The sequence below is a fragment of the Streptococcus sp. 1449 genome, from assembly GCF_013276805.1.
Taxonomy (GTDB): domain Bacteria; phylum Bacillota; class Bacilli; order Lactobacillales; family Streptococcaceae; genus Streptococcus; species Streptococcus pseudopneumoniae.
Genome location: NZ_VMLS01000011.1, coordinates 1 through 44,750 on the forward strand (window position 1 = coordinate 1; position 44,750 = coordinate 44,750).

The window sequence follows — 44,750 nt, forward strand, 5'->3', positions numbered from 1 at the left end:
GAGAAAGTATCTGAGTTTCTTGATATTTTGGATAACCTAAACGATTTACCAATCGTATATATTGATGAAACAGGAATCGACCGCTATCTCTATCGTCCTTATGCAGGGGCTCCTAGAGGGGAGAAAGTCTATGAAAAGATTAGCGGACGTCGTTTTGAGCGAACTTCAATTGTTGCAGGACAAGTAGACAGAGAGTTTATAGCTCCCATGATTTACAAGAACAGCATGACAAGCGATTTCTTTGTGGAGTGGTTCAAAACGCAACTCCTGCCTGCTTTGAAGACACCTCATGTTATTATCATGGACAATGCTAGTTTTTATCCCAAGAACATTTTGGATGAACTCTGCATCCAAGATAAACACTTTTTCTTACCTCTACCGCCTTATTCACCAGATTTGAATCCTATTGAGCAAGCTTGGGCTATCTTGAAAAAGTTGGAACGCTTTTTAAAACTAAATGACTGATATAAGTCCATAGACCCTATTAGAGGATGTTCTGGTGTCTTATTCACTTGTTTTTTTATAGTATTAGTAGATAGAATTAGCAAATAAAAAAGTAGTTCAAATGCCTGGAAGTAAAAAATCTCAACGATTCGCTTAATATAGACTAAAGTTTAGAGTTTAAGGAAAGTAGGGATAGTATATTGTATGAAAAAATAAGGTGGTTTTTAAGCAAAACTCTTGAAAATGATTGAAAAAAGAGTTATTATAGATGTATAGTAAAAAGCAAACGCTTACTTAATCAAGGAGGACAGTTTATGTCATACAAAACAAGCAATGCAGAAGGTCATGTAGATTTCATCAATACCTATGATTTGGAGCCAATGGCGCAACAAGTGATTCCTAAAGCAGCCTTTGGCTATATCGCCAGTGGGGCGGAAGATACATTCACTTTACGTGAAAACATCCGTGCCTTTAACCACAAGCTCATCGTGCCTCATACACTTTGCAATGTAGAAAATCCAAGTACAGAGATTGAATTTGCAGGTGAAAAATTGTCTTCACCAATCATTATGGCGCCTGTTGCGGCTCATAAATTGGCAAATGAACAAGGTGAAGTGGCGACTGCGCGTGGTGTGCATGAGTTTGGTTCTCTTTATACAACTAGTTCTTACTCTACTGTTGACCTTCCAGAGATTTCTGAAGCCCTTCAAGGGACACCTCATTGGTTCCAATTTTACTTTAGTAAGGATGACGGTATCAACCGCCACATCATGGACCGTGTGAAGGCTGAAGGTTATAAAGCGATTGTCTTGACGGCAGATGCTACTGTAGGGGGTAATCGTGAGGTTGATAAGCGTAATGGGTTTGTCTTCCCAGTTGGCATGCCGATTGTTGAAGAATACCTGCCAGAAGGTGCTGGTAAATCAATGGACTTTGTTTACAAATCAGCTAAACAACGCTTGTCTCCACGCGATGTAGAATTTATCGCTGAATACTCTGGTCTTCCTGTGTATGTCAAGGGACCACAATGCCGTGAGGACGTTGAGCGTTCGCTTGCTGCGGGAGCTTCTGGTATCTGGGTCACCAACCACGGTGGTCGTCAAATCGACGGTGGACCAGCTGCTTTTGACTCGCTTCAAGAAGTGGCAGAAGCAGTTGATAGACGTGTGCCAATTGTCTTTGACTCTGGTGTTCGTCGTGGTCAACACGTCTTTAAAGCCTTGGCTTCAGGAGCAGACTTGGTAGCTATTGGTCGCCCTGCTATTTATGGTTTGGCTCTTGGTGGTAGTGTTGGTGTGCGTCAAGTCTTTGAACACTTGAATGCGGAATTGAAGACAGTTATGCAATTGTCTGGAACTCAGACCATTGAAGATGTCAAACACTTCAAACTTCGTCACAACCCATACAACCCAACCTTCCCAGTTGACCCTCGTGACTTAAAATTGTATTGATAAAAGAGATTGCCTCCACTGAATGTGGAGGTTTTTCTTCGTGTATTGGAAGAATAAATCGCTATCAAAAACTATATAAAGATATTTTTCGGTCAAATATCTTGCTAGGGCTTTCAATTTCTGTTATAATGGTCTAGTAATTAAATAATAAAGACATTTGGGGTGCTTTAGGCTGAGATGATACCCATTGAACCTGATACAGTTAAGACTGGCGAAGGGAAATGTGAACAGTTTTTTTCGTATGGTGAAATGAACGGTCTAATCTTGTAAGTCAACTCTAATTCTTGATTGTAATTGGAGTTTTTTTGTTTATATAAAACTGGGTAGGCTTGTTTAGGTAGCTCTCTGCAAATGCCCTCGATGTTCTTTAAAAGGATCAAGTGGAATTACGATTTTACTTGGTATTTCTTGGTGTTTTATTAATTACTAACAAGTAAAGAGAGGAGAAGTAAATATGGAAACACAGGTTTATACATTTCAGCCAGGTTTGACTGTTGGAGAATTATTAAAAAGCAGTCAGAAGGATTGGCAGGCTGCAATCAATCATCGTTTTGTTAAGGAACTTTTTGCAGGGACAATTGAGAATAAGGCCTTAAAAGACTACCTGATTCAAGATTATCACTTCTTTGATGCCTTCTTATCCATGTTGGGTTCCTGCGTAGCCCACGCAGACCAGCTTGAATCCAAGCTTCGTTTTGCCAAACAACTAGGCTTTCTTGAAGCAGATGAAGATGGCTATTTCCAAAAGGCTTTCAAAGAGTTAAACGTATCTGAGAATGACTATCTAGAAGTGAGCTTGCACCCTGTAACAAAAGCCTTTCAGGATCTAATGTACTCGGCAGTGGCTTCATCAGATTATGCCCATCTTTTGGTCATGCTAGTCATTGCAGAAGGACTCTATTTAGACTGGGGTTCTAAAGCTTTGGCTCTTCCTGAAGCCTATATTCATTCGGAATGGATCAATCTCCACAGAGGTCCTTTCTTTGCAGAGTGGGTTCAATTTCTGGTTGACGAACTCAATCGTGTCGGAAAAGGTCGAGAAGATTTGACAGAACTTCAGCAACGCTGGAATCAAGCGGTCGCTTTAGAATTAGCCTTTTTTGATATTGGTTATGATGCCTAGAGAAGGTTCATGATATTTACAAATTTGATGAGTTAATACTCTTCGAAAATCTCTTCAAACCACGTCAGCTTCACCTTGCCGTAGGTATGGTGTTCTATCTGCAACCTCAAAGCAGTGCTTTGAGCAACCTGCGGTTAGCTTCCTAGTTTGTTCTTTGATTTTCATTGAGTATAAATCATTCAATGTAACTGAAAAATTTCTTAACGAAAGATAGAGATAAACCGAAATCAGTAGATCGTATAAAGTGAAAAGGAAGGAATTCAATATGACAAGTTTAAAATTATTAAAAGAAAAAGCACCATTGGTCATTTGCATCACCAATGATGTGGTAAAAAATTTCACAGCAAATGGATTAGTAGCACTAGGTGCATCACCAGCTATGAGCGAGTACCCAGCAGACTTAGAAGATCTATTAAAATATGCTGGAGGATTATTGATTAACATTGGGACTTTAACGGATGATAATTGGAAATTATACCAAGCTGCTCTGAAAATTGCAGAGAAATATAATGTCCCAGCAGTTTTAGATCCTGTAGCCTGTGGAGCAGGAGAATATAGAAAAAAAGTAGCAGATGATCTAATCAACAATTACAAACTAGCTGCGATTAGGGGGAATGCTGGCGAGATTGCTTCTTTAGTAGGGATAAATGTGGTATCTAAAGGAGTAGATAGTGCTGGTGTGGATAATATTGATGAGATTGCTCTAGCAGCCAACGCTAAGTTTCATATTCCAATAGTAGTGACTGGAGAAGTTGATGCGATTGCTGTTAATGGAGAAGTGGTAACGATTCATAATGGTAGTGCCATGATGCCAAAAGTCATTGGGACAGGATGCTTATTAGGAGCTGTAGTAGCAAGCTTTATCGGACTAGAAAAAGGTCAAGAATTGAAATCATTAGAAACAGCAATGTTAGTTTACAATATCGCTGGAGAAATGGCAGAAAAACGTCCAAATGGACATCTTCCTGGGACATTTAAAGTTGAATTTATAAATGCCTTATACGAGATTACAGATGAAGATGTAAAGGAATTCAAAAGAGTGAAGTAAGATGTTTCATAAAGAATTACTAAAACTATATTTTATTTGTGGAACGACTACTTGCCAAGGAAAAAATCTATATACAGTCGTTGAGGAAGCCTTAAAAGGTGGTATAACCTTATTTCAATTTCGAGAAAAAGGTGAGGGTGCTTTAGAAGGCTTAGAAAAACTTGAGCTAGCTATCCAAATTAAAGAACTTTGTAAAAAATACAATGTTCCATTTATCGTTAATGACGATATAGATTTAGCAATGGAAATTGACGCCGATGGCGTACATGTAGGTCAAGATGATATTGGTGTTGATGAAATTAGAAAATTGATGCCAGATAAAATAATTGGTCTTTCTATAAGAAACGAAGAAGAATTTCAACAATCAAAAGTTGAATATGTAGATTATGTAGGTGTTGGGCCTGTATTTGATACCCAGTCAAAAGATGATGCTGGTGGTGCTATAGGTTATGAAGGTCTTGAATTGATGAGAAAACTATTGCCACAAATGCCTTTAGTTGCAATTGGTGGGATACAAACGAAACATATTAAAGACATTATAAAGGCCAATATGGATGGCGTTTCAATCATTTCGGCAATATCGTATGCAAAAAATATAGAAAAAACTGTTCGGGAAATGAGTGAACAATAGGTATCTATCTAACCCAAGAAAGATCTGCTGTCTTTGTGAGTGCAAGGCTGTATTTCCAGTTTAATTTCTTGAACTAGTATAAAATGTGTGTTATAATAATCACATAATTAAATAATAAAGGCATTTGGGGTGCTTTAGGCTGAGATGATACCCATTGAACCTGATACAGTTAAGACTGGCGAAGGGAAATGTGAAATGTTTTTTTCGTATGTCGAAAAGAACTGTCTAATCTTGTAAGCTGAACTCTAATTCGTATCTGTAATTAGAGTTTTTTCTTTTACGAAACTGGATGAAGATGATATAGTAGATTGAAATAAGATGCGAACAAATCAATTAGAAAATTCAAATTAATTTCTAGAAATATTTTAGCATTCTTGTGTACTGTTCTAAATTCAATCTGCTATACAAAGTATTTAGGTCGGTCTTCTTGAGTGCCCCACTTTTCTTTAAAAAAGGAGTTTTTTATGTTGAAAAAATGGCAGTTAAAAGATGTTATCTTGCTTGCTTTCTTGTCTATCTTTTTTGGTGGGGTTTTCGTTGGTTCAGGATATGTGTATAATATTCTCAGTCTACTCTTAACACCTCTTGGTTTGCAGGCCTTTGCCAATGAAATCCTCTTCGGTCTCTGGTGTATGGCTGCGCCCATTGCTGCCATCTTTGTTCCGAGAGTCGGAAGTGCAACGATTGGAGAAGTGCTAGCTGCGCTTGCTGAAGTCCTTTATGGTAGCCAATTTGGTCTAGGAGCTCTTTTGTCTGGCTTGGTTCAAGGTTTGGGAAGTGAATTTGGTTTTATCGTAACTAAGAATCGCTATGGAAGTTGGCTCTCTCTAACTGCTAATAGTATTGGGATTACGCTTGTTAGCTTTGTCTATGAATACATTAAGTTAGGTTACTACGCCTTTTCCCTTCCGTTTGTCCTTTCCTTACTTGTGGTACGTTTTATTTCTGTTTATTTCTTCTGTACCATCTTGGTTCGTGCCATTGTCAAACTCTATCATCAGTTTGCAACTGGAGGAAAAGCATAGATGGGTCTGGAATTACGGGAGATTCAGTCCCCAATTTTTTCGGAACCGATTGATTTTACTTTTTATGGGCAAGCCTTTACCTTGTTGGTTGGGAGCAGTGGTTCTGGAAAATCCAGCCTCTTTCAAGTTATTGCCCAAGTTAGTTCTCTTCCCTATAGCGGTCAAGTACTGATAGATGGGAGCGAAGTCAGTCAGCTTTCTATCATCGAACGTGTCCAGACGGTTGGTATTCTCTTGCAAAATCCCAATCATCAATTTACCATGGAGAACTTGTTTGAGGAGCTGATTTTCACCTTGGAGAATATCGGCTATCACCTTCAGGAAATTGATTCTAAAATAGCAGAGGTTGTCCAGCAATGTCGTTGCGAGGCAATCTTACACCGTCCCATTCATCACCTATCAGGTGGGGAAAAGCAAAAAGCAGCGCTGGCTGTCATTTTTGCCATGAATCCTAGGGTCTATCTCTTGGATGAGCCCTTCGCTTCCATTGACCGTAAGAGCAGAATCGAGATATTGGAGATTCTAAAAGAGTTGGCTCTTGATGGGAAGACAGTCATCCTGTGCGACCATGATTTATCTGACTATAAAGCCTATATCGACCATATGGTGGAGCTAAGAGACGGAAAACTAAGGGAAATAAATCAAATCCCTATTTCTGAGATGACACAGGTTGCTTCAAAGGAAGTTGCTTCTAGCCCGGAACTATTCCATATGAACCGTGTGACTGGTGAGCTTGGTAATCGCCCCCTCTTTTCAATTGCTGATTTCACATTCTATCAAGGGATTTCCTGTATCCTGGGTGACAATGGTGTCGGGAAATCAACCTTCTTTCGCTCTATTCTTCAATTTCAAAAGTATAAGGGGCGCATTACCTGGAAGGGGACGGTTCTGAAAAAGAAAAAGAGTTTGTACCGTGACCTGACGGGTGTTGTTCAGGAAGCTGAGAAACAGTTTATCCGAGTCAGTCTGCGAGAAGAACTTCAATTAGATGGACCTGATTCTGAAAGAAATCAACGAATTTTCCAAGCTTTACGATATTTTGATCTGGAGCAGGCACTCGATAAGAGTCCTTATCAATTAAGTGGTGGCCAGCAAAAGATTCTTCAGCTCTTGACCATCTTGACCAGTAAGGCTTCCGTGATTTTGCTAGATGAACCTTTTGCTGGTTTGGATGATAGAGCTTGCCATTATTTTTGTCAGTGGATTGTGGAGGAGAGAAATCAAGGAAGAAGTTTTCTGATCATTAGCCATCGTTTAGATCCTCTGATCTCTGTGGTTGATTATTGGATTGAGATGACTAGTCAGGGTCTCAGTCATGTGAAAGCAGTGACAATTACCAAACCACTCACATCTCAGAGTAGCAATGCTCAAGGGGAGGTGAGATAGTATGGTCAAAGTAGCAACCCAGACACCGATTATCAGTCTCTTCTTGCTGATTTTATCCTTGGAAACATCTTTCATTCCTTCGATTGCTCTTAATCTTTCGGTAGTCGCATTTTGTATTCTCTTTATGCTCTATTACCGTCGATTTAAAATGTTAGCTTGGATGATCATACTTGCCATTTTACCATCTTTTGCCAACTACTGGGCAGTTCAGTTACACGGAGATGCTTCACAGGCAGTCATGCTTGGAACGAGGGCCTTTGTGACCGTTTGTATTGGCCTTGTCTTTATTTCTTCTATTTCCCTAAAAGAGCTTCTCTTGTACTTGGCTCAAAAGGGGCTATCACGGTCATGGGCCTATGCCTTGATTGTGGTATTCAATTCCTTTCCCCTTATCCAGAAAGAAATCAAATCCCTCAAAGAAGCTTGCCTATTACGCGGTCAAGAACTACATTTTTGGTCGCCCTTGATTTACAGTAAGGTTTTGATGACGGTCTTTAGGTGGCGCCATCTTTACCTGAGAGCTCTATCGGCGCATGGATATGACGAACATGCACAGTTGAAGAATAACTATCGGACTTTTTATATTCCTAAAAAAACAAAATTAATCTACCTGCTTTTCTTTTTATTGCTTCAAACCAGTCTATTTTTATAAAGGAGTTATTATGGAATTTACAGATATTGCGATGGAATTATCCAAGGAAGCTTGGCAGGCTTCCTTTCATCATCCCTTTATTTTACAATTACAAGAGGGAAATTTAGAACCTGCCATTTTCCGCTATTACCTGATTCAGGATGCCTACTATCTGAAGGCCTTCTCGGAAATCTATCACCTTTTGGCTGATAAGACTTCAAACCAAGAGATGAAAAGGCTCTTGAAACAAAATGCTCAGGGTTTAGTGGAGGGTGAGTTATTCATCCGCCAACAATTTTTCAAGGAATTGGCAATCAGCGACCAGGAAATGGAGCAACATCCAATCGCTCCAACCTGTTATCATTACATTTCACATATTTATAGGCAATTTGCAGAGCCGAACTTAGCCATTGCCTTTGCAAGTTTGCTGCCTTGTCCTTGGTTATACCATGATATAGGCAAATCACTTAATCTTAAACCATCACCAAATCCTCTCTACCAACAATGGATTGAAACTTATATTACGGATGAGTTAGAGCAGCAGATCAGAGAGGAGGGAGCGCTGGTCAATCAACTCTATCGAGAAAGTGACGAGACAGACAGGAAAAAAATGCTAGATGCCTTCCACATCAGTGTTCATATGGAAGCCAAGTTTTGGGAAATGGCCTACCAACACCAGACATGGAAGAGCGATTTACAGTCTTTAGAAAAAGGAGAATAATAAACATGAGAAAGCACCAATTACAAGTTCACAAATTAACCATTTTATCTATGATGATTGCCCTTGATGTAGTCCTTACACCTATCTTTCGGATTGAGGGAATGGCACCGATGTCCAGTGTAGTCAATATTCTAGCAGGAATCATGATGGGACCTGTTTATGCCTTGGCTATGGCTACAGTGACAGCTTTTATCCGTATGACAACTCAAGGGATTCCACCTTTAGCTCTTACAGGAGCAACTTTTGGAGCCCTCCTGGCAGGTCTCTTTTATAAGTATGGTCGAAAATTTCATTATTCCGCTCTAGGAGAGATTGTGGGAACAGGTATTATTGGTTCTATTGTTTCCTATCCTGTTATGGTACTCTTTACAGGATCGGCTGCTAAGCTTAGCTGGTTTATCTACACTCCTCGATTTTTCGGAGCAACCTTGATTGGTACAGCGATTTCCTTTATTGCTTTTCGATTTTTAATCAAGCAGGAATTCTTTAAAAAAGTGCAGGGATATTTCTTTGGTGAAAGGATAGAATGATGCAGGAATTGATAAATCCTTTTCCTCTGGAAACGAGTTCTCTTATTCACTGTATGACCAATGAGATTTCTTGTGAGATGCTGGCAAATGGGATTTTGGCTCTGGGATGCAAACCTGTCATGGCAGATGATCCCCGTGAGGTTCTTGATTTTACTAAGCAAAGTCAGGCTCTCTTCATCAATTTGGGGCATTTGTCAGCTGAGAAGGAAAAAGCAATCCGCATGGCAGCCTCGTATGCAGCTCAAGTTTCTCTTCCAATGGTAGTAGATGCGGTTGGCGTAACGGCTTCCTCCATTCGTAAGAGCTTAGTTAAAGACCTCTTAGACTATAGCCCAACGGTCCTTAAAGGAAACATGTCAGAAATTCGAAGTCTTGTTGGCTTAAAACACCACGGCGTTGGGGTCGATGCGAGTGCTAAAGATCAAGAAACGGAGGATTTGCTTCAAGTCTTGAAAGACTGGTGTCAGACCTATCCTGGTATGTCATTCTTAGTCACTGGCCCCAAGGACCTTATCGTTTCGAAGAATCAGGTTGCTGTATTGGAGAATGGCTGTGTAGAGTTAGACTGGATAACAGGGACAGGAGACTTGGTTGGAGCCTTAACAGCTGTTTTTCTCAGCCAAGGAAAGACTGGTTTTGAAGCTTCTTGCTTAGCAGTCTCTTATCTCAATATCGCTGCTGAGAAAATAGTTGTTCAAGGAATGGGATCGGAAGAATTTCGTTACCAAGTACTCAATCAGCTTTCGCTCCTCAAAAGAGATGAAAATTGGCTAGATGCCATCAAAGGAGAGGTTTATGAATAGAGAAGCACTTAGACTATATCTGGTAACCAATCGTTATCAAGATTCCGTGGAAAGCTTTCTTGCAAAAGTTGAGACGGCCTGCCGTTCAGGGGTTACCATAGTCCAATTGCGAGAAAAAAATCTCACAACCAATCAATATTATCAGCTGGCAAAACAAGTCAAGGAAATAACAGATGCTTATCAGGTACCCTTGATAATCGATGATCGGTTGGATGTTTGTCTTGCGGTTGATGCAGCAGGTCTGCATATCGGAGATGATGAATTACCCGTTTCGGTTGCCCGACAAGTCTTGGGACCTGATAAAATCCTAGGTGTCACCGCTAAAACGGTTAAAAGAGCTCTGGAAGCAGAAACATCAGGTGCAGATTACTTGGGGACAGGAGCCATTTTCCCAACTACCACCAAGGAAAATGCACCTATCACCCTGATTTCAACCTTGAAAACAATTTGTCAAACGGTCGCCATTCCAGTAGTTGCTATTGGCGGCTTGACATCAGAGAATATTGATCAGCTTATGGGCACGGGTATAGCTGGTGTAGCTGTAGTGCGTGATTTGATGCAAGCAGAAGATATTGAGGCAAAAACGCAAGCCTTTTTAACAAAGTTGCATGACATTATTTCCTAACTAATACTCAATGAAAATCAAAGAGCAAACTAGAAAGCTAGCCGCAGCTTGCCCCAAGCCCTGCCTTGAGGTTTTAGATAAGACTGACGAAGTCAGCTCAAAACAGTGTTTTGAGGTTGCAGATGGAAGCTGACGTAGTTTGAAGAGATTTTCGAAGAGTATAAAAACTCTCTAATTCCCTTAAAGTGGGAACTAGAGAGTTTTTTTAATCTTTAAAGCTTGTATGGTTGACTGGGCCAGAACCATGACCGAGTTGAGGGGCGTCTTGGATGGCTTTTGTGATAAAGGCCTTGGCCTTATCAACTGCCTGGTAAAGGCTCTTGCCCTTGGCTAGTTCAGCCGTAATCACTGCAGCAAAGGTACATCCAGTACCATGGGTGTGACAGGTTTGAATTCGTGGGCTTTCCCAGACAAATTGATCATCCTTGGTAAAGAGGAAATCCTTGGCACCGCCTTCGAGATGCCCGCCTTTAATAACAACGGACTGAGGACCAAATTCTTTTAAAATCAGGCGACCAGCACGCTGCATGTCTTCGGGGTCATGGATTGAAAAACCAACAATCTCTTCTGCCTCAGGAAGATTGGGCGTGATAATGGTTGCAAGGGGAAGCAGGTTTGTTTTGAGATAGTCTCTAGCAACTGAGTCGATCAAGGCATCTCCGCTAGTCGCTACCATAACTGGATCTAAAACATAGGGACAATCCAGCTTTTTAAGATAGGGCTGGATGATTTCCATGATTTCGGTAGTTGCCAACATCCCAGTTTTTACAGCCTGAGGTGGAATATCAGAAAAGACACTGTCCAATTGGGCTTTCAACATTTGAGGAGAAACGTGCTCGATCAATTGAACACCTCTGGTATTTTGAGCGACAAGACTGGTTACAACAGCCATTCCATAGACATCTCTAGCTTGGAACGACTTTAAGTCAGCCATAATGCCAGCACCACCACTAGGGTCAGTACCTGCAATGGTCAAAGCAACGGGTAAATAAGTCATCTAAAACCTCCCAACCAACTGAAGTTTGTATTCTTAAGAACAAGCTAATCTGTTTCAGGAAGGCAATAGAAGACTGCTAGTCCCCATTATCATTTCCACTTCCATCAGCTAGCATTACCTAGATTGAGTCAAAGGGTCTAACAGTCGTTAATCTCAGCTTTACGCACCCCTAGTGGTTGTTTTCTTTTTTCTTTAGTATAGCATATTTTTATTGTTTATATAGTAATATTTGACTGCAAATCGTTTTTCAAATGATTAAAATCCTATTTTTCAAATAAAATATTGATTTCATAATTGACAAATGTAGACTTTAGGAGTATACTAAGAAACATAATTGACAAATGTAGATTTTGGAGGTGTGATGATGCAGATTTCAGATGCAGAATGGCAGGTCATGAAGATTATTTGGATGCAGGGGGAGCAGACCAGTACGGATTTGATCAGGGTTCTGGCGGAGCGGTTCGAATGGTCCAAGTCAACCATTCAAACTCTTTTGGCTCGTCTGGTTGAGAAAGAGTGTTTGACTCGGAAAAAAGAAGGCAAGTCCTTTGTCTATTCAGCCCTTTTAACTTTGGATCAAAGTCGGGATTTACTTGTCCAAGATATCAAGGACAAGGTTTGTTCCCGTAGGATTAAGAACTTGTTGGCTGATTTGATTACTGAATGTGATTTTACTCAGGCTGACTTAGAAGACTTGGAAGCTGTGATTTCTGAGAAGAAATCAAACGCTGTGACAGAAGTAAAATGTAATTGTATGTAAAGGAGACGTCATGTTAAATAGTATTGTAACCATTATTTGTATTGCCCTTATCGCGTTTATCTTGTTTTGGTTTTTCAAAAAGCCTGAAAAATCTGGACAAAAGGCCCAGCAAAAAAAGGGATACCAAGAGATTCGAGTGGAAGTCATGGGAGGCTATACGCCTGAGTTGATTATTCTCAAGAAATCAGTGCCAGCCCGCATTGTCTTTGACCGCAAGGATCCTTCACCATGTCTGGATCAAATTGTTTTTCCAGATTTTGGTGTACATGCGAACCTGCCAATGGGGGAAGAGTATGTAGTGGAAATCACGCCTGAGCAGGCTGGAGAGTTTGGCTTTGCTTGTGGTATGAACATGATGCACGGTAAGATGATTGTAGAATAGGAGAATGATATGACTGAAATTGTAAAAGCAAGTCTTGAAAATGGTGTTCAAAAAATCCGTATCACAGCAGACAAAGGCTACCATCCAGCCCACATTCAACTGCAAAAAGGAGTTCCTGCTGAGATCACCTTTCACCGTGTGACACCTTCAAACTGTTATAAGGAAATTCTGTTTGAAGAAGAAGGCCTCTTGGAACCAATCGGCGTGGATGAAGAGAAGACAATTCGTTTTACCCCTCAAGAATTAGGTCAACATGAATTTTCTTGTGGTATGAAGATGCAAAAGGGAAGTTATACAGTTGTTGAGAAGACTCGAAAATCTTTATCACTTATCCAGCGTTTTTGGATTACTAGTATCTTTACTGTGCCTCTTGTGATCCTCATGATTGGGATGTCGACAGGAGGAATTAGTCACCAAGTCCTGCGTTGGGGCACCTTTTTAGCCACAACACCGATTATGCTAGTAGCAGGTGGTCCTTATATCCAAAGTGCTTGGGCTAGTTTTAAAAAGCACAATGCCAACATGGATACCTTGGTTGCGCTGGGAACCCTAGTAGCCTATGGCTATAGCTTAGTTGCCCTCTTCGCTGGTCTCCCCGTTTACTTTGAAAGTGCTGCATTTATCTTCTTCTTCGTTCTTTTGGGAGCCGTTTTTGAGGAGAAAATGCGGAAAAATACTTCCCAAGCTGTGGAGAAATTACTGGATTTGCAGGCTAAAACTGCAGAAGTCTTGCGTGAGGATAACTATGTTCAAGTCCCCTTGGAGCAAGTCAAGGTAGGTGACCTGATTCGAGTGCGTCCCGGTGAAAAGATTGCGGTTGATGGTGTCGTAGTAGAAGGTATCTCTAGTATTGACGAGTCTATGGTGACAGGTGAGAGCCTACCAGTGGATAAAACAGTTGGAGATACTGTCATTGGCTCAACTATCAATAATAGTGGAACACTTGTTTTTAGAGCAGAAAAAGTTGGTTCAGAGACTGTTTTGGCTCAGATTGTGGATTTTGTGAAGAAAGCTCAGACAAGTCGTGCGCCGATTCAGGACTTGACGGATAAAATTTCAGGCATTTTTGTCCCAGCAGTTGTTATTTTAGGGATTGTGACCTTTTGGGTTTGGTTTGTCTTGCTCAGGGATAGTGTGGTCGTACTTGGAGCTAGCTTTGTATCCTCTCTTCTCTACGGAGTGGCGGTTTTGATTATCGCCTGTCCTTGTGCCTTGGGACTCGCAACACCGACAGCCCTTATGGTAGGGACAGGACGCAGTGCCAAGATGGGAGTTCTCCTCAAAAATGGAATGGTTCTACAGGAAATCCAGAAAGTTCAAACTCTTGTCTTTGATAAGACCGGGACTTTGACGGAAGGGAAACCTGTGGTCACAGATATTATTGGCGACGAGACAGAAGTGCTTGGATTGGCAGCCTCTCTGGAAGAAGCTTCTCAACACCCACTGGCTGAGGCTATTGTTAAGCGAGCGACTGAAACTGGATTTGAGCTTCATACTGTGGAAAATTTCCAAGCCTTGCACGGAAAAGGTGTCTCAGGGCAAATAGCTGGAAAACAAGTTCTGCTTGGAAATGCTAAAATGCTGGATGGTATGGATATTTCAAGTAAGTATCAAGATAAACTCGAAGAACTGGAAAAAGAAGCTAAGACAGTTGTATTTTTGGCTGTTGACAATGAAATCAAAGGCTTGCTTGCTTTGCAAGATATTTCCAAGGAAAATGCCAAGCTAGCCATCAGTCAGCTAAAAAAACGTGGCCTTAAAACAGTCATGTTGACAGGAGACAATGCAGGTGTGGCGCGTGCTATTGCAGATCAAATAGGAATCGAAGAGGTCATTGCAGGTGTCTTGCCAGAAGAAAAAGCCCATGAAATCCATAAACTACAAGCGGCTGGCAAAGTAGCCTTTGTTGGGGATGGTATCAATGACGCTCCTGCCCTTAGTGTAGCAGATGTGGGGATTGCTATGGGAGCTGGAACAGATATCGCCATCGAGTCGGCAGATTTGGTGTTGACAACCAATAACCTCCTAGGAGTGGTTCGTGCCTTTGACATGAGTAAGAAAACTTTTAATAGAATTCTGCTCAATCTTTTCTGGGCCTTTATCTACAATGTCGTTGGAATTCCGATAGCAGCAGGAGTCTTTTCAGGTGTTGGACTGGCCCTCAACCCAGAACTGGCAGGTCTAGCCATGGCCTTTAGTTCAGTATCTGTTCTGACCAGTTCCCTTCTGCTAAATTTTAGTAAAATAGACTAAAAGTAATGACTAGTTTCCTTTGTTATAAAACAGGAATGATAGCACTTTCAAAACTGTATTAGAATAGAAAGTAGAGAGTTTTGAGCAGATTTTTAGAAAAGTCAACATAAATATGATATAGTGGAATAGTAAAAATTTGGAGAACGTTTCCAATTCTATGTAATCGTATTCTCCAAGTCTAAAAAATTGAAGGAGAGTTATCACTATGACTCAAGGAAAAATTACTGCATCTGCAGCAATGCTTAACGTATTGAAAACATGGGGCGTAGATACAATCTACGGTATCCCATCAGGAACACTCAGCTCATTGATGGACGCTTTGGCTGAAGACAAAGATATCCGCTTCTTGCAAGTTCGCCATGAAGAGACAGGTTCTCTTGCAGCGGTTATGCAAGCTAAATTCGGTGGCTCAATCGGGGTTGCAGTTGGTTCAGGTGGTCCAGGTGCGACTCACTTGATTAACGGTGTTTACGATGCAGCTATGGATAACACTCCATTCCTAGCAATCCTTGGATCACGTCCAGTTAATGAATTGAACATGGATGCTTTCCAAGAATTGAACCAAAACCCAATGTACAACGGTATCGCTGTATACAACAAACGCGTAGCTTACGCTGAGCAATTACCAAAAGTAATCGACGAAGCTTGCCGTGCTGCAGTCTCTAAAAAAGGTCCAGCTGTTGTTGAAATCCCAGTAAACTTTGGTTTCCAAGAAATCGACGAAAACTCATACTATGGATCAGGTTCATACGAGCGTTCATTTATCGCTCCTGCTTTGAACGAAGTTGAAATCGACAAAGCTGTTGAAATCTTGAACAATGCTGAACGTCCAGTTATCTATGCTGGTTACGGTGGTGTTAAAGCTGGTGAAGTGATCACTGAATTGTCACGTAAAATCAAAGCACCAATTATCACAACTGGTAAAAACTTTGAAGCTTTCGAATGGAACTATGAAGGTTTGACAGGTTCTGCTTACCGTGTTGGTTGGAAGCCAGCCAACGAAGTGGTCTTTGAAGCAGACACAGTTCTTTTCCTTGGTTCAAACTTCCCATTTGCTGAAGTTTACGAAGCATTCAAGAACACTGAAAAATTCATTCAAGTTGATATTGACCCTTACAAACTTGGTAAACGTCACGCCCTTGACGCTTCAATCCTTGGTGATGCAGGTCAAGCAGCCAAAGCAATCCTTGACAAAGTGAATCCAGTTGAATCTACTCCATGGTGGCGTGCAAACGTGAAGAACAACCAAAACTGGCGTGATTACATGAACAAACTCGAAGGTAAAACTGAGGGTGAATTGCAATTGTATCAAGTTTACAATGCAATCAACAAACATGCTGATCAAGACGCTATCTACTCAATCGACGTAGGTGACACTACTCAAACATCTACTCGTCACCTTCACATGACACCTAAGAACATGTGGCGTACATCTCCACTCTTTGCGACAATGGGTATTGCCCTTCCTGGTGGTATCGCTGCTAAGAAAGACAATCCAGATCGCCAAGTATGGAACATCATGGGTGACGGTGCATTCAACATGTGCTACCCAGACGTTATCACAAACGTTCAATACGACCTTCCAGTTATCAACGTTGTCTTCTCAAATGGTAAATATGCCTTCATCAAGGACAAATACGAAGACACAAACAAACACTTGTTTGGTTGTGACTTCTCTAATGCTGACTATGCGAAAATCGCTGAAGCGCAAGGTGCTGTAGGATTTACAGTTGACCGTATCGAAGACATCGATGCAGTTGTTGCAGAAGCTGTTAAACTCAACAAAGAAGGTAAAACTATTGTGATCGATGCTCGCATTACTCCACACCGTCCACTTCCAGTAGAAGTACTTGAATTGGATCCAAAACTTCACTCAGAAGAAGCTATCAAAGCCTTCAAGGAAAAATACGAAGCAGAAGAACTTGTACCATTCCGTCTCTTCTTGGAAGAAGAAGGGTTGCAATCACGCGCAATTAAATAATTCCTCTCGCCGAAAATCAAATATGAAACTTGTAGACTTTATTCTTTGATTTTCATAGAGCGGAACTTTAAAAGATCGGAGCAATCCGGTCTTTTTATGGAGGAGAGTAAATGAATTTAAATCAATTAGATATTATCGTTTCAAATGTTCCCCAAGTCTGTACTGACTTGGAGCATATATTGGATAAAAAGGCAGATTATGCTGATGATGGTTTTGCTCAGTTTACGATTGGCAGTCACTGTCTGATGTTGTCTCAAAATCATTTGGTTCCTTTGGAAAACTTTCAGTCAGGAATCATTCTTCATATCGAGGTTGAGGATCTAAATCAGAATTACCAACGTTTAAAAGAGATTGGTGTCGAGATTTTACACGGTATTTGTGAAACGGATTGGGGAACAGAGTCCTTATTAGTTAAAGGTCCTGCTGGTCTAGTGATTGATTTTTATCGTATGAAATAAGGTGCTTAGTCATTTGACGTTAACCTTAGCTATTTTTAAAACAGAAATTGAGAATACGAACTATTGAAAAGATCGGAGCAATCCGGTCTTTTTATTATAAAGAAATTGCATATAATACTCATATGCTTTCAAAAAGCATTCTAGTCCATCTCCGATTAACGATGGACTTTATCACCTCCTTCTCCAGTCCTTGTATAACATCTTGAAGTTGATTCATGATATCTTCCAATATGGGCATCAACAGCTCCATAACAATAGCGAAATTCTCGTATATAGTGACTATGGACATGTGGACCTACTCCCCATTGGAGCCCAACAAGATCCCAGTTTACTGATTCTACCGAAACCAGCCTCATCTTGGTACATCAAGCGAATCTTACGAAAATGCCTACTGGTTTTAAAGCGCTTTCTTTTCTTCTTGAATTGAGATTTTATTTTTAGACTCGACAATGGTTTGAGAGTCTGCTTTCTTGGGATGTTCTGGATGTGGCCTAATATTTCGCCAACCATGGCGCTTCAAGAGTTGATAGAAGGCATCACGTGTGTAGGAAGGACCTAACTCCTTTGTATAAGCCTGAAATAAGGCATCAATTGTAACAAATTCTCCTGCCTCTGCAGCCTTCAAATGACGGGCAAGAAAGGCTTTCTCTTCCTCAACTGTCATATATGCGTGGTTACGACCACCACGTATTTCTTGAAGGAGAGAATCGAGTCCGAACTCCTCATATTTTTTTACAGTTGGCCAAATCGTTGTTTGATTACAGTCTAAAAGCTCTATAATCTCTTTATAAGATTTACCCATCAGACGAAATAGAACGATTTGAAGGCGTTTATGATATTTAGCTGTACTAGAGTCTTTTAAAAGTGTTTTGATAGCTTGGATTTCTTCTTTAGTTGATTTCATATTACTACTATATAATGCTTTTTGATTTTAGTTTAGTATTATCGTAGAAAATGGACTCGGTGCTATGGATAAACCGGATGAGAATGGTTATGTAGCAGATGACTATCGGATTACTTACTTAGAGGCCCACATCAAGGCCATGCGAGATGCCATTTACCAAGACGGGGTTGACTTGCTTGGTTATACGACTTGGAGATGTATCGATCCGGTTTCAGCTGGCACAGGGGAAATGAATAAGCGCTATGGCTTTATCTATGTAGATCGAGATAATGTAGGAAATGGGACTCTCAAACGTAGCAAGAAGAAGTCCTTCTATTGGTACAAGGATGTCATTGATAGCAATGGAGCAAGCATCGAGTAGAGCACATTTGTTTACTATTTTTATAAAATCTTCTCCCTGCTTTATAAGATTTAAAAAAGAGTTCAAATGGAACTCTTTTTTTGTTATAATGAAGGAAGAAAGATCAGACAGGAGAATAAAATGTCAGAACCATTATTTTTACAATCAGTGATGCAAGAAAAAATCTGGGGTGGAGCCAAGCTACGTGATGAGTTTGGCTACGACATCCCAAGTGAAAAAATCGGAGAATATTGGGCCATCTCAGCCCATCCAAATGGAGTCTCTAAAGTTGCCAATGGTCGTTACGAGGGAACAGATCTTGCTACTTTGTATGCGGAACACCGTGAATTATTTGGCAATCGTCCAGAACCTGTATTTCCACTTTTGACCAAGATCCTCGATGCCAACGACTGGCTCAGTGTCCAAGTTCACCCAGACGATGCTTATGGACTCGAGCATGAAGGCGAACTCGGAAAAACAGAATGCTGGTACATTATCGCAGCGGATGAAGGTTCAGAGATTATCTACGGTCACAATGCCAAGTCAAAAGAAGAACTCCGCCAGCAAATCGAGGACAAGAACTGGGATGACTTGTTGACCAAAGTCCCTGTTAAGGCTGGAGATTTCTTCTATGTACCAAGCGGGACTATGCACGCTATCGGGGCGGGTATCTTAATCCTTGAAACCCAGCAGTCTAGCGATACCACCTATCGCGTCTATGACTTTGACCGCAAGGATGACAAAGGCAACTTGCGTGAACTTCACTTTGAAAAATCCATCGATGTCTTGAACATTGGTGAGCCAGCAAATAGCCGTCCTGTAACTGTTAAAGCAGATGATTTGCGTTCCACTCTCCTTGTATCTAATGATTTCTTCGCAGTTTACAAGTGGGAAATTACTGGAAAAGTTGACTTTGAAAAGACAGCTGACTACAGCTTATTGAGTGTCTTAGCTGGTCAAGGTCAGCTAACTGTTGACGGGAAAAATTATCCAATTCAAAAAGGCAGCCACTTTATCCTACCAAGTGATGTTGAAGCTTGGACTCTGGAAGGGCAAGGTTTGGAATTGATTGTTAGCCATCCATAAAAAGAAAGGGCCTGAGTTCACTACTCAAGTCCTTTTTGATTACATAAATTGGGCAATGAAGACCACAATGATGATGATTGGAATGACGAAACGAAGAAGGAAGAGCGAGACTTGGAACAGTCCTTGTTTCCATGCTCTTTCATCGAGATGGAGTTTCTCTATTGCAAGAGCCTTTTTAAAGATATAGCCTGTAAAAAGTGAAAGGTAGAGAGCTCCAAATGGCATGAGGAGATTGGAAACCAAGAAGTCCATAGCGTCAAAGAAGGCCTTACCAAAAATGTGAACATCCGCCATGACACCGTAAGATAGGGCTGAAGGAATGCCAAAGACAAAGGTCAAAATTCCTAAAATAACACTCCATTTAGCACGCTTGCTGTTGTCCTGATTGGTGATATTGTCTACATTGATTTCCAGCATCACGACAGAAGAAGTGACAGTCGCAAAGAGGAAGAGGACGTAGAAAATGGTTCCAAAAGGCATCTTGTCAAAGAGTTGAGGGAAGACGATAAAGAGCAAGCTCGGTCCCCCTTCAGACTGGATATTGAAGGGGGACCGAGCTTGGAAAATGGCTAGACCTGCCATGATGGATATCGAGATATTCATGGCTACGATGGAGATTCCTGACTGGACTAGATTGGTTTTCTTGTCCAAGTAAGAAGCATAGGTCAACATGACAGTAACCCCTAGTGAGAGGGCAAAGAAAGATTGTCCCAGAGCATAGAGGGGACCAGCGCTAGTCAGTTTTGAAAAGTCTGGTTTGAGGAAGTAAAGAACCCCTTCCATGGCATTTGGCAAACTGAGAGAGCGCCCGATGATGACGACAAAGATGATAAAGAGCAGAGGCATCATGACTTTCGAAGCTCTTTCAATCCCTTTTTGAACCCCACGTGATACAATAAAGATGTTCAACAGGATAAAGGCTGCTTGAGCTCCAAGCGCAATGGCTGGATTTGAAATGATTGAAGTAAATAATTGAGCATAATCACCCGTTCCACCAATTTGGAACAATTTTCCAAACTCAATGCCTAGATAAACCAGAATCCATCCCCCAATAACACTGTAGAAAGATAAGAGGATAAAGAGGGCAAAGGCACCAATCCAACCGATAAAGTTGTACTTACTATTCTTGCCGAGTTTTCCAAAGGTTTTGATAGCTGAAACACCAGCACTTCGGCCGAGGGCAAACTCAGCAAGCAAAAGGGGAAAACCGATTAGAATAGTGGAGATGAGAAAGACTAGTAAAAAGCCACCTCCGCCATTAGCAGCAGTCATATAGGGGAATTTCCAAACGGCTCCAAGTCCGATGGCTGAACCAGCAGATGCTAGGATAAAGCCCAGTTTAGAACCCCATTGAGATTTTTCAGACATAGTTAAACTCCTAAAATTAGTATTACAAAAGAAAAAGCTACTGCCCTTGGCAAATAGCCTCGTAAGTACTCAAGATGAGCGTTTCTTTTGATTGATAGACTTGACTATCCTATCATGTTTTCTAAGGTCTGTCAAGAAAACCATTTTCATGTTATGAGAAAGTAAAAAATTTCGCAACAACGCTTGACTCTGACCTAAGGGGAGGGGTTATACTATCATTGTAAGGAGGAAATCATGTACCATATAAAAGAAGCTGCCCAGCTTTCAGGTGTCTCTGTTAAGACCCTACACCACTACGACAAGATAGGACTCTTAGTTCCTTTAAAGTCGGAAAACGGCTATCGAACCTATAATCAGGAGGATTTGGAACGCCTTCAGGTTATTCTTTACTATAAATATCTAGGTTTTTCTTTAGAAAAAATAGCAGAGCTGTTAAAGGAAGATAGATCAGATTTGTTGCCTCACTTGATCAGACAGTTGGACTATTTGACTAGAGAAAGGCAACATCTGGATACCTTGATTTCAACCTTGCAAAAAACCATTCAAGAACAAAAAGGAGAAAGAGAAATGAGCATTCAAGAGAAATTTGCTGGATTTAACTACCAAGACCATCAAAAATACCACCAAGAGGCGGTAGAGAAATATGGACAAGAAGTCATGGACCAAGCGCTGGAGCGCCAGAAAGGTCACGAAGACGAGGCTACGGCTGCCTTCAACCAAGTTTTTCAAGCCTTAGCACAAAATCTTCAAGCTGGTCTGCCTGTAACAGCAACTGAAAACCAAGAGCAAACAGCCAAGCTCTTGCAAGCCATTCGTACTTATGGATTTGATTGTACTATTGAAGTATTCGGTCATATCGGTAAAGGCTACGTCTATAACCCAGAGTTTAAGGAAAATATTGACAAATTTGGTACTGGAACAGCCCAGTACACATCAGATGTCATTGCCCACTATGTCCAAACTCAAGCAAAATAAAATCGGAGGAGTAATCTTCCGATTTTTTCTATTAAAAGTTCTTTAATCATAATGCAGACTTCCCGCCACCCAGCCGGTACAGAGGGCAGAAGTGATGTTAAAGCCACCCGTGTGGGCATTTATATCCATAACTTCGCCTGCAAAGTGGAGGCCAGGTACCAGCTTACTTTCAAGGGTTTTAGGATTGATTTCCTTGAGACTGACTCCACCCTTGGTAACAAAGGACTTTGCAAGGGACATTTTTCCAGTTACAGGAATTTTAAGTTCTTTAATGGACTGGACAAGTTGTTCTCGTTCCTTTTCAGTCAGTTGTTTGACTTTTTCAGGATATCCTTGTACAAAAAATTCGGCCAAGCGTTCTGGTAACAAGGTTTTTAAAGCGTTTTTCAAGGATTTTTCCCGATTTTCTTCTAGAAATGTAACCAAGTCCTTCTCAGAAAGTTGAGGCAAAACATCGAGTGAGAGAACCTCCCCACCTTTGACAAAGCTAGACATGCGTAGGGCAGCAGGACCTGACAAACCAAAGTGGGTAAAGAGTAAATCATGAGTGATGACATGCTTACCATAACTTAGGGTCACATCGTCCAGAGAAATCCCTTGTAAGGCTTTATGTGGAAAATCTGTTAATAAAGGACTTTCAGCAGCCTCAAGATCGGTGATGGTATGCTTAAAATGGCGAGCAATCTCGTGACCAAAACCAGTCGAACCAGTCGAAGGATAAGACTTACCACCTGTTGTGACAATGAGTTTCTCACAAGTGAAGGTTTGATCCGCTGACTTAAGGACAAACTGGTCATCTACTTTTTTAACAGAAACGATTTCTATTTGAGTAGCAACTTGACCACCTAGTTCGGTGATTTTCTTTTCCAAAGCTTCGATAATAGTCCGAGACTTGTCACTGGCTGGAAAGACGCGTCCGTGGTCTTCGACCTTAAGTTTAACACCATTTTCTGTAAAAAAGTTGATGATGTCATGATTATCGAACTGGGAGAAAACACTGTAAAGAAAGCGTCCGTTTCCAGGAATTCCAGCTAGCAGGTTGTCTAAGCTACCATTGTTGGTCACATTGCAACGTCCCCCACCAGTCCCAGCTAATTTTTTTCCAAGTTTCCGATTTTTTTCGATGAGGAGGGTTTTCTGTCCATAAAAGCTACTGGAAATCGTAGCCATCATACCAGCAGGTCCTCCACCGATGACAATAGTATCAAAATGTTTCATAGCTCTATTGTACCACAAAAAAACAAGAGATGATGGTTACCTCTTGTCAAGAATGCAATTAATCAATTTCATAGCCCATCAGCAGACCGCCATCTTCTGCATAGAAACTGCAGAGACCAGATGTTGGGAGAATTTTAATATCCGCCTGTGGGAAGGTTTCACGGATTCGGTCTGAAAGCTGTTGGCAACATTTCTCGTTATTGCGTTGGGCCATGACAATACGGCCACCAGCATATCCTGCTTTCACTAACTCTTCATAGGCTGCTTGAACTGACTTCTTTGCTCCTCTTGCTTTTTGTAGCAATTCGAGGGTTCCAGTTTCACTAGCTTCCCCAACCATACGGATATTTAGAAGGCCAACGACCGTACCGATAAGCTTGCTCAAACGGCCGTTCTTCACCAAGTTATCGACTTTAGCTAGGACAAAGAGCAACTTGGTTTTTTCTTGATAGGCGGTGATAGCTTCAACCACTTCTTCAAAAGACAAGCCCTGGTCAATCAAATCATTCAATTTTTCTACGAGCAAGTCAACTTCCCCACCAGCAGACAAACTATCAATTACATGAATCTTAGTATCAGGATGGTCTTCCAGATAAATATTCTTGGCCAGTTGCGCACTATTGTGGCTGCCAGAAAGAGTACCAGTGATGGTTACTAGGAAAATGTTTTTGGCTCCTTCAAATGCTCGCAAATAATCATCTGGGCTTGGACAAGCTGATTTTGAAGCTTCTGCGGTTGCATACATGGTTTCCATCATATGGTCAATATCAAGACTGGCATCATCAACAAAGACCTGATCAGCTACTTGAATGGTTAAGGGGACACTTACAAAGGTTGTGTTAATAGCTGGTGTTGGCAGTTGACGATAATCACAACCAGAGTCAGCAATAATCTTCCAAGTCATAGAAATTCTCCATCTTTGTCAGTTATACATTGACAAAGGTTCTGTCTTTTTTTACAATTATATCATGAAAACCCTTGAAACAAAAGCCTCATCCGTCTGTTGTGACAAGTAGAAAGAAAATGTTATGTCTGAACGTAGAATCTCTGAAAAGTCTCTTGAAAATCTCAGAAAATCAAACCAAGAATCCAATTTATTAACCAGAGAAGCCATTGAAACAGCCCTCTTGCAACTCTTGGAAAAAAAGGAACTGACCAAGATTAGTATTTCTGAATTGGTCAAACGTGCAGGTGTTTCGCGTGCGGCCTTTTACCGCAATTATGACTCCAAAGAGGAAATTTTAGAAAGCGTCTTTAAACGAACTGTCCATAATATTATGGAACAGTTGCATCATTATGATTTAAAGACAGACCTTTATCTGGTCTGGGTTCACCTTTTCCGAGAGGCCAGAAAGGAAGCCAGAGTGATTCAACTGGCCTTGGATTACCATCTGGAAAAAATCTTTGTCCAAGCCATGCAGGAATTTTTAGAAAAATACCATGGAAAATCAAAAGGTGTCAGCTCTTATCTTCATTCCTTCTGGAGTTCAGCCATCGTCTCAGTCCTTTTAAAATGGATCAAGGATGGCATGAAGGTACCTGCTGAAAAGATAGCGGATTTACGGTTACCATTTTTTAAAAAATAGAGAAAAAGGAGAAGAGATATGACTGAAAAAAGACTGGCCTGGGATGAGTATTTTGCAGCCCAAGCCCTACTAATTGCCAATCGTTCCACTTGTAAACGTGCCAAAGTGGGCGCAATTCTGGTAAAGGATAATAAGGTTATTTCCACTGGTTACAATGGTTCGGTGTCAGGGACTGAGCATTGTATTGACCACGAATGTCTGGTCATCGAAGGCCACTGTGTTCGCACCCTTCACGCTGAGGTCAATGCTATCCTTCAAGGTGCAGAACGTGGTGTTCCAAAAGGTTTTACAGCCTATGTAACCCATTTTCCTTGTCTCAACTGTACCAAACAATTATTGCAGGTCGGTTGCAAGCGCGTGGTTTATATCAACCAGTACCGAATGGATGACTACGCCCAATACCTTTATCAAGAAAAAGGGACAGAATTGACCCATTTACCACTTGAGACAGTACAGGAAGCTCTTAAAGAGGCTGATCTAATGTAAAAATTATCAAAAATAAATGGTTTAGAAAGATTTTTAAACCGTTTTTTGGTATAATAAGAAGAATAAATTGAAAGAAGGAATTCCAAAAATGGGAAAAATTGAAGTTATTAATCACCCGCTGATTCAACACAAATTGTCAATTTTGCGTCGTACAGATACTTCTACAAAAGCTTTTCGTGAGCTAGTAGATGAGATTGCAATGTTGATGGGGTATGAAGTACTTCGTGATCTTCCACTAGAAGATGTGGAAATCGAAACACCAATTACAAAAACAGTTCAAAAACAATTAGCAGGTAAGAAATTGGCTATCGTTCCAATCTTGCGTGCAGGTATCGGGATGGTTGATGGTCTCTTGAGCTTGGTTCCAGCTGCTAAAGTTGGCCACATCGGTATGTACCGTGATGAAGAAACACTTCAACCAGTTGAGTATTTGGTGAAATTGCCTGAGGACATTAACCAACGTCAAATTTTTGTAGTAGATCCAATGTTGGCAACAGGTGGCTCAGCAATCTTGGCCGTTGACTCACTTAAAAAACGTGGCGCATCAAATATTAAATTTGTCTGCCTTGTATCAGCACCAGAAGGTGTAAAAGCCCTTCAAGAAGCTCATCCAGATGTAGAAATCTTTACAGCAGCCTTGGATGAACGCTTGAACGAACACGGTTATATCGTTCCAGGTCTTGGAGATGCTGGAGACCGCTTGTTCGGTACAAAATAAGATCGAAAAGAAGAATGACTTGGAAAAGTATTTCTAGTCACGAAAGGAGGTTGGGTTTTTGTTTCTGTCTAATGAAAGCAGAGCAAAAATTTGACCTTTTTTGACCAAGATATTATAATAGTCTTATCTTCAGTCATTTGACCAACAAAATTAAAACTCAAAAGGAGAAATGAATGATTCCTGTAGTTATTGAACAAACAAGCCGTGGAGAACGTTCCTACGATATTTACTCACGTCTTCTTAAAGACCGCATCATTATGCTGACAGGTCCAGTTGAAGACAATATGGCTAACTCTGTTATTGCCCAATTGCTTTTCTTGGATGCCCAAGATAGTACAAAAGATATTTACCTTTATGTCAATACACCTGGTGGTTCCGTTTCAGCTGGTTTGGCAATCGTTGATACCATGAACTTTATCAAGGCAGATGTCCAAACCATCGTGATGGGGATGGCAGCATCTATGGGGACTGTCATCGCATCAAGTGGAGCAAAAGGCAAACGTTTCATGCTTCCAAATGCAGAGTATATGATTCACCAACCAATGGGTGGTACAGGTGGTGGTACTCAACAAACCGATATGGCGATCGCTGCAGAACACTTGCTTAAAACTCGTCATACCTTGGAAAAAATCTTGGCTGAAAATTCAGGTCAGTCAATCGAAAAAGTTCATGCAGATGCAGAACGCGATAACTGGATGAGTGCTCAAGAAACACTTGAATATGGCTTTATTGATGAAATCATGGCCAACAATTCATTGAACTAATGATGATAGAAAGCAAACTCGACTGGGTTTGCTTTTTTTGGTATAATAGGGAGAGATTTCTTAGAAAGAGGATTTACCATGTTTGAAAAAGTCAATCGATCTGGCTTGATTATCTATCTTTACTATAATCGTGATGCCAAAAAACTGCAGGATTATGGAGATATTACCTATCATTCCAAGAAGCATCGTTACTTGCAACTTTATGTTCCAACTCAAGAAGTGGAGCAATTAGTCGGGCGCTTGAGCAAGGAAAAGTTTATAAAAAAAGTTAGAGCTTGTCATATTCAAGAGCTGGAAACACCCTTTGTGGGCAATCTTTATCGAGAGGAAAACGTTATCATCGAAAAAGTTCAAGAAAAGTGTTGACAATTTTCTGATAATTCGGTATATTCTTAACATGCTATTTATTTAAGAAATAAGGAGATAAAAAAGATGAAGAAAAAATTTGCCCTATCGTTTGTGGCGCTTGCAAGTGTAGCACTTCTTGCAGCCTGTGGAGAAGTGAAGTCTGGAGCGTCAAACGCTGCTGGTAACTCAGTAGATGAAAAGACAATCAAAATCGGATTTAACTTCGAGGAAACTGGTGCCGTAGCAGCCTACGGAACATCTGAACAAAAAGGTGCCCAACTTGCTGTTGATGAAATCAATGCCGCAGGTGGTATCGATGGAAAACAAATCGAAGTAGTCGATAAAGATAACAAGTCTGAAACAGCAGAGGCTGCTTCAGTAACGACTAACCTTGTAACCCAATCTAAAGTATCAGCAATCGTAGGACCTGCGACATCTGGTGCAACTGCAGCTGCGGTGGCGAACGCTACAAAAGCAGGTGTTCCATTGATCTCACCAAGTGCGACGCAAGATGGATTGACTAAAGGTCAAGACTACCTCTTTATCGGAACTTTCCAAGATAGCTTCCAAGGAAAAATTATCTCAAACTATGTTTCTGAAAAATTAAATGCTAAGAAAGTTGTTCTTTACACTGACAATGCCAGTGACTATGCTAAAGGGATTGCTAAATCTTTCCGCGAATCCTACAAGGGTGAGATCGTTGCAGATGAAACTTTCGTAGCAGGTGACACAGACTTCCAAGCAGCCCTTACAAAAATGAAAGGGAAAGATTTTGATGCTATCATCGTTCCTGGTTACTACACTGAAGCTGGTAAAATTGTAAACCAAGCGCGTGGTATGGGAATTGACAAACCAATCGTTGGTGGTGATGGATTTAACGGTGAGGAGTTTGTACAACAAGCAACTGCTGAAAAAGCATCAAACATTTACTTTATCTCAGGCTTCTCAACTACTGTAGAAGTTTCAGCTAAAGCAAAAGCCTTCCTTGATGCATACCGTGCTAAGTACAATGAAGAGCCTTCAACATTTGCAGCCTTGGCTTATGACTCAGTTCACCTTGTAGCAAACGCAGCAAAAGGTGCTAAAAACTCTGGTGAAATCAAGGATAACCTTGCTAAAACAAAAGATTTTGAAGGTGTAACTGGTCAAACAAGCTTTGATGCAGACCACAACACAGTCAAAACTGCTTACATGATGACCATGAACAATGGTAAGGTTGAAGCAGCAGAAGTTGTAAAACCATAATAGAAAAATGTTGAAATAGGGAATGAGGCTCGGACTCACTCCCTGTTTCGATGTTTAATACTCTTCGAAAATCTCTTCAAACTGCGTCAACGTCGTCTTGGATTATATATGTGACTGACTTCGTCAGTCTTATCTACAACCTCAAAGCAGTGCTTTGAGCAACCTGCGGCTAGTTTTCTAGTTTGCTCTTTGATTTTCATTGAGTATAAGAACTTATCAAAAAGTGAGGGGAAACCCTCGGAATTATAAATAGAAAGAGTGAATCTTATGCTCCAACAACTAGTAAATGGTTTGATTCTAGGTAGTGTTTATGCGCTGTTAGCCCTAGGATATACCATGGTTTACGGAATTATCAAGCTCATCAACTTCGCCCACGGTGATATTTATATGATGGGAGCCTTTATCGGTTATTTCTTGATCAATTCTTTCCAAATGAATTTCTTTGTAGCTCTTATTGTAGCTATGCTAGCGACAGCCATTCTTGGTGTCGTGATTGAGTTCCTTGCTTACCGACCTTTGCGTCACTCTACTCGTATTGCTGTTTTGATTACGGCTATTGGGGTTTCTTTCCTATTGGAGTATGGGATGGTCTATCTGGTTGGTGCTAATACTCGTGCCTTCCCTCAAGCGATTCAAACAGTTCGCTATGATTTGGGACCAATTAGCTTAACAAATGTGCAGTTAATGATCTTGGCCATTTCCTTGATTTTGATGATTTTGTTACAAGTCATTGTCCAAAAGACCAAGATGGGGAAAGCCATGCGTGCTGTATCTGTAGATAGCGATGCGGCACAATTGATGGGGATCAATGTAAACCGTACTATCAGCTTTACCTTTGCTTTGGGTTCAGCTCTTGCTGGTGCAGCTGGTGTCCTGATTGCCCTCTATTATAACTCTCTTGAGCCTTTGATGGGGGTTACTCCAGGTCTTAAGTCTTTCGTTGCCGCAGTACTTGGTGGTATCGGAATTATTCCTGGTGCGGCTCTTGGTGGTTTTGTGATTGGTTTATTGGAAACTTTTGCGACAGCCTTTGGAATGTCAGACTTCCGTGATGCCATTGTTTATGGAATCCTGTTGTTGATCTTGATTGTCCGCCCAGCAGGTATTCTTGGTAAAAATGTGAAAGAGAAGGTGTAAACGATGAAAGAAAATTTAAAAGTTAATATTCTATGGTTACTCCTTTTGTTAGCTGGCTATGGCTTGATTAGTGTATTGGTTTCAGTCGGAGTACTCAATCTATTCTATGTACAGATTTTACAACAAATTGGAATTAATATTATTCTGGCTGTTGGTCTCAACTTAATCGTTGGTTTTTCAGGCCAATTTTCACTTGGTCATGCTGGTTTCATGGCGATTGGTGCCTACGCAGCAGCTATTATTGGTTCTAAATCACCAACCTACGGTGCCTTCTTTGGAGCTATGCTTGTAGGGGCTTTGCTTTCAGGAGCAGTTGCCTTGCTTGTCGGAATTCCAACCTTGCGCTTGAAGGGGGACTATCTTGCGGTAGCGACTCTAGGTGTTTCTGAAATTATCCGTATCTTTATCATCAATGGTGGAAGCCTTACAAATGGTGCAGCAGGTATCTTAGGGATTCCTAACTTTACAACTTGGCAAATGGTTTACTTCTTTGTCGTGATTACAACCATTGCAACCTTGAACTTCTTGCGTAGTCCAATTGGTCGTTCAACCCTCTCCGTTCGTGAGGATGAAATTGCTGCTGAGTCAGTTGGGGTTAATACGACTAAAATTAAAATCATCGCCTTTGTCTTTGGTGCTATTACTGCAAGTATTGCAGGGTCACTTCAGGCAGGATTTATCGGTTCAGTTGTACCGAAAGATTACACTTTTATCAACTCAATCAACGTTTTGATCATTGTTGTATTTGGTGGCCTTGGTTCCATTACAGGTGCCATCGTTTCAGCTATTGTCCTGGGAATTTTGAATATGCTTCTCCAAGATGTTGCTAGTGTGCGTATGATTATTTACGCTTTGGCCTTGGTCTTGGTAATGATTTTCAGACCAGGTGGACTTCTTGGAACATGGGAATTGAGCCTATCACGTTTCTTTAAAAAATCTAAAAAGGAGGAACAAAACTAATGGCATTACTTGAAGTAAAACAGTTAACCAAACATTTTGGCGGTCTAACAGCTGTTGGAGATGTGACTCTTGAATTGAACGAAGGGGAACTCGTTGGACTAATCGGTCCAAATGGAGCTGGGAAAACCACCCTTTTCAACCTCTTGACGGGTGTTTATGAACCAAGTGAGGGAACAGTAACACTAGATGGTCACCTTTTGAATGGAAAGTCACCTTATAAGATTGCTTCTTTGGGACTTGGACGTACATTCCAAAATATCCGTCTCTTTAAAGATTTAACAGTTTTGGATAATGTTTTGATTGCTTTTGGCAACCATCACAAACAACATGTTTTTGCTAGTTTCTTACGCTTACCAGCTTTTTACAAGAGTGAAAAAGAATTAAAGGCTAAAGCCTTGGAATTGCTGAAAATCTTTGATTTAGATGGGGATGCAGAAACGCTTGCTAAAAACCTCGCCTACGGACAACAACGTCGTTTGGAAATTGTTCGTGCCCTTGCTACGGAACCTAAAATTCTCTTTTTGGATGAACCAGCCGCAGGTATGAACCCACAGGAAACAGCCGAATTGACTGAGTTAATTCGTCGCATCAAAGATGAATTCAAGATTACAATCATGCTGATTGAACACGATATGAATCTAGTCATGGAAGTTACAGAACGCATCTACGTACTTGAATACGGTCGTTTGATTGCTCAGGGAACTCCAGACGAAATTAAGACCAATAAACGCGTTATCGAAGCTTATCTAGGAGGTGAAGCCTAATGTCTATGTTAAAAGTTGATAATCTTTCTGTGCATTACGGAATGATCCAAGCAGTCCGTGATGTAAGCTTTGAAGTGAATGAAGGGGAGGTAGTTTCACTTATCGGTGCCAATGGTGCAGGTAAGACAACCATTCTCCGCACCTTGTCTGGTTTGGTTAGACCGAGTTCAGGAAAAATTGAATTTTTAGGTCAAGAAATCCAAAAAATGCCAGCTCAGAAAATCGTAGCAGGTGGTCTTTCACAAGTTCCAGAAGGACGCCACGTCTTTCCTGGCTTGACTGTTATGGAAAATCTAGAAATGGGAGCTTTCTTAAAGAAAAATCGTGAAGAAAATCAAGCTAACTTGAAGAAAGTTTTCTCACGCTTTCCACGTCTTGAAGAGCGCAAGAACCAAGATGCAGCTACTCTTTCAGGGGGAGAACAACAAATGCTTGCCATGGGACGCGCTCTTATGTCAACACCAAAACTTCTTCTTTTAGATGAACCATCAATGGGACTTGCCCCAATCTTTATCCAAGAGATTTTTGATATCATTCAAGATATCCAGAAGCAAGGAACAACTGTCCTCTTGATTGAACAAAATGCCAATAAAGCACTCGCAATCTCTGACCGAGGATATGTATTGGAAACAGGAAAAATCGTTCTATCAGGAACAGGAAAAGAACTCGCCTCATCAGAAGAAGTAAGAAAAGCGTATCTAGGTGGCTAAAACAATCCAGTGGATTGTTTTAGTCGGCAGATGAAGATTGCGAAGCAAACATCGCATAGTCTGGGAGACTAGTTTAGGTTGCAGATGGAGATTACGAAGTAATCATCATCTACATTAAAAGGTTAATTTCTAATAATTGAAAAAATCGAATGAAACGTATCTTACCTTCATTCACAGAGCTCGATTTCAGAGCTCTTTTTGCTAGGTTATTCATACTTTTCTGAATTTTGAAAAAGAAATGTAAGCGTTTGATAGATTTACAAAAAGATTGTATAATAGGGATAAGAATAGAAAAGGAGAAGTCTCATGGCAGTTAAAGATTTTATGACCCGCAAGGTAGTTTATATTAGTCCAGATACAACAGTATCTCATGCAGCAGATTTGATGAGAGAGCAAGGGTTGCACCGCTTGCCTGTTATCGAAAATGATCAATTGGTTGGTTTGGTGACTGAGGGAACCATTGCACAAGCAAGTCCATCAAAAGCAACCAGTCTTTCTATCTATGAGATGAATTATCTTCTAAATAAGACAAAAGTAAAAGATGTCATGATTCGTGACGTTGTCACTGTTTCAGGCTATGCGAGTCTAGAAGATGCAACTTATCTGATGTTGAAAAACAAGATTGGTATTCTTCCTGTCGTAGATAACCATCAAGTCTATGGGGTTATTACGGACCGTGACGTTTTCCAAGCCTTTCTCGAAATTGCTGGTTATGGTGAAGAAGGAATTCGTGTGCGCTTTGTTACGGAAAATGAAGTTGGTGTTCTCGGAAAGATTGTTTCTCTAATCGTTGAAGAAAATTTGAATATCTCCCATACAGTCAATATTCCGCGTAAGGATGGTAAGGTCATTATCGAAGTGCAAATCGATGGATCAATTGATTTACCAGCCTTGAAAGAAAAATTTGAATCAGAGAATATTCAAGTAGAAGAAATCACTCGTACTTCAGCAAAAGTCTTGTAAGAAGGGAAGCCGAAAGGCTTCTTTTTACGTGTAATAAGGGATTAGAGCAAAAGATGGAAAGAAATGATAAAATATGCTATAATGAAATGATGTAAAAAAGGAGTATTTATGGACATTTCAGTAATCCGTCAGAAAATTGACGCAAATCGTGAAAAATTAGCTTCTTTCAGGGGGTCTCTTTGACCTCGAAGGTCTAGAGGAAGAGATTGCCATCTTGGAAAACAAGATGACAGAACCTGATTTTTGGAACGATAATATCGCGGCCCAAAAAACGTCGCAAGAATTAAATGAATTAAAAAACACTTACAATACCTTCCATAAGATGGAAGAGTTGCAGGATGAAGTCGAAATTTTATTAGACTTTTTAGCTGAAGATGAGTCGGTGCATGAAGAATTGGTTGAACAGTTGTCAGAACTTGATAAGATGATGACCAGCTATGAGATGACTCTACTCTTGTCAGAACCTTATGACCACAACAATGCCATCTTGGAAATCCATCCAGGTTCTGGTGGTACTGAGGCTCAGGACTGGGGTGATATGTTGCTGCGTATGTATACTCGTTATGGCAATGCTAAAGGCTTTAAAGTGGAAGTATTGGATTACCAAGCAGGGGATGAAGCTGGTATCAAGTCAGTAACTTTATCATTTGAAGGGTCTAATGCCTATGGCCTTCTCAAGTCAGAAATGGGTGTGCACCGTTTGGTGCGAATTTCGCCATTTGACTCTGCCAAACGTCGCCATACATCTTTCACATCCGTAGAAGTGATGCCTGAGTTGGACGATACTATTGAAGTGGAAATCCGGGAAGATGACATCAAGATGGATACCTTCCGTTCAGGTGGTGCTGGTGGACAAAACGTCAATAAGGTTTCAACAGGTGTACGTTTAACCCACATTCCAACTGGAATTGTTGTCCAATCAACAGTGGATCGGACCCAGTATGGAAATAGAGATCGTGCCATGAAGATGTTGCAGGCTAAGCTCTATCAAATGGAGCAAGAAAAGAAAGCTGCGGAGGTAGATTCTCTCAAGGGTGAGAAAAAGGAAATCACATGGGGAAGCCAAATCCGTTCTTATGTCTTCACACCTTATACTATGGTAAAAGATCACCGAACTAGCTTTGAAGTTGCTCAGGTAGATAAGGTTATGGATGGGGACCTAGATGGTTTTATCGATGCCTATCTCAAGTGGCGAATTAGCTAAGATAGAAAGGAAGTCACATGTCAATCATTGAAATGAGAGATGTCGTCAAAAAATACGACAACGGAACGACTGCCCTACGCGGTGTTTCGGTCAGTGTTCAACCAGGGGAATTTGCTTACATCGTAGGACCTTCAGGAGCAGGGAAGTCAACCTTTATTCGTTCTCTGTATCGTGAAGTAAAAATCGATAAAGGAAGCCTATCAGTTGCTGGTTTTAATCTGGTTAAGATTAAAAAGAAAGATGTCCCGCTTCTACGTCGTAGTGTTGGGGTTGTCTTCCAGGATTATAAACTGTTGCCAAAGAAAACTGTTTATGAAAATATTGCTTACGCTATGGAAGTAATTGGGGAAAATCGCCGTAATATCAAAAAACGTGTGATGGAAGTTTTAGACTTGGTTGGCTTGAAGCACAAGGTTCGTTCTTTCCCAAATGAGCTCTCAGGTGGGGAGCAACAGCGGATTGCGATTGCACGTGCCATTGTAAATAATCCCAAAGTATTGATAGCCGATGAACCAACAGGAAACCTGGATCCTGATAATTCATGGGAAATTATGAATCTCTTGGAACGGATTAACCTACAAGGGACAACTATTTTGATGGCGACTCATAATAGCCAGATTGTAAATACCTTGCGCCACCGTGTCATTGCCATTGAAAATGGCCGTGTCGTTCGTGACGAATCAAAAGGAGAGTATGGATACGATGATTAGTAGATTTTTTCGCCATTTATTTGAAGCCTTAAAAAGTTTGAAACGAAATGGTTGGATGACAGTAGCTGCTGTCAGTTCAGTCATGATTACTTTGACCTTGGTGGCCATATTTGCTTCTGTTATTTTCAATACAGCGAAACTAGCTACAGATATTGAAAATAACGTCCGTGTAGTAGTTTATATCCGAAAGGATGTGGAAGATAACAGTCAGACAATTGAAAAAGAAGGTCAAACTGTTACAAATAATGACTACCACAAGGTATATGATTCTTTGAAGAACATGTCTACGGTTAAGAGTGTTACCTTTTCAAGTAAAGAAGAACAATATGAAAAATTAACCGAGACAATGGGAGATAACTGGAAAATCTTTGAAGGAGATGCCAATCCTCTCTATGATGCTTATATTGTAGAGGCAAACACTCCAAATGATGTAAAAACTATAGCCGAAGATGCTAAAAAAATTGAAGGTGTCTCTGAGGTTCAAGATGGCGGTGCCAATACAGAAAGACTCTTCAAGTTAGCTTCATTTATCCGTGTTTGGGGACTAGGGATTGCTGCTTTGTTAATTTTTGTCGCAGTTTTCTTGATTTCAAATACCATTCGTATTACCATTATTTCCCGCAGTCGCGAAATTCAAATCATGCGCTTGGTCGGAGCTAAAAACAGTTATATTCGTGGACCGTTCTTGTTAGAAGGAGCCTTTATCGGTTTATTGGGAGCTATCGCACCATCTGTTTTAGTCTTTATTGTTTATCAAATGGTTTACCAATCTGTCAACAAATCGTTGGTAGGGCAAAATCTATCCATGATTAGTCCAGATTTATTTAGTCCTTTGATGATTGCCCTACTATTTGTGATTGGAATTTTCATTGGTTCATTGGGATCAGGAATATCCATGCGCCGATTCTTGAAGATTTAGGTAAAATAATTATTTTTATGAGGAGGTTGTAAAATCTCCTTTTTTGCTACAAAAATTTTAGAAAAGGGACTTCTAATACTCAATGAAAATCAAAGAGCAAACTAGGTAGCTCGCCAAAGAATGCTCAAAATACTGTTTTGAGGTTGTAGAAAGTCAGTCAGATATATACGGTAAGACGACGTGACGTGGTTTGAAGAGATTTTCGAAGAGTATAAAGAAGTCGCTCAGAGAAGACTTCTTGATGGCTAACTTGAACTTGAAATTTAGCACCTAGAAAATTTTTGAAAAAAGAGGATTTTTTTGAATAAAAGCCTTTACAAAAAAAATTAAAGTGGTATAATTAAATCATAAAAGGTGCAAACGTTTTCGTAAAACGTTTGCCTAAATAAAAATAAAGGAGATTTGAATGATGAAAGATACATTCAAAAATGTCTTGTCTTTCGAATTTTGGCAAAAATTCGGTAAGGCTTTGATGGTGGTTATCGCGGTTATGCCGGCTGCTGGTTTGATGATTTCAATCGGTAAGTCTATCGTGATGATTAACCCTAACTTTGCTCCACTCGTTATTACTGGTGGTGTCCTAGAGCAAATCGGTTGGGGGGTTATCGTTAACCTTCATATCTTGTTTGCCCTCGCTATTGGAGGAAGCTGGGCTAAGGAACGTGCTGGTGGTGCGTTTGCGGCAGGTCTTGCCTTTATCCTAATCAACCGTATCACTGGTACAATCTTTGGTGTATCAGGAGACATGTTGAAGAATCCAGATGCTATGGTTTCAACACTATTGGGTGGGCAAATCAAAGTTGCTGATTACTTCATTAGTGTTATGGAAGCCCCAGCACTTAACATGGGTGTATTCGTAGGGATTATTTCTGGTTTTATTGGAGCAACTGCTTACAATAAATACTATAACTTCCGTAAGCTTCCTGATGCACTTTCATTCTTTAACGGAAAACGTTTTGTACCGTTTGTAGTTATTCTTCGTTCAATAATTGCTGCAATTGTACTTGCTGCTTTCTGGCCAGTAGTTCAAACAGGTATCAATAGCTTTGGTATCTGGATTGCCAACTCACAAGAAACTGCTCCAATCCTTGCACCATTCTTGTATGGTACTTTGGAACGCTTGCTCTTGCCATTTGGTCTTCACCACATGTTGACTATCCCAATGAACTACACAGCTCTTGGTGGTACTTATGACATTTTAACTGGTGCAGCTAAAGGTACTCAAGTATTTGGTCAAGACCCACTATGGCTTGCATGGGTAACAGACCTTGTTAATCTTAAAGGTACAGATGCAAGTCACTACCAACAATTGTTAGATACTGTTCACCCAGCTCGTTTCAAAGTTGGACAAATGATCGGGTCATTCGGTATCTTGATGGGTGTAATCGTGGCTATCTACCGTAATGTTGATACTGACAAGAAACATAAATACAAAGGTATGATGATTGCGACAGCTCTTGCAACATTCTTGACAGGGGTTACTGAACCAATCGAATACATGTTCATGTTCGTTGCAACACCTATGTATCTTGTTTACTCACTTGTTCAAGGTGCTGCCTTCGCTATGGCTGACGTTGTAAACCTACGTATGCACTCATTCGGTTCAATCGAGTTCTTGACTCGTACACCTATTGCAATCAGTGCTGGTATCGGTATGGATATCATTAACTTCGTTTGGGTAACTGTTCTCTTTGCCGTAATCATGTATTTTATCGCAAACTTCATGATTCAAAAATTCAACTACGCAACTCCAGGGCGTAACGGAAACTACGAAACTGCTGAAGGTTCAGAAGAATCTAGTAGCGAAGTGAAAGTTGCAGCAGGCTCTCAAGCTGTAAACATCATCAACCTTCTTGGTGGACGTGCAAATATCGTTGATGTTGACGCATGTATGACTCGTCTTCGTGTAACTGTTAAAGATGCAGATAAAGTAGGAAATGCAGAGCAATGGAAAGCAGAAGGAGCTATGGGTCTTGTCATGAAAGGACAAGGGGTTCAAGCTATCTACGGACCAAAAGCTGACGTATTGAAATCTGATATCCAAGATATCCTTGATTCAGGTGAAATCATTCCTGAAACTCTTCCAAGCCAAATGACTGAAGCACAACAAAACACTGTTCACTTCAAAGGTCTTACTGAGGAAGTTTACTCAGTAGCAGACGGTCAAGTTATTGCTTTGGAACAAGTAAAAGATCCAGTATTTGCTCAAAAAATGATGGGTGATGGATTTGCAGTAGAACCTGCAAATGGAAACATTGTATCTCCAGTTTCAGGTACTGTATCAAGCATCTTCCCAACAAAACATGCTCTTGGTATTGTGACTGAAGCAGGTCTTGAAGTATTGGTTCACATTGGTTTGGACACAGTAAGTCTTGAAGGTAAACCATTTACAGTTCATGTTGCTGAAGGACAAAAAGTTGCAGCAGGAGATCTTCTTGTCACAGCTGACTTGGATGCTATCCGTGCAGCAGGACGTGAAACTTCAACAGTAGTTGTCTTCACAAATGGTGATGCAATTAAATCAGTTAAATTAGAAAAAACAGGTTCTCTTGCAGCTAAAACAGCAGTTGCTAAAGTAGAATTGTAATATACTTGAGGTTGGAAGCTGTATTCCAACCTCTTATTTTGGGAGAAAAGCATGAAATTTTTAACACTCAATACTCACAGTTGGATGGAAAAAGAAGCAGAGGAAAAATTCCAGATTTTGCTTGAGGATATTCTTGAAAAGGACTATGATTTGATTTGTTTCCAAGAAATCAATCAGGAGATCACATCGCCAGAGGTGGAGGTCAATGACCTTTATCAACCTTTGCCAGCATCTGAGCCTATTCACCAAGATCACTATGTTAGACTCTTGGTTGAAAAGTTATCTGAGCAAGAGAAAAATTACTACTGGACTTGGGCCTATAACCATATCGGTTATGATCGCTACCACGAAGGTGTGGCTATCTTGTCTAAAACACCTATTGAAGCCAGAGAAATTTTGGTTTCAGATGTGGATGATCCAACAGACTATCATACTCGCCGTGTTGCCTTGGCTGAAACTGTAGTTGATGGTAAGGAGCTTGCAGTTGCAAGTGTCCACCTTTCTTGGTGGGATAAAGGCTTCCAAGAAGAATGGGCACGATTTGAGGATGTCTTGAAAGAATTGAACAAGCCACTTTTACTCGCTGGAGATTTTAACAACCCAGCTGGTCGGGAAGGCTACCAAGCTATTTTAGCTAGTCTATTAGGCTTACAAGACGCTTTTGAAGTTGCTCAAGAGAAAAGTGGTAGCTATACTGTTCCACCAGAAATAGATGGATGGAAAGGGAACACTGAACCCCTTCGAATCGATTATGTCTTTACTACCAAAGAGTTAGAGGTAGAAAATTTACATGTCGTATTTGATGGTAACAAGAGTCCGCAAGTCAGTGATCACTATGGCTTGAGTGCTATTTTAAACTGGAAATAATAACTGATACTCTTCGAAAATCAAATTCAAACCACGTCAACGTCGCCTTGCCGTACTCAAGTACAGCCTGCGGCTAGTTTCCTAGTTTGATCTTTGATTTTCATTGAGTATGAAAAGAGGTTGGAACCATGAAATTCTAGCCTTTTTATTATTAGAGAAGCTACTGGAAATAGCCTAAATAAGTGAGACTACTGTAATGGAATAAAATATGGTATAATTGATAAGATAGATAGAATAGAGGATATTATGTCATTTACGAAATTTCAATTTAAAAACTATATTAGAGAGGCCTTGGAGGAGTTAAAATTTACAGCTCCAACAGAGGTGCAAGACAAATTGATTCCTATTGTTTTGGCAGGTAGAGATTTGGTTGGAGAATCAAAAACAGGTTCAGGTAAGACTCACACTTTCTTGTTACCGATTTTCCAGCAATTAGATGAAGCTAGCGATAGTGTACAGGCAGTGATTACTGCACCGAGTCGTGAGTTGGCTACTCAAATTTACCAAGCAGCCCGTCAGATTGCTGCCCACTCAGACGTGGAAGTTCGTGTGGTTAATTATGTGGGTGGTACGGATAAGGCTCGTCAGGTTGAGAAATTGGCAAGCAATCAGCCTCATATTGTTATTGGAACACCAGGCCGTATTTACGACTTGGTTAAATCCGGTGATTTGGCTATTCACAAGGCCAAGACCTTTGTTGTTGATGAAGCAGACATGACCTTGGATATGGGATTCTTGGAAACTGTTGATAAGATTGCTGGCAGTCTTTCAAAAGACTTGCAATTCATGGTCTTCTCAGCGACTATTCCGCAAAAACTGCAACCATTCTTGAAAAAATACTTATCAAATCCAGTTATGGAGAAAATCAAGACCAAAACGATCATTTCTGATACCATTGATAATTGGTTGATTTCTACTAAGGGACGTGATAAGAATGCTCAAATTTACCAGTTGACTCAGTTGATGCAACCGTATTTGGCAATGATTTTTGTTAACACTAAAACGCGTGCTGATGAATTGCATTCTTACCTGACTGCTCAAGGCTTGAAGGTGGCAAAAATTCATGGGGATATTGCCCCTCGTGAGCGCAAGCGTATCATGAATCAGGTGAAAAATCTGGATTTTGAGTACATTGTCGCAACAGACTTGGCAGCGCGTGGGATTGACATTGAAGGTGTCAGCCATGTCATCAATGATGCCATTCCGCAAGATTTGTCCTTCTTTGTTCATCGAGTTGGTCGTACTGGAAGAAATGGCCTACCAGGCACAGCCATTACCCTTTATCAGCCAAGTGATGACTCGGATATCCGTGAGTTGGAGAAATTGGGAATCAAGTTTACTCCTAAGATGGTCAAAGATGGAGAATTCCAAGATACCTATGACCGTGATCGTCGTGCTAATCGTGAGAAGAAGCAAGATAAGCTTGATATTGAAATGATTGGTCTGGTCAAAAAGAAAAAGAAAAAAGTCAAACCGGGTTATAAGAAGAAAATTCAATGGGCGGTTGATGAAAAGCGCCGCAAAACCAAGCGTGCTGAAAATCGCGCTCGCGGTCGTGCAGAGCGTAAAGCGAAACGCCAAACATTTTAATAGAAATTGTTGGAGTACTGAACTCCAACTTTTTGCTTTATGAGAACGAACTATCTAAACCGAAATATCACATTAAAGACTGCAAATTGCGCTAAAAAATGGTATAATGATAAAGTTATATAGTCCCGATAAGATGGTAGGCATTTATCACTAAGAGTTTTCCTACCAGTACTTTGTAACTCTATAACACTATTTTTAAGGGGGGACATTTTTATGTCAGAACGTAAATTATTCACGTCTGAATCTGTATCTGAGGGGCATCCAGATAAGATTGCAGACCAAATTTCAGATGCGATTTTGGATGCTATTTTAGCAGAGGATCCAGAGGCGCACGTTGCTGCTGAGACAGCTGTCTATACTGGTTCCGTCCACGTTTTTGGTGAAATTTCTACAAATGCCTATGTGGATATTAACCGTGTGGTTCGAGATACCATTGCAGAGATTGGCTATACCAATACAGAATATGGATTTTCTGCTGAGACGGTGGGAGTTCATCCGTCACTTGTTGAGCAGTCACCAGATATTGCTCAAGGTGTTAACGAAGCCTTGGAGGTTCGTGGGAACGCAGACCAAGATCCACTTGATTTGATTGGTGCTGGAGACCAAGGGCTCATGTTTGGATTTGCAGTGGATGAAACAGAAGAGCTCATGCCATTGCCAATTTCTCTCAGCCACAAGTTGGTTCGTCGTCTGGCAGAATTTCGTAAATCTGGAGAAATTAGCTATCTCCGTCCAGATGCAAAATCACAAGTTACAGTTGAGTACGATGAAAATGACCGTCCGGTACGTGTAGATACAGTCGTTATTTCTACTCAGCATGATCCAGAGGCTACTAATGAACAAATCCATCAAGATGTGATTGACAAGGTCATCAAAGAAGTTATTCCATCTTCTTATCTCGATGATAAGACAAAATTCTTTATCAATCCGACAGGTCGTTTTGTAATCGGTGGTCCTCAAGGGGACTCAGGTTTGACTGGTCGTAAGATTATTGTAGATACTTATGGTGGCTACTCTCGTCATGGTGGTGGTGCCTTCTCTGGTAAAGATGCGACTAAGGTGGACCGTTCTGCCTCATATGCAGCTCGCTATATTGCCAAGAACTTCGTTGCAGCCGGTCTTGCTAAGAAGGCAGAAGTTCAATTGGCCTACGCTATCGGTGTTGCCCAACCTGTTTCTGTTCGTATCGATACTTTCGGTACAGGAACAGTAGCTGAAAGCAAGCTTGAAAAAGCAGCCCGTCAAATCTTTGACCTTCGCCCTGCAGGAATTATCCAAATGCTGGACCTCAAGCGTCCAATTTACCGTCAAACAGCAGCTTATGGACACATGGGACGTACAGATATTGACCTTCCATGGGAACGTTTGGACAAGGTAGACGCTTTAAAAGAAGCAGTCAAATAAAATCTTAAGAGGGGGACTTCCTCTCTTTTTTATAGTTTTTAACTATACTGGGATACTGTTCTGAAAATCCATTTTGCGAAAGTAGAGATTTACATGTATTTCTTTAAAAATGCCAAAGGTTGAGATTTCTCCTCGTAATAGATAATCATGGAGATATTTCAATCCAAAGTTTTATTCGTTATCACTTGACTATTGCAAGGTTTTCTAGAGCAACAGAGTCATGGAATGGACTCATGGTTGAGATTTCTCCTTGTTGCTTGGATTTCATTCAAAAGTCTGTGACCCAAGTCTTGTTCAAACTTCCAATACACTAGCTGTTTCCATAACATGACTTCTGCACTAGACTTTCTTTTCCGAATAAATAGATAGAACCACAGAATCTAGTAAACCTAGAATTAAAATTATGGTATAATATTAGCAATAAAAAGAATCTGGAGGATTAGAATCATGGTATCAACGAAAACACAAATTGCTGGTTTTGAGTTTGACAATTGCTTGATGAATGCAGCAGGTGTGGCTTGTATGACGATAGAGGAGTTAGAAGAGGTCAAAAACTCAGCGGCAGGAACCTTTGTTACTAAGACAGCAACCTTGGACTTTCGTCAGGGAAATCCTGAGCCACGCTATCAAGATGTCCCACTTGGTTCTATCAATTCTATGGGCTTGCCAAATAAGGGCTTAGACTACTATTTGGATTATCTTTTGGATTTACAGGAAAAAGAGCCAAACCGAACTTTCTTCTTATCTCTAGTCGGTATGTCTCCAGAGGAAACCCATACTATCTTGAAAAAAGTCCAAGAGAGTGATTTTCGTGGTCTGACTGAGCTAAACCTCTCCTGTCCAAATGTTCCAGAAAAACCTCAGATTGCCTATGATTTTGAGACAACAGACCGGATTTTGACAGAAGTATTTGCCTACTTCACCAAACCTCTTGGAATTAAATTGCCACCATATTTTGATATTGTTCACTTTGACCAAGCGGCAGCTATTTTCAACAAATATCCGCTCAAGTTTGTCAACTGCGTTAACTCTATCGGAAACGGCCTCTATATAGAAGACGAATCTGTCGTTATTCGGCCTAAGAATGGTTTTGGTGGAATTGGTGGAGAATACATCAAACCAACTGCTTTAGCTAATGTTCACGCCTTTTATCAACGCTTAAATCCCCAGATCCAAATCATTGGAACAGGTGGCGTGTTGACTGGTCGTGATGCCTTTGAACATATTCTCTGTGGAGCGAGTATGGTGCAGGTGGGAACCACCCTTCACAAAGAAGGCGTCGGTGCCTTTGACCGCATTACCAATGAACTAAAAGCAATCATGGCGGAAAAAGGATACGAGAGCTTAGAAGATTTCCGTGGGAAATTGCGCTATATTGACTAAATTAAATCGAAAAATCAGAAGAAAGGAGAGAAGATGCTAGCCATTGAAGAGAGTCAGAAGTTGACTTTATCAAATTTACCTAGCCTGAGCCTTTTTACAGGGACAGATCAGGGTCAGTTTGAAGTGATGAAGAGTCAAGTATTGAAACAGATTGGCTATGATTCTGCTGACCTCAACTTTGCCTACTTTGATATGAAAGAAGTGGTCTACAAGGATGTGGAACTGGAGTTAGTCAGCCTTCCTTTCTTTGCGGATGAGAAAATCGTGATATTAGACCATTTTGTAGATATCACAACAGCCAAGAAACGCTTTTTAACAGATGATGAACTCAAGTCGTTTGAGGAATACCTTGATAACCCTTCACTAACAACCAAGTTGTTGATCTTTGCGGAAGGAAAGCTGGATAGCAAAAGACGGCTGGTAAAATTACTTAAGCGTGATGCCAAGGTCTTTGATGCAGTAGAAGCCAAAGAACAAGAATTACGCCAGTATTTCCAAAAGTGGAGCCAGAAAGAAGGTCTGCAGTTTACCAATAATTCTTTTGAAAATCTTCTCGTCAAGTCGGGTTTTCAATTTAGCGAAATCCAGAAAAATCTCCTCTTTTTACAGTCCTATAAGGAAGACTCTGTTATCGAGGAAGAGGATATTGTTAACGCAATTCCCAAGACCTTACAGGACAATATTTTTGATTTAACTCAGTTTATTCTGACTAAAAAGATGGATCAGGCGCGCGATTTGGTTAGAGATTTGACCTTGCAAGGTGAAGATGAAATCAAACTGATTGCAGTCATGCTAGGACAATTTCGGACTTTTACTCAGGTGAAGATTTTGGCGGAGTCTGGGCAAACAGAAGCGCAGATTGCAAGTAGTCTAGGAAGTTTTCTCGGACGCAATCCTAATCCCTATCAAATCAAGTTTGCGCTGAGAGATTCAAGAGGACTTTCTTTGAGCTTTTTGAAGCAAGTAATTTCCTACTTGATTGAGACAGACTATCAGATTAAGACAGGACTCTATGAAAAAGGTTTCCTTGTTGAAAAGGCACTCTTACAGATTGCTAGTCAGGTCAATTGACATTTGTTGAAACTACAACCCGCGTCAGGATTATCTTGTCGTGGGTTTCTTGCTGATTTGCTTATTTTATACTCAATGAAAATCAAAGAGCAAACTAGGAAACTAGCTGCAGGCTGCTCAAAGCACTGCTTTGAGGTTGCAGATAGAACTGACAAAGTCAGCTCAAAGCACTGCTTTGAGGTTGCAGATAGAAC

43 protein-coding genes, 3 pseudogenes and 3 riboswitches are annotated in these 44,750 nt (G+C 40.6%); of the genes and pseudogenes, 41 read left to right on the top strand and 5 right to left on the bottom strand.

Annotation, left to right across the window (positions count from 1 at the left end):
- From HT687_RS03535 to HT687_RS12175, 13 genes and pseudogenes are all read left to right on the top strand, one after another.
- Positions 1 to 435, top strand: a pseudogene (locus tag HT687_RS03535) (transposase); the annotation flags it as partial.
- A 323-nt stretch (positions 436 to 758) separates the two neighbouring features.
- Positions 759 to 1,895 carry an L-lactate oxidase gene (gene lctO / locus HT687_RS03540; RefSeq protein WP_054388060.1) on the top strand — a complete coding sequence of 379 codons (1,137 nt, stop codon included), beginning with the start codon at positions 759 to 761 and terminating at the stop codon, positions 1,893 to 1,895.
- Between the two features lie 148 nt (positions 1,896 to 2,043).
- A riboswitch (TPP riboswitch) is annotated at positions 2,044 to 2,132 on the top strand.
- A gap of 217 nt (positions 2,133 to 2,349) precedes the next feature.
- Positions 2,350 to 3,018: a TenA family protein gene (locus HT687_RS03545; protein ID WP_000449921.1), complete on the top strand. Its 669-nt coding sequence runs from the start codon at positions 2,350 to 2,352 to the stop codon at positions 3,016 to 3,018.
- Positions 3,019 to 3,283: 265 nt separating this feature from the next.
- The gene (gene thiM, locus HT687_RS03550) at positions 3,284 to 4,066 is read left to right on the top strand and encodes a hydroxyethylthiazole kinase (protein WP_054388061.1); all 783 of its coding nucleotides are present in this window, start codon (positions 3,284 to 3,286) and stop codon (positions 4,064 to 4,066) included.
- A gap of 1 nt (position 4,067) precedes the next feature.
- Positions 4,068 to 4,697: a thiamine phosphate synthase gene (thiE, locus tag HT687_RS03555; protein WP_054388062.1), complete on the top strand. Its 630-nt coding sequence runs from the start codon at positions 4,068 to 4,070 to the stop codon at positions 4,695 to 4,697.
- Between the two features lie 115 nt (positions 4,698 to 4,812).
- Positions 4,813 to 4,901, top strand: a riboswitch (TPP riboswitch).
- A gap of 260 nt (positions 4,902 to 5,161) precedes the next feature.
- The gene (locus HT687_RS03560) at positions 5,162 to 5,722 is read left to right on the top strand and encodes an ECF transporter S component (RefSeq protein ID WP_054388063.1); all 561 of its coding nucleotides are present in this window, start codon (positions 5,162 to 5,164) and stop codon (positions 5,720 to 5,722) included.
- Positions 5,723 to 7,108 carry an ABC transporter ATP-binding protein gene (locus HT687_RS03565; RefSeq protein WP_138706382.1) on the top strand — a complete coding sequence of 462 codons (1,386 nt, stop codon included), beginning with the start codon at positions 5,723 to 5,725 and terminating at the stop codon, positions 7,106 to 7,108. It begins immediately after the preceding gene.
- Between the two features lies 1 nt (position 7,109).
- Positions 7,110 to 7,760: an energy-coupling factor transporter transmembrane component T gene (locus HT687_RS03570; protein ID WP_000241367.1), complete on the top strand. Its 651-nt coding sequence runs from the start codon at positions 7,110 to 7,112 to the stop codon at positions 7,758 to 7,760.
- 10 nt (positions 7,761 to 7,770) lie between these two features.
- The gene (gene tenA / locus HT687_RS03575; protein WP_000397182.1) at positions 7,771 to 8,460 is read left to right on the top strand and encodes a thiaminase II; all 690 of its coding nucleotides are present in this window, start codon (positions 7,771 to 7,773) and stop codon (positions 8,458 to 8,460) included.
- Positions 8,461 to 8,465: 5 nt separating this feature from the next.
- A complete protein-coding gene (gene thiW, locus HT687_RS03580; RefSeq protein ID WP_001225551.1) occupies positions 8,466 to 8,990 on the top strand; it encodes an energy coupling factor transporter S component ThiW in 525 nt (174 codons plus the stop codon).
- Positions 8,990 to 9,793, top strand: a complete 804-nt coding sequence (locus tag HT687_RS03585; RefSeq protein ID WP_054388067.1) for a hydroxyethylthiazole kinase — start codon at positions 8,990 to 8,992, stop codon at positions 9,791 to 9,793. Before thiW ends, HT687_RS03585 begins: the two co-directional genes overlap by 1 nt.
- Positions 9,786 to 10,418: a thiamine phosphate synthase gene (gene thiE / locus HT687_RS03590; protein WP_054388068.1), complete on the top strand. Its 633-nt coding sequence runs from the start codon at positions 9,786 to 9,788 to the stop codon at positions 10,416 to 10,418. Before HT687_RS03585 ends, thiE (HT687_RS03590) begins: the two co-directional genes overlap by 8 nt.
- 10 nt (positions 10,419 to 10,428) lie before the next feature.
- On the top strand, positions 10,429 to 10,551 hold the full coding sequence (locus HT687_RS12175) for a hypothetical protein (protein ID WP_258953717.1): 123 nt from the start codon (positions 10,429 to 10,431) through the stop codon (positions 10,549 to 10,551).
- Positions 10,552 to 10,623: 72 nt separating this feature from the next.
- On the opposite strand, the gene thiD is transcribed toward HT687_RS12175, so the two are convergent.
- The gene (gene thiD / locus HT687_RS03595; RefSeq protein ID WP_000221735.1) at positions 10,624 to 11,415 is read right to left on the bottom strand and encodes a bifunctional hydroxymethylpyrimidine kinase/phosphomethylpyrimidine kinase; all 792 of its coding nucleotides are present in this window, start codon (positions 11,413 to 11,415) and stop codon (positions 10,624 to 10,626) included.
- An 83-nt stretch (positions 11,416 to 11,498) separates the two neighbouring features.
- Positions 11,499 to 11,596, bottom strand: a riboswitch (TPP riboswitch).
- Positions 11,597 to 11,779: 183 nt separating this feature from the next.
- Here thiD and HT687_RS03600 point away from each other — a divergent pair.
- The 5 genes from HT687_RS03600 (at position 11,780) to HT687_RS03620 (ending at position 17,249) form a co-directional block, all read left to right on the top strand.
- Positions 11,780 to 12,175 (top strand): CopY/TcrY family copper transport repressor, encoded by a 396-nt coding sequence (locus HT687_RS03600; protein ID WP_054388069.1) that lies wholly within the window; start codon positions 11,780 to 11,782, stop codon positions 12,173 to 12,175.
- Between the two features lie 10 nt (positions 12,176 to 12,185).
- Complete coding sequence (locus HT687_RS03605; RefSeq protein ID WP_000935057.1) at positions 12,186 to 12,557, top strand: cupredoxin domain-containing protein; 372 nt, start codon at positions 12,186 to 12,188, stop codon at positions 12,555 to 12,557.
- Positions 12,558 to 12,566: 9 nt separating this feature from the next.
- A complete protein-coding gene (locus HT687_RS03610) occupies positions 12,567 to 14,810 on the top strand; it encodes a heavy metal translocating P-type ATPase (protein ID WP_054388070.1) in 2,244 nt (747 codons plus the stop codon).
- 205 nt (positions 14,811 to 15,015) lie between these two features.
- Positions 15,016 to 16,791, top strand: a complete 1,776-nt coding sequence (spxB, locus tag HT687_RS03615; RefSeq protein WP_023941447.1) for a pyruvate oxidase — start codon at positions 15,016 to 15,018, stop codon at positions 16,789 to 16,791.
- A gap of 110 nt (positions 16,792 to 16,901) precedes the next feature.
- Positions 16,902 to 17,249 carry a VOC family protein gene (locus HT687_RS03620; RefSeq protein WP_054388071.1) on the top strand — a complete coding sequence of 116 codons (348 nt, stop codon included), beginning with the start codon at positions 16,902 to 16,904 and terminating at the stop codon, positions 17,247 to 17,249.
- Positions 17,250 to 17,367: 118 nt separating this feature from the next.
- Here HT687_RS03620 and HT687_RS03625 read toward each other — a convergent pair.
- Positions 17,368 to 18,153 (bottom strand): annotated as a pseudogene (locus tag HT687_RS03625) (IS630 family transposase).
- 40 nt (positions 18,154 to 18,193) lie between these two features.
- On the opposite strand from HT687_RS03625, the pseudogene HT687_RS03630 reads away from it, so the two are divergent.
- A pseudogene (locus HT687_RS03630) lies at positions 18,194 to 18,514 on the top strand (family 1 glycosylhydrolase); the annotation flags it as partial.
- A gap of 120 nt (positions 18,515 to 18,634) precedes the next feature.
- Positions 18,635 to 19,579, top strand: a complete 945-nt coding sequence (gene manA, locus HT687_RS03635; protein WP_054388079.1) for a mannose-6-phosphate isomerase, class I — start codon at positions 18,635 to 18,637, stop codon at positions 19,577 to 19,579.
- 39 nt (positions 19,580 to 19,618) lie between these two features.
- On the opposite strand, the gene HT687_RS03640 is transcribed toward manA, so the two are convergent.
- Positions 19,619 to 20,947, bottom strand: coding sequence for a sodium-dependent transporter (locus tag HT687_RS03640; RefSeq protein ID WP_054388074.1), 1,329 nt, complete (start codon positions 20,945 to 20,947; stop codon positions 19,619 to 19,621).
- A gap of 234 nt (positions 20,948 to 21,181) precedes the next feature.
- On the opposite strand from HT687_RS03640, the gene HT687_RS03650 reads away from it, so the two are divergent.
- Positions 21,182 to 21,922: a MerR family transcriptional regulator gene (locus HT687_RS03650; RefSeq protein WP_054388075.1), complete on the top strand. Its 741-nt coding sequence runs from the start codon at positions 21,182 to 21,184 to the stop codon at positions 21,920 to 21,922.
- A gap of 42 nt (positions 21,923 to 21,964) precedes the next feature.
- Here the strand turns inward: HT687_RS03650 and HT687_RS03655 are convergent, their stop codons facing one another.
- Both HT687_RS03655 and HT687_RS03660 read right to left on the bottom strand, forming a co-directional pair.
- Positions 21,965 to 23,140, bottom strand: coding sequence for an NAD(P)/FAD-dependent oxidoreductase (locus HT687_RS03655; RefSeq protein WP_000680053.1), 1,176 nt, complete (start codon positions 23,138 to 23,140; stop codon positions 21,965 to 21,967).
- Between the two features lie 58 nt (positions 23,141 to 23,198).
- Positions 23,199 to 24,044 (bottom strand): DegV family protein, encoded by an 846-nt coding sequence (locus HT687_RS03660; protein ID WP_054388076.1) that lies wholly within the window; start codon positions 24,042 to 24,044, stop codon positions 23,199 to 23,201.
- Positions 24,045 to 24,168: 124 nt separating this feature from the next.
- Here HT687_RS03660 and HT687_RS03665 point away from each other — a divergent pair, with 124 nt between their 5' ends.
- The 20 genes from HT687_RS03665 to holA all read left to right on the top strand — a co-directional run bounded on the left by HT687_RS03665 (position 24,169) and on the right by holA (position 44,556).
- The gene (locus tag HT687_RS03665; protein WP_050261904.1) at positions 24,169 to 24,726 is read left to right on the top strand and encodes a TetR/AcrR family transcriptional regulator; all 558 of its coding nucleotides are present in this window, start codon (positions 24,169 to 24,171) and stop codon (positions 24,724 to 24,726) included.
- An 18-nt stretch (positions 24,727 to 24,744) separates the two neighbouring features.
- The gene (locus HT687_RS03670; RefSeq protein WP_000136974.1) at positions 24,745 to 25,212 is read left to right on the top strand and encodes a cytidine/deoxycytidylate deaminase family protein; all 468 of its coding nucleotides are present in this window, start codon (positions 24,745 to 24,747) and stop codon (positions 25,210 to 25,212) included.
- Positions 25,213 to 25,300: 88 nt separating this feature from the next.
- The gene (gene upp / locus HT687_RS03675; protein ID WP_000515975.1) at positions 25,301 to 25,930 is read left to right on the top strand and encodes a uracil phosphoribosyltransferase; all 630 of its coding nucleotides are present in this window, start codon (positions 25,301 to 25,303) and stop codon (positions 25,928 to 25,930) included.
- 173 nt (positions 25,931 to 26,103) lie between these two features.
- A complete protein-coding gene (clpP, locus tag HT687_RS03680) occupies positions 26,104 to 26,694 on the top strand; it encodes an ATP-dependent Clp protease proteolytic subunit ClpP (protein ID WP_050242379.1) in 591 nt (196 codons plus the stop codon).
- Positions 26,695 to 26,772: 78 nt separating this feature from the next.
- Positions 26,773 to 27,060, top strand: a complete 288-nt coding sequence (locus tag HT687_RS03685) for a YlbG family protein (protein WP_000462123.1) — start codon at positions 26,773 to 26,775, stop codon at positions 27,058 to 27,060.
- Positions 27,061 to 27,126: 66 nt separating this feature from the next.
- Positions 27,127 to 28,287 (top strand): ABC transporter substrate-binding protein, encoded by a 1,161-nt coding sequence (locus HT687_RS03690; protein WP_172924085.1) that lies wholly within the window; start codon positions 27,127 to 27,129, stop codon positions 28,285 to 28,287.
- Positions 28,288 to 28,554: 267 nt separating this feature from the next.
- Entirely contained in the window at positions 28,555 to 29,424 is an 870-nt protein-coding gene (locus HT687_RS03695; RefSeq protein ID WP_000941421.1) for a branched-chain amino acid ABC transporter permease, read from the top strand.
- A gap of 3 nt (positions 29,425 to 29,427) precedes the next feature.
- Complete coding sequence (locus HT687_RS03700) at positions 29,428 to 30,384, top strand: branched-chain amino acid ABC transporter permease (RefSeq protein WP_000662290.1); 957 nt, start codon at positions 29,428 to 29,430, stop codon at positions 30,382 to 30,384.
- Positions 30,384 to 31,148, top strand: coding sequence for an ABC transporter ATP-binding protein (locus tag HT687_RS03705; protein WP_001185997.1), 765 nt, complete (start codon positions 30,384 to 30,386; stop codon positions 31,146 to 31,148). Before HT687_RS03700 ends, HT687_RS03705 begins: the two co-directional genes overlap by 1 nt.
- Positions 31,148 to 31,858: an ABC transporter ATP-binding protein gene (locus HT687_RS03710; RefSeq protein WP_000062200.1), complete on the top strand. Its 711-nt coding sequence runs from the start codon at positions 31,148 to 31,150 to the stop codon at positions 31,856 to 31,858. The genes HT687_RS03705 and HT687_RS03710 overlap by 1 nt, the downstream gene beginning before the upstream one ends.
- Before the next feature lie 306 nt (positions 31,859 to 32,164).
- Positions 32,165 to 32,821: a CBS domain-containing protein gene (locus HT687_RS03715; protein WP_004256822.1), complete on the top strand. Its 657-nt coding sequence runs from the start codon at positions 32,165 to 32,167 to the stop codon at positions 32,819 to 32,821.
- Between the two features lie 108 nt (positions 32,822 to 32,929).
- A protein-coding gene (prfB, locus tag HT687_RS03720) for a peptide chain release factor 2 (protein ID WP_138704373.1) occupies positions 32,930 to 34,025 on the top strand; the annotation gives its coding sequence in 2 pieces (ribosomal slippage) (positions 32,930 to 33,001 and positions 33,003 to 34,025; 1,095 coding nt in all).
- A 17-nt stretch (positions 34,026 to 34,042) separates the two neighbouring features.
- Positions 34,043 to 34,735: a cell division ATP-binding protein FtsE gene (gene ftsE / locus HT687_RS03725; protein WP_000022265.1), complete on the top strand. Its 693-nt coding sequence runs from the start codon at positions 34,043 to 34,045 to the stop codon at positions 34,733 to 34,735.
- On the top strand, positions 34,728 to 35,654 hold the full coding sequence (ftsX, locus tag HT687_RS03730) for a permease-like cell division protein FtsX (RefSeq protein WP_000625541.1): 927 nt from the start codon (positions 34,728 to 34,730) through the stop codon (positions 35,652 to 35,654). The genes ftsE and ftsX overlap by 8 nt, the downstream gene beginning before the upstream one ends.
- A 406-nt stretch (positions 35,655 to 36,060) precedes the next feature.
- The gene (locus HT687_RS03735) at positions 36,061 to 38,241 is read left to right on the top strand and encodes a PTS transporter subunit IIBC (protein WP_138701037.1); all 2,181 of its coding nucleotides are present in this window, start codon (positions 36,061 to 36,063) and stop codon (positions 38,239 to 38,241) included.
- 51 nt (positions 38,242 to 38,292) lie between these two features.
- Positions 38,293 to 39,108, top strand: coding sequence for an endonuclease/exonuclease/phosphatase family protein (locus tag HT687_RS03740; protein ID WP_023935806.1), 816 nt, complete (start codon positions 38,293 to 38,295; stop codon positions 39,106 to 39,108).
- 246 nt (positions 39,109 to 39,354) lie between these two features.
- Positions 39,355 to 40,698, top strand: a complete 1,344-nt coding sequence (locus HT687_RS03745; protein WP_023935807.1) for a DEAD/DEAH box helicase — start codon at positions 39,355 to 39,357, stop codon at positions 40,696 to 40,698.
- 213 nt (positions 40,699 to 40,911) lie between these two features.
- Positions 40,912 to 42,102 carry a methionine adenosyltransferase gene (gene metK / locus HT687_RS03750; protein WP_023935808.1) on the top strand — a complete coding sequence of 397 codons (1,191 nt, stop codon included), beginning with the start codon at positions 40,912 to 40,914 and terminating at the stop codon, positions 42,100 to 42,102.
- A 447-nt stretch (positions 42,103 to 42,549) separates the two neighbouring features.
- The gene (locus tag HT687_RS03755; RefSeq protein ID WP_023935809.1) at positions 42,550 to 43,485 is read left to right on the top strand and encodes a dihydroorotate oxidase; all 936 of its coding nucleotides are present in this window, start codon (positions 42,550 to 42,552) and stop codon (positions 43,483 to 43,485) included.
- A 33-nt stretch (positions 43,486 to 43,518) separates the two neighbouring features.
- Complete coding sequence (holA, locus tag HT687_RS03760; RefSeq protein WP_023935810.1) at positions 43,519 to 44,556, top strand: DNA polymerase III subunit delta; 1,038 nt, start codon at positions 43,519 to 43,521, stop codon at positions 44,554 to 44,556.
- Positions 44,557 to 44,750: the final 194 nt, after the last annotated feature.

Bases quoted from the DNA above. Each gene is read 5' to 3' on its own strand.
- thiD (WP_000221735.1), bottom strand. From the start codon at position 11,415: ATGACTTATTTACCCGTTGCTTTGACCATTGCAGGTACTGACCCTAGT.
- HT687_RS03640 (WP_054388074.1), bottom strand. From the start codon at position 20,947: ATGTCTGAAAAATCTCAATGGGGTTCTAAACTGGGCTTTATCCTAGCA.
- HT687_RS03565 (WP_138706382.1), top strand. From the start codon at position 5,723: ATGGGTCTGGAATTACGGGAGATTCAGTCCCCAATTTTTTCGGAACCG.
- HT687_RS03700 (WP_000662290.1), top strand. From the start codon at position 29,428: ATGAAAGAAAATTTAAAAGTTAATATTCTATGGTTACTCCTTTTGTTA.
- HT687_RS03705 (WP_001185997.1), top strand. From the start codon at position 30,384: ATGGCATTACTTGAAGTAAAACAGTTAACCAAACATTTTGGCGGTCTA.
- HT687_RS03650 (WP_054388075.1), top strand. From the start codon at position 21,182: ATGTACCATATAAAAGAAGCTGCCCAGCTTTCAGGTGTCTCTGTTAAG.
- HT687_RS03695 (WP_000941421.1), top strand. From the start codon at position 28,555: ATGCTCCAACAACTAGTAAATGGTTTGATTCTAGGTAGTGTTTATGCG.
- HT687_RS03740 (WP_023935806.1), top strand. From the start codon at position 38,293: ATGAAATTTTTAACACTCAATACTCACAGTTGGATGGAAAAAGAAGCA.
- HT687_RS03600 (WP_054388069.1), top strand. From the start codon at position 11,780: ATGCAGATTTCAGATGCAGAATGGCAGGTCATGAAGATTATTTGGATG.
- HT687_RS03685 (WP_000462123.1), top strand. From the start codon at position 26,773: ATGTTTGAAAAAGTCAATCGATCTGGCTTGATTATCTATCTTTACTAT.
- manA (WP_054388079.1), top strand. From the start codon at position 18,635: ATGTCAGAACCATTATTTTTACAATCAGTGATGCAAGAAAAAATCTGG.
- upp (WP_000515975.1), top strand. From the start codon at position 25,301: ATGGGAAAAATTGAAGTTATTAATCACCCGCTGATTCAACACAAATTG.
- HT687_RS03735 (WP_138701037.1), top strand. From the start codon at position 36,061: ATGATGAAAGATACATTCAAAAATGTCTTGTCTTTCGAATTTTGGCAA.
- thiE (WP_054388062.1), top strand. From the start codon at position 4,068: ATGTTTCATAAAGAATTACTAAAACTATATTTTATTTGTGGAACGACT.
- holA (WP_023935810.1), top strand. From the start codon at position 43,519: ATGCTAGCCATTGAAGAGAGTCAGAAGTTGACTTTATCAAATTTACCT.
- HT687_RS03660 (WP_054388076.1), bottom strand. From the start codon at position 24,044: ATGACTTGGAAGATTATTGCTGACTCTGGTTGTGATTATCGTCAACTG.
- HT687_RS03670 (WP_000136974.1), top strand. From the start codon at position 24,745: ATGACTGAAAAAAGACTGGCCTGGGATGAGTATTTTGCAGCCCAAGCC.
- thiE (WP_054388068.1), top strand. From the start codon at position 9,786: ATGAATAGAGAAGCACTTAGACTATATCTGGTAACCAATCGTTATCAA.
- HT687_RS03755 (WP_023935809.1), top strand. From the start codon at position 42,550: ATGGTATCAACGAAAACACAAATTGCTGGTTTTGAGTTTGACAATTGC.
- lctO (WP_054388060.1), top strand. From the start codon at position 759: ATGTCATACAAAACAAGCAATGCAGAAGGTCATGTAGATTTCATCAAT.
- HT687_RS03710 (WP_000062200.1), top strand. From the start codon at position 31,148: ATGTCTATGTTAAAAGTTGATAATCTTTCTGTGCATTACGGAATGATC.
- HT687_RS03560 (WP_054388063.1), top strand. From the start codon at position 5,162: ATGTTGAAAAAATGGCAGTTAAAAGATGTTATCTTGCTTGCTTTCTTG.
- spxB (WP_023941447.1), top strand. From the start codon at position 15,016: ATGACTCAAGGAAAAATTACTGCATCTGCAGCAATGCTTAACGTATTG.
- thiW (WP_001225551.1), top strand. From the start codon at position 8,466: ATGAGAAAGCACCAATTACAAGTTCACAAATTAACCATTTTATCTATG.
- metK (WP_023935808.1), top strand. From the start codon at position 40,912: ATGTCAGAACGTAAATTATTCACGTCTGAATCTGTATCTGAGGGGCAT.
- HT687_RS03745 (WP_023935807.1), top strand. From the start codon at position 39,355: ATGTCATTTACGAAATTTCAATTTAAAAACTATATTAGAGAGGCCTTG.
- HT687_RS03665 (WP_050261904.1), top strand. From the start codon at position 24,169: ATGTCTGAACGTAGAATCTCTGAAAAGTCTCTTGAAAATCTCAGAAAA.
- HT687_RS03605 (WP_000935057.1), top strand. From the start codon at position 12,186: ATGTTAAATAGTATTGTAACCATTATTTGTATTGCCCTTATCGCGTTT.
- HT687_RS03610 (WP_054388070.1), top strand. From the start codon at position 12,567: ATGACTGAAATTGTAAAAGCAAGTCTTGAAAATGGTGTTCAAAAAATC.
- HT687_RS12175 (WP_258953717.1), top strand. From the start codon at position 10,429: ATGAAAATCAAAGAGCAAACTAGAAAGCTAGCCGCAGCTTGCCCCAAG.
- clpP (WP_050242379.1), top strand. From the start codon at position 26,104: ATGATTCCTGTAGTTATTGAACAAACAAGCCGTGGAGAACGTTCCTAC.
- HT687_RS03545 (WP_000449921.1), top strand. From the start codon at position 2,350: ATGGAAACACAGGTTTATACATTTCAGCCAGGTTTGACTGTTGGAGAA.
- HT687_RS03715 (WP_004256822.1), top strand. From the start codon at position 32,165: ATGGCAGTTAAAGATTTTATGACCCGCAAGGTAGTTTATATTAGTCCA.
- HT687_RS03690 (WP_172924085.1), top strand. From the start codon at position 27,127: ATGAAGAAAAAATTTGCCCTATCGTTTGTGGCGCTTGCAAGTGTAGCA.
- ftsE (WP_000022265.1), top strand. From the start codon at position 34,043: ATGTCAATCATTGAAATGAGAGATGTCGTCAAAAAATACGACAACGGA.
- tenA (WP_000397182.1), top strand. From the start codon at position 7,771: ATGGAATTTACAGATATTGCGATGGAATTATCCAAGGAAGCTTGGCAG.
- HT687_RS03620 (WP_054388071.1), top strand. From the start codon at position 16,902: ATGAATTTAAATCAATTAGATATTATCGTTTCAAATGTTCCCCAAGTC.
- thiM (WP_054388061.1), top strand. From the start codon at position 3,284: ATGACAAGTTTAAAATTATTAAAAGAAAAAGCACCATTGGTCATTTGC.
- HT687_RS03655 (WP_000680053.1), bottom strand. From the start codon at position 23,140: ATGAAACATTTTGATACTATTGTCATCGGTGGAGGACCTGCTGGTATG.
- ftsX (WP_000625541.1), top strand. From the start codon at position 34,728: ATGATTAGTAGATTTTTTCGCCATTTATTTGAAGCCTTAAAAAGTTTG.
- HT687_RS03570 (WP_000241367.1), top strand. From the start codon at position 7,110: ATGGTCAAAGTAGCAACCCAGACACCGATTATCAGTCTCTTCTTGCTG.
- HT687_RS03585 (WP_054388067.1), top strand. From the start codon at position 8,990: ATGCAGGAATTGATAAATCCTTTTCCTCTGGAAACGAGTTCTCTTATT.